Origin of the sequence: Pseudomonas sp. PSPC2-3, from assembly GCF_049898265.1 — a bacterium.
Classification (GTDB): Bacteria; Pseudomonadota; Gammaproteobacteria; order Pseudomonadales; family Pseudomonadaceae; genus Aquipseudomonas; species Aquipseudomonas veronii.
The window spans coordinates 115344-172815 of the sequence record NZ_JAFCXJ010000012.1 but is presented as its reverse complement, the minus strand read 5'-3'; the positions used below and the strand labels follow the sequence as shown (position 1 = coordinate 172815).

Sequence of the window (57472 nt, the reverse complement as noted above, 5' to 3'; positions counted from 1 at the left end):
GACTGATCTCAGGTTGATCGACGTTCAGCACGAAGTCCTGCAGGTTGCTGATCTTGTACTGCACGGTCAGCGGCACTTCGACGATGTTCTCGTCTTCGGTCAGCATCTGGCCCTGCTTGGTGTAGGCACGCTCACGCGTGACGTTCTCCATGTACTTCTTGTCGATCGGCGGGAAGTAGATGTTCAGGCCCGGGCCGACAGTCTCGTAGTATTTGCCGAAGCGCAGCACCACGGCTTGCTCCTGCTCGTCCACCACGTAGACCGCGCTGTACAGCCACACGGCCGCGAGCACGACAAGCCCAAGGCCCAGCAGGCCATAGCCGCCGCCCTTGCTTGTGCGACCGCCATCGTCACCACCGCGTTTTTTTCCACCACCGAACAACCCATTCAGGCTTTCCTGCAGCTTTCGGAAGGCCTCGTCGAGATCCGGCGGCCCCTTGCGGTCGCCATTATTGCGGCGCTTACCACCCCAAGGATCCTGATTATTCGAGTTGCCACCCGGCTCATTCCAAGCCATAGCGCTCTCCATCTGATAAAGCAAAGACGCACCCACGGCGCGCCGACCAATGCTACAGAATGCCTGCTACTGCGGCACAACCGCTTTCTCAGGCTTTTATTGCAAAGTGTGTTGCTCGATGAACTCTGTCGGTACAACGCCTTCGCGACTGACCAGCCGATTCAGCTCCGAGCGCGGCAATCGAACGGCCAGCAAGCTGACGCCATCTTCATCGTGTTCTTCTTTCTGTACCGCGCCCAGCTCGAAAAACTGTGCACGCAGTCGAGCAAAACGCTGAGGCAAGCGCAAGGTGCCGACGAACAAATCGTTGCCGAGCAACTCGGCAATCGCTTGCTCGAGCAAGTCCAGGCCCCGGCCATCACGCGCCGACAGCCAGACCCGCTGGGGCTTGCCGTCCTCGTCGCGCTGAATTTGTGGCTCAACGCCTTCAAGCAAATCGAGTTTGTTATAGACCTCGAGGATGGGCAAGTCCTGGGCACCAATCTCGCCCAGCACCACCATCACCTGTTCAATCTGCAACATGCGATCCGGCTCGGCCGCATCGATCACGTGCAACAGCAGGTCGGAGTTGCTCGACTCTTCGAGCGTAGACCGAAACGCCTCGACCAGCTTGTGCGGCAAGTGCCGAATGAAGCCCACGGTGTCGGCCAGCACGATCGGCCCCAGGTCGGCCAGTTCCAGGCGACGCAGGGTCGGGTCGAGGGTCGCGAACAGTTGGTCGGCCGCGTACACGTCCGACTTGGTCAAGTTGTTGAACAGCGTGGACTTGCCGGCGTTGGTGTAACCCACCAGGGAAACGGTCGGGATATCCGCACGGCTGCGGCCACGTCGCGATTGTTCGCGCTGGCTGCGGACTTTTTCCAGCCGGCCCTTGATCTGACGCAGGCGAACCCGCAACAGTCGCCGGTCGGTTTCCAGCTGGGTCTCGCCCGGGCCACGCATGCCGATACCGCCACCCTGACGCTCAAGGTGAGTCCAGCCGCGCACCAGCCGGGTGCTCATGTGGTCAAGCTGGGCCAGTTCAACCTGGAGCTTGCCCTCATGGGTACGCGCGCGTTGGGCGAAAATATCGAGAATCAGGCCGGTACGGTCGATCACGCGACACTCGAAAACACGTTCGAGGTTACGCTCCTGACTGGGCGTGAGGATGTGATTGAAGATCACCAGATCGGCCTGTTCGGCATGGACCAGGTCGCGCAGTTCCTCGACCTTGCCGCTGCCAATCAGGTATTTGGCGGTTGGCCGATGACGCGGCACGTTAAAAAACGCAACGGTCTCGGCGCCGGCCGAATTAGCCAACTCCTGAAACTCCTGCGGATCTTCGCGCGCCTCAGGGTCCTGTCCATCCAAGTGAACGAGGATCACTCGCTCACCACCACCGTGGCGCTCAAAGAACAAAGGAGACTCCTATCAGGCGTTACCTGGCTCAGCGTCACCCTGTTCGCCATCAGTCGCGCTAGGCAGACGGATTGGACGGACGGGAACGACTGTCGAGATAGCGTGCTTGTAAACCATTTGGCTGACGGTGTTTTTCAGCAGGATAACGAACTGGTCGAACGATTCGATCGTACCTTGCAGTTTGATACCGTTGACCAGGTAGATGGAAACCCCCACTTTCTCTTTACGTAAAGTATTCAAGTAAGGGTCTTGTAGCGAATGCCCTTTTGACATGTGCCGCACTCCTTTAAGGATCAATAATAAAAAATCGGAAAATAAATAGCTTATGGCCGTCACACCCCCAAGGATAGACGGCAATTGCAAGGACTCAGCTCAATATGGAGACCGTTCCCAAGTATTTCAAGGCGCGTGACAGATTGTCGCTGTCCAGGCTGTCCAGCCAGTGCAAATCGCTCCAGCTGCGCAGCCAGGTGAACTGGCGCTTCGCCAATTGGCGCGTGGCAATGATGCCGCGCTCCTGCATTTCGGCTGACGTCAGCTTGCCATCCAGATGATCCCAGACTTGGCGATAGCCTACAGCACGTATCGAAGGCAACCCCGGATGCAGGTCACCTCTTGAACGCAGTGCTACGACCTCCTCCACGAACCCCTGTTCCAACATAATTGTGAATCTTTGTGCAATTCGTTCATGCAGCACCTGGCGATTTGCCGGAGCAATCGCCAGATTCGCCACAGTATAGGGCAATTGTGACCGCCCCGATGCGCCTGCGTCAGCACTTTGCGCAGATTGTCGCTGCCGATGCTCGGTCATGGTCTGACCACTTACCCGCCAGACTTCCAGAGCTCGACTGAGGCGCTGCGGATCGTTGGGGTGGATGCGCGCGGCGGACACCGGATCGACCGCCGCCAGTTGCTCGTGCAGGGCTTGCCAGCCAAGGCGCGCCGCTTCTTCTTCAAGCTCGGCGCGCACCTGGGCGTCGGCCGGCGGCATATCCGCCAGGCCTTCCTGCAAAGCCTTGTAGTAGAGCATCGTGCCGCCCACCAGCAGCGGGATGTTGCCGCGCGCGGTGATATCGGCCATGGCCGCCAGGGCATCGCTGCGGAAATCCGCCGCCGAATAGCTCATCGCAGGGTCGATGATGTCGATCAAGCGGTGCGGATACTGCGCCAGCAACTCCTTCGAAGGCTTGGCCGTGCCGATGTCCATACCGCGATAAACCAGGGCCGAGTCGACGCTGATCAGCTCGCAGGGCAGCACTTTGCTCAGCTCGATAGCCAGGTCGGTCTTGCCGGCGGCCGTGGGGCCCATCAGGAAGATCGCGGGGGGCAAGGCACTCATCAGCGGCCGCGCAAGAACAGTTTGTCCAGATCGTCCAGGCCCATTTGGGTCCAGGTCGGTCGGCCATGGTTGCATTGTCCGCTGCGCTCGGTGTTTTCCATGTCGCGCAGCAGGCCGTTCATTTCCGGCAAGGCCAGGCGGCGATTGGCGCGGATCGCGCCGTGGCAGGCCATGGTGCCGAGCAGCTCGTTGATGTGCGCCTGGATACGGTCACTGGTGCCGTATTCCATCAGGTCCGCCAAGACGTCGGCCACCAACCGGTTGGCCTCGGCTTGCTTGAGCAGCGCGGGAATCTGGCGGATCGCCAGCGTTTCCGGGCCCAGGCGTTGCAGTTCAAAACCGAGTTTCTGGAACACGCTGGCGTGCTCTTCGGCACAATCGGCTTCGCGCTGGCTGACCGCCAGGGATTCCGGCACCAACAGCGGCTGACCGCTCAGGCCTTCGCTGGCCATGGCAATTTTCAGACGCTCGTACATGATCCGTTCGTGGGCCGCGTGCATGTCCACCAGCACCAGGCCGTGGGCGTTTTCCGCGAGGATGTAGATACCCTTGAGCTGCGCCAATGCATAGCCCAGTGGCGGAATATCCCCGCCACCTTCGGGCAACGCGACCGCGCTCGGCTCGGCGCCCGGCAGCGGCGCAAAGAATTCACGATAGGCCGCCTGGGCCTCGGCCGCCGGCACCGCCGATTGCGGACGCGGGGTGTATTGATACTGATAGCCCGCCCCCGAACCCGAACCTGGCGCCGTGTAGCTCGGCTGGGGTTGCGGCGACTGCAGCAGGTTGCCCGCCAGACTCATTTCGCCCTGCGGGCCGAACTCGCCGGCTTGCGGGCCGCTCGGACGAACCACCGCCGTCACGATCGGCGCGGACAGTTGGTCATCCGGGCGCACATCGCCCAGCGCGCGGTGCAAGGTGCCGTAGAGGAAGTCATGCACCATGCGCCCGTCCCGGAAGCGCACTTCATGCTTGGTCGGGTGTACGTTGACGTCGACCACCGATGGGTCGACCTCGAAAAACAGCACAAACGTCGGGTGCCGCCCATTGAACAGCACGTCGCGATACGCCTGGCGCACCGCGTGGGCCACCAGCTTGTCGCGCACCGCCCGGCCGTTCACAAAGAAATACTGCAAGTCCGCCTGGCTGCGAGAGAACGTCGGCAGCCCCACCCAACCCCATAGGCGCAGGCCATTGCGTTCGATTTCAATCGGCAGCGCCTGCTCCAGGAACCCCGCGCCGCAGACCGCCGCCACCCGCCGAGCGCGCGCGGCGTCGTCGTTGGCTTCGTGCAGGCTGAGGATGGTCTTGCCGTTGTGGCGCAGGTGGAATGCCACGTCGAAGCGCGCCAGGGCCAGGCGCTTGATGACTTCCTGCAGGTGATCGAATTCGGTTTTCTCGGCCTTGAGGAATTTGCGCCGCGCCGGGGTGTTGAAGAACAGGTCACGCACTTCCACCGAAGTGCCCACCGGATGCGCAGCCGGCTGGACCCGAGGCGCCATGTCGCGGCCTTCGGTTTCCACTTGCCAGGCCTGGTCGGCGCTGCGCGTGCGGGAGGTCAGGGTCAGGCGCGCCACGGAACTGATCGAGGCCAGTGCCTCACCGCGAAAGCCCAGGCTCATCACCCGCTCAAGGTCTTCCAGGTCGCGAATCTTGCTGGTGGCGTGCCGCGCCAGGGCCAGCGGCAGGTCATCGGAGGAGATGCCGCTGCCGTCGTCACGCACCCGCAGCAGCTTGACGCCGCCTTGCTCCACGTCGACATCGATGCGCTTGGCGCCGGAGTCGATGCTGTTTTCCAGCAACTCCTTGATCACCGACGCCGGCCGCTCGACCACCTCGCCCGCCGCAATCTGGTTGGCAAGGCGCGGGCTGAGCAGTTCGATGCGCGAGCCGCTGTTGAGGATCGATTCGCTCATTACTGTGCCGCCAATTCAGTGCCGGGGATGGTCAACACCTGGCCGACTTTCAGCTCATCGGTTTTCAGGTTATTGGCACTGCGCAACGTCGCAGGCGACACCTGGAAACGCACCGCCAGCATCGCCAGGGTGTCGCCCGGCTGGACGCGATGGTCACGCGGGCCCTGGGCGATTTTCCCGGAGTCGCGCAGCCAGGCGATATACGTGCCCGGCGGCGGGTTCTGCTGGAAGAACTGGCGCACGCCGGCGCTGATGGAACGCGCCAATGCCTGCTGGTGGCTGGCGCTGGCCAGTTTCGAGGCTTCGTTGGAGTTGGAGATAAACCCGGTTTCCACCAGGATCGACGGGATGTCCGGCGACTTCAACACCATGAACCCGGCCTGCTCCACGCGTTGTTTGTGCAGCGATGTCACACGGCCAATGTTGCTCAGGACTTTCTGCCCGACGTTCAAGCTGGAGGTCAGCGAGGCGGTCATCGACAGGTCGAGCAGTACACCGGCGAGCATCTTGTCTTTGTCGTCGAGGGACACGTTGCCGGCCCCGCCGATCAAGTCGGAACGGTTTTCACTGTCGGCCAGCCAGCGGGCCGTCTCGGACGTGGCGCCGCGATCCGACAGGGCAAACACCGAGGCGCCGAAGGCGGCGGCCGACGGCGCGGCGTCGGCGTGGATCGAGACGAACAAGTCGGCGCCCTTCTTGCGCGCAATTTCGGTGCGGCCACGCAACGGGATGAAGTAGTCGCCGGTACGGGTCAGCTCGGCGCGATAGCCTTTCATACCGCTGACCTGGCGCTGCAATTCACGGGCGATGGCCAACACCACGTCTTTTTCATGCTGGCCACGCGAACCGGAAGCGCCCGGGTCTTCACCGCCGTGACCGGCGTCGATCACCACGATGATGTCGCGTTTACCCGCTGGCGCCGGCGGCGGCGGTGGCAACTTGACCTGCGGTTGCGACGGGTTGACCGGCACGGCCGGAACGGTCGCCACGCTCGGCGTCGGCGCGGGCGGCGGTGCGGCATCGGCGGCGTTGTCGAACAGGTCGACTACCAGGCGGTTGCCGTATTGGGCGTTGGGCGCCAGGGAGAAACTTTTCGGGGTCACGGCCTTTTTCAGGTCGATGACCACGCGCAGATCGGTCGGCGTGCGCTGGGCCGAACGCATGCTGGTAATCGGCGTGTTGGCAGTGGAGATTTTCAGCGGCGCGGCCAGGGTCGCACCGTTGATGTCGATCACCAGGCGATCAGGCGCCGTCAGGGTAAAGACGCTGTGCTGGACCGGGCCAGACAGGTCGAACACCAGTCGCGTGTTATCCGGCGCTCGCCACAGGCGAACACTCTTCACCTGTGAAGCAGCCAGAGCATTGACAGTCATTGCCGCAAGCAACACCCCTACGACAGCAACCAACGCGCGAAAGCGCATACCTAACCCCACCAATTATTTGAATTCCAATGCCAGAGCAACGCACCACGACTCACCGCGCGCACCCTGGGGCAACAACTTCAGCCGACGTCCGTGCTCATGCGGCGTAATGGTAATGGTCAGGTCCGGCTTTGGCAAAAAGCCTGTGCCTTTATCTGGCCACTCGATCAGGCACAGCGCGTCATCCTCGAAATAATCCCGAATCCCCATGTACTCCAGCTCTTCGGGGTCCACCAGACGATAGAGATCAAAGTGGAAGGCCCTTGTCGCCCCGATCTCATAAGGCTCGACCAGCGTAAAGGTCGGACTTTTCACCGCCCCAGCATGGCCCAACCCGCGAATGATGCCCCGCGACAGCGTGGTCTTGCCCGCCCCCAGGTCGCCCTCGAGAAAGATCAGCCCCGCGCCGCCTGTCACCTGGGCAATCCGATGACCGAAGGCGACCATTGCCGCTTCATCCGCCAGGAAAAGGTTTACTTCAGACACGGCGACTGTTCCTCGAGCAATTGACGGATGGCAGGTATCAGGTCACTGGCCGCCAGGCCGCGGCCAAAGGTGCCCTGCCGGGCTCCGGCCGTGGCGTGCAGCCACACGGCCAGGCAGCCGGCTTCATAAGTGGGCATGCCCTGTGCCAGTAACGCGCCCACCAGGCCGGCCAACACGTCGCCGAGCCCTGCGGTCGCCATGGCCGGATGGCCTTGGTCACATCGCGCGACGCGACCGTCCGGGCAGGCGATCAGACTGCCCGCCCCCTTGAGAATAGCCACTGCATTGAATTTCTGGCTCAACGCGCGCGCCACGTTAAGACGATCCGCCTGAACCTCAGCTGTCGAAATACCCATCAAGCGCGCCGCTTCGCCCGGATGCGGGGTGATCACGCAGTTGGCGGGAAGGCTGACGCTGCCGGTCGCCAGCTGGTTCAAGGCATCGGCGTCCCAGACTTGCGGCTGCTTGGCGTTGGCGGCGACGGACAGCAGGCTCTTGCCCCAGGCGGCATGGCCCAGGCCCGGGCCAATGACGATAACCGAGATCTTTTCGAGCAAACCCATCAATTGGTTGGCCGAACTCACGCCGACGCTCATGACTTCCGGCAGGCGCGCCAGCGCGGCGGGCACATGTTCAAGGCGAGTCGCCAGGGACACCATGCCCGCCCCGCTGCGCAGCGCACTTTCGGCACTGAGCAACGCAGCGCCGCCAAAGCCTCGGTCGCCGCCGATGACCAGCAGATGACCGAAACGGCCTTTATGGGCGTCCAGGGAACGCGCAGCCAGTTGCGGCAAATTGCCGGGCAACAGGGGCTGAACGTCGGTTATTGCGTGTTTTGTCTGCGGCATGCGTCTTCAAGCTCCGATGTCTGGCAGAATTATACTCATCTAACCTGTGGTTTCCCGTGTCTCATGCCTGCTATTACTTCCGATCTGCCCGCGCTCGCCCAATCGATCAAAGACTGGGGCCGCGAGCTGGGCTTTCAACAAGTCGGCATCAGCGGCCTGGACCTGGCCGAGCATGAACAGCACCTGCAACGCTGGCTCGACGCGGGCTACCACGGCGAGATGGAATACATGGGCGCCCACGGCAGCAAACGCTCGCACCCCGACGAGTTGGTGCCGGGCACCTTGCGCGTGGTCTCACTGCGCATGGATTACCTGCCCGGCGACACGCACATGGCGCAACGGTTGGCCCAACCGGAAAAAGCCTACATCTCCCGTTACGCCCTGGGCCGCGACTACCACAAACTGATCCGCAAGCGCGTGCAGCAACTGGCCGAACGCATCCAGGCACAAATCGGCCCCTTCGGCTTTCGCGCCTTTGTCGACAGCGCGCCGGTGCTGGAGAAAGCCATCGCCGAGAAAGCCGGGCTGGGCTGGATCGGCAAAAACACCCTGGTCCTCAATCGCAAGGCCGGCAGCTACTTCTTCCTCAGCGAGTTGTTTGTCGACTTGCCGCTGCCGGTCGATCCGCCCCACGCCACCGAGCACTGCGGCCGCTGTACCGCCTGTCTGGATATCTGCCCGACCAACGCGTTCGTCGGGCCCTACGTGCTGGACGCGCGGCGCTGCATTTCCTATCTGACCATCGAACTCAAGAGCGCGATCCCTGAAGACTTGCGCCCGCTGATCGGCAATCGGGTTTTCGGTTGCGATGACTGTCAGATCGTTTGCCCATGGAATCGTTTCGCCCGCACCACCGCCGAAAGCGATTTCAAGCCACGGCACAACCTGGATAACGCACAACTGGCCGAACTGTTCATGTGGGACGAGGAAAAATTCCTCAGCAGCACCGAAGGCTCGCCCCTACGCCGCGCAGGTTACGAGCGCTGGCTGCGCAACCTGGCGGTAGGCCTGGGCAATGCGCCATCGAGCATTCCGGTGCTGGAAGCCTTGAAGGCGCGCCGGGACTACCCGTCGGAGCTGGTGCGCGAACATGTGGAATGGGCGCTGAAGCAGCACGCCGAGCGTCAGTGAACGTCGTCGTTGTAGATGAACTTGGGCATTTCCCAGTGAAAACGGATCGCCAGCAGGCGCAGGAGAAAGCCGCTGAACAGGGTGAGCATAATCGCCTGCTCGCCCGGCAATTGCAGGTAAAGGCACAGCAAGTAGAACCAAGCGGCGAGGAATGACACGCTGGCGTACAGCTCACGGCGAAAGATCAGCGGGATGTCGTTGCAGAAAATATCCCGCAGGATCCCACCGAACACCCCGGTGATCACGCCGCTGACCGACGCCACCAACATACCGTGACCCATTTCCAGGGCGGTCATGCAGCCGATCAGGGTAAAGGCGACCAACCCCACGGCATCCAGCGCCAGAAACAGCGAGCGCAGGCGGCGCATCAGCGGCGCGATAAAGATCGTCACCAGCGCGGCGACGGAGGTCAGCACCAGGTATTCCGGGTGCTTGACCCAGGTCAGCGGGTAATGCCCGAGCAGCACATCGCGCACCGAACCGCCACCCAACGCCGTCACGCAGGCGATCAGCACCACGCCAAACCAATCCATGCCGCGCCGACCGGCAGACAAGGCGCCAGTCATAGCTTCGGCGGTGATGGCGACGAGGTAGAGCATCAGCAGCATGATGGCGATCCTTACAAAGAGGCGCGCAGTCTAATCATTTGCTGACGGCACCAAAAGAGGGCGCTTGGCGAAAGACCGAGGCGCCCCCAGCATCAAGCCTTGATGAAGTGCTTGCGGTAGTGCTGCAACTCGGCGATCGACTCACGAATGTCATCCAGCGCCAAATGAGTGCTGCCTTTATGGAAGCTGTCTTTGACTTCCGGCGCCCAGCGCGCGGCCAGTTCCTTGAGCGTGGACACATCCAGGTTGCGGTAGTGGAAGTAGCTTTCCAGCGCCTTCATGTGGTTATAAAGAAAGCGGCGGTCCTGGCAGATGCTGTTACCGCAGATCGGCGACTTGCCCTTGGGCACCCACTTTTCCAGGAAGGCGATGGTTTCGGCTTCGGCTTCGGCCATGCTGACACGGCTGTCGCGCACGCGCTGGGTCAGGCCGGAGTTGCCGTGGGTGCGGGTGTTCCACTCGTCCATGGTGGCGAGGACGGCGTCGCTGTGGTGGATGGCGATCACCGGACCTTCGGCCAAGGTGTTGAGGTTGCTGTCGGTGACAATGGTCGCCATCTCGATGATGACGTCGGTGTCGGGGTTCAGACCGGTCATTTCCAGATCGATCCAAATCAGATTCTGTGGGTTTTGCATGGCTTGATTCTCTTGGCACCTTGGCGTAGCTGCGCAGTTTAGCAGGCGGGGCCGTGCTAGACTCGCGACCGTTTCACCCAACCTTTGCATTATCGACACGGAACACCAATGGCCAAACGCCAGCTCAACCGTCGCCAAAACTGGCGCATCGAAAAGATTCAGGGCGAACGCGCCGCACGCGCCGCCAAACGTGAATCCTCCGCCGTGGAAGCGCTCGAGGGCGGCGACCTGGGCCCCGAACAAACGGGCCTGGTGATCGCGCACTTTGGTGTGCAGGTCGAGGTCGAGGCGCTCGAAGGCGAACTCGCCGGCCAGGTCTTCCGCTGCCACCTGCGCGCCAACCTGCCGGCGCTGGTGACCGGCGACCGAGTGGTGTGGCGTGCCGGCAACCAAGGCATCGGCGTGATCGTCGCGCAACTGCCCCGCACCACCGAACTGCGCCGTCCCGACAGCCGCGGCCAGTTGAAGCCGGTGGCGGCCAACGTCGACATGATCGTCATCGTCTTCGCACCGCTGCCCGAGCCTCATGCCAACCTGATCGACCGTTACCTGGTCGCCGCCGAGCATGCCGGCATTCGCCCGCTGTTGCTGCTGAACAAGTTCGACCTGATCGACGAACAGAACGCCCCGGCGCTCAACGCGTTGCTGGCGGTCTACCGCACCCTGGGTTACCCGGTGCTGGAAGTGTCGGCCCATCACGGCAATGGCATGGAACAGCTGCAACACCAGTTGGACGGGCGCATCAGCGTGTTCGTCGGCCAGTCTGGCGTGGGCAAGTCCTCGCTGGTCAACAGCCTGCTGCCGGAAGTCGACACCCGTGTCGGCCCGCTGTCGGAGCTGTCCGGCCAGGGCACCCATACCACCACCACCGCGCGGTTGTTCCACTTCCCCGGCGGCGGTGAGCTGATCGACTCCCCGGGCATTCGTGAATTCGGCCTCGGCCATGTCAGCCGCAGCGACGTGGAAGCCGGTTTCATCGAGTTCAACGACCTGATCGGCACCTGCCGCTTCCGCGACTGCAAACACGACCGCGAACCCGGTTGTGCCCTGCTCAAGGCGTTGGAAGATGGCCGCGTGCAGCAGCAACGGATGAACAGCTATCGGTCGATTATTGCGAGTTTGCCCGAGAGCAGTTACTAAACAGCACATACGACAAGGCCGCGTTTATCGCGGCCTTGTCGTATACAGCTTACGATCCCGTACCCGGCACCGTAGGGTCTTTCATCCCGCCACCTTCGAACAGATTCAGCTTCTGCCGCAGCTCATGCGCCGGCAACGGCTCCTGCCCCGGCGGGATCGCGTTCGGGTCGGCCGGTGCACCGCCCTGCGTGCCCGTATCTGGGGGCGGTGGCGGCTGATCACCTTCAATCGCGCGCTGGGCCTTTTTGGTCAGCACGACGATATCGATCCGACGGTTGATCGGGTTGAACGGGTCCTTCGGATCAAACAGCTGCGACGAGGCGAAACCCACCACCCGCGCCACCTGCGAGTCCGGGTAGCTGCCGGCCACCAGCGCACGTCGGGCGGCGTTGGCGCGGTTGGCCGAAAGCTCCCAGTTGCCGAAGTCGCCCTGCCCCGAATACGGCTTGGCATCGGTGTGGCCGCTGATGCTGATCTTGTTCGGCACCGCCTTGATGGTGTCGGCCATGGCCAGCAGGATGTCTTCAAAGTACGGCTTCAACCGCGCACTGCCAGAGTCGAACATCGGCCGGTTGGCGGCGTCGGTGATCTGGATGCGCAAGCCATCCGGCGTGATCTCGAAGGAAATCTGATCCTTGAATTTCAGCAACTGCGGGTTTTCTTCGACCTTGGTCTGCAATTCCTTCAGCAACAATTCGAGGCGTTCCTGCTCGACCTGTTCGGCCAGGCTCTCGACGGTGTCGCGCTCGATCGGAATTTTTTCCTGCGGCGCCTCGGTCTTGACCTCAGGGTTGATGGTGCGCTCCGGCGCCAACTGCGGCGAACCGCCCAGGTCGATCACGAAGGGTGTGCCGCTTTCCGAGAAGCCGATCGGGTCTTTGAAGTAACCGGCGATGGCGATCTTCTGCTCGGGGGTCGCGGTGGACATCAGCCACAGCACCAGGAAGAACGCCATCATCGCCGTTGCAAAGTCGGCGAAGGCGATTTTCCAGGCGCCACCATGGTGCCCCGCAGCGAAGCGCTTGACGCGCTTGATGATTATCGGCTGGTTGTTTTCCATGGCTTAGCGACCGCGAACCGCTTGTTCCAACTCGGCAAAGCTCGGGCGATGTTTCGGGTACAGCACCTTGCGACCGAATTCCACCGCCAGCGAAGGCGGCATGCCGGAGGCCGAAGCCACCAGGCTGGCCTTGATCGCTTCATACAGATTGACTTCTTCCTTGGCATCGTGGGCCAGGGAGGTGGCGAGCGGACCGAAGAAACCGTAGGCCGCGAGAATACCGAAGAACGTACCCACCAGCGCCGCACCTACGTGCATGCCGATGGCCGCCTGGTCGCCCTCGCCGAGGGAGGCCATGGTCACCACGATACCGAGTACCGCCGCAACGATACCGAAGCCGGGCATGCCGTCGGCAATACCGGTGACGGCGTGGGACGGGTGCTCCAGCTCTTCCTTGAGGCTGAACAGTTCCATGTCGAACAGGCCTTCCAGCTCGTGGGGGGCCATGTTGCCGGAGGACATGATGCGCAGGTAATCGCAGATGTAGGCGGTCATGCGCTCGTCTTTGAGCACTGCCGGGTATTTGGCGAAAATCGGGCTCGCTGCAGCGTCTTCGATGTCCGCTTCGATGGCCATCATGCCTTCACGGCGACTCTTGTTGAGGATCTCATAAACCAGGCCCAGCACTTCCATGTAGAAGGTGTGGGAGAAGCGCGAGCTGAACATGCCCAGCGACTTCTTGATCACGTGCATGGTCATGTAGCCGGGGTTGGCCTGCAAGAATGCGCCGAATGCCGCGCCGCCAATAATCATCACTTCGAAGGGCTGGATCAACGCAGCAATCTTGCCGTGAGACAGGACATAGCCACCGAGCACACTTGCAAGGACGACGATGATGCCGATTATTTTAGCCATAGGGGTTTTGTACTTGCGCCGTCGGGTTCATGGACATATTTGGGGTAACTGAAAAACTCTTGTTCTACTTATCGGCAAAACTGCGCCAGACTATAGGCCGTCAAGGCGAAAAGCCAGTTCGGCCCGTTCAGGGCGTGTTGAAGTAAGTGATGATCGCGCCCCAATCATGGCCAATGAAAAGACAGCCCCATCTGTAAGACCCATCTCTCTCGCCGCTTGGATCAAGTGCCTGGACGAAGTCCGGTTGCCCGTTCCCCAGGCCAGCCACGAGCGCGTGTGCAAAGCCATCCGCGATAGCCGCAGTTCTTTGCGAGATATTGCCGAGCTGATGCAGAACAGCCCGTCGCTGGTACTCAGCGTAATGCGCGAGGCCAACAGCCACACCCATGGCAGCATGGCGGAACCGGCAGAAAACCTTGAGGTGGCGCTTAACCGTCTCGGCCTCAAACGCGCCGAGGACCTGCTGGAACGACTGCCGTCGGTGCCGATGAATGAAATCCCCGTCGCCTTTCGCCAACTGGTGCTGGTCAGCCGCCACGCGTCGCAGCAAGCCAGCGGCTTGTTCGCCAGCCGCCTGGCGCGGTTGTGGCAAGACATTCATTGGGGCAGCCTGCTGTTCCTGGCGCCGTTGTGGCCAATGGCGGTGGCCTACCCCAAGCTCCTGGAAGAATGGGAACTGCGGGTGATCCACAAAGGCCAATCGGCGCGTCAGGTCGAACAGGAATTGTTCGGCGTGCGCCTGCTCGACCTGTGCCTTGGCCTGACCGAAACCTGGCACCTCCCGATCTGGGTATCCCAGGGCTATCACCTGCTGCTGACCGAGCAACGCTTGCTGGTCAAGGCATTGCGCATCGCCCGGGAAGACGACCCACTGCGCCAGCAACAACTGCTGGATGCCGAACCCAGTTTGCGGCGCTGGCTGAACCAGCCGGCCAATACGGTGTTGCTGGCCAACGGCCTGGCGATGTCGGCCCAGGAATCCTGGACCTGCCCGCATACCGAGCGCTGGCAATACCTCACCGCGCTGTACCTGCAACAGCCGTTGAGCGAGGTGCAGCAACAGGTTCACCAGCAAGCGGTGATCAGCGCTCGCGCAACCCTGATGCCCGACCTCTGGCACCCGGCGCTGTCGCTGATCTGGCCGTGGAATGTACAGAAAATCCATCGCGGCCTGCTGCCCGCACCGCCGCCGACCGCCGAGGCCCTGGCCGTCTGGCGCAGCCGTTGCACCGAACTGCTGGTGGAGCCAAGCCGCTTCGCCAACGCCATGCACCTGACCACCTGCGCCAAGGAAGCCCTGGAGGCCAGCGGCATGCAGCGCGTCTTGCTGTTCATGGCCGATCGCGCCCTGAGCACCCTGCGCGTCCACCAGGCCGCCGGCCTGCCGAAGGACGCCGCCAACTTGAGCCTCGACGTGGTCAACAGCACGCTGCTGCAACGCATGCTGGAAAAATCCGCCCAGGTGCGCCTCATGCCCGACAATCACGCGCAATTTGCCGCCCTGTTGCCGCCGATCCTGCGTCGCCTGTTCAACGGTGAACACCTGCTGTTGCGCTCACTGAGCTGCAACGGCCGGGTGGTCATGCTGATGATCGCCGACCAGGGCGGCGGGCCGTTCTCGGAAACCACCGTGCAGGCCTTCGGCAAAACCGCTCAATGCATCGAGAAAGCCCTGCACAGCTTTACCAACCGCACCGGCTGATGCTTGCGCTACAATCGCCCTCTTTTATCGCCAACATTTGTGCCCAGGAGACCTCACATGCCTGACTTCTCTGGCTTGCCGCTGGTGATCGAACCCAGCGACCTGCTTGGCCGCCTTGATGCCGACCAACTGATTCTGGTGGACCTCACCAGCGCCGCCCGCTACGCCGAAGGGCATATCCCCGGCGCGCATTTCGTTGACCCCAAGCGCACCCAACTGGGCCAGCCGCCAGCCCCCGGCCTGTTGCCGAACAAGGCAGACCTGGAAAAACTGTTCGGAGAGCTGGGCCACACCCCGGACGCGACCTACGTGGTCTACGACGACGAAGGCGGTGGCTGGGCCGGACGTTTCATCTGGCTGCTCGACGTGATCGGCCACACGAAATACCACTACCTCGACGGCGGCCTGCTGGCGTGGCTGGCAGACCCGCTCCCGCTGTCCACCGAGGTGCCGGCCCCGGCTGGCGGGCCTGTCAGCCTCACCCTGCATGACGGCCCCACCGCGACCCGCGAATACCTGCAAAGCCGTCTCGGCGCCGCCGACCTGGGCATCTGGGACGCACGCGGCCCGCTGGAATATTCCGGCGAAAAGGTCCTGGCAGCCAAGGGCGGTCACATCCCCGGCGCCGTGAACTTCGAGTGGACTGCCGGCATGGACAAGGCGCGCAACCTGCGCATCCGCCGCGACATGCCGCAGATCCTCGAAAACCTCGGGCTGACCCGCGACAAAGAAATCATCACCCACTGCCAGACTCATCACCGCTCTGGCTTCACCTACCTGGTGGCCAAGGCGCTCGGTTATCCGCGAGTCAAAGGTTATGCCGGTTCCTGGGGCGAATGGGGCAACCACCCCGACACCCCCGTCGAGATTTAAGGTTTAAGGACAGTTAATGAAAAAGCAGTTGTTCATCCTCAGCCAGTACTTGCTGCCGCACCACTTGCTGTCGCGCCTGGCCGGCTGCATTGCCGAGTGCCGCGTGCGCTGGTTCAAGAACGCCTTCACCGCCTGGTTCGCCAAGCGCTATCAAGTGGACATGTCCCAGGCCCTGGTTGAAGACCTGAGCGCCTACGAACACTTCAACGCGTTCTTCACCCGCGCCCTGAAAGACGGCGCGCGCCCACTCGATCAAACCCCGGGCGCCGTGCTGAGCCCAGCCGATGGCGCAGTCAGCCAGCTCGGCCCGATCGAGCATGGTCGCGTGTTCCAGGCCAAGGGCCACAGCTTCAGCGTGCTGGAATTGCTGGGCGGCGATGCGGCCATGGCTGCACCGTTCATGGGCGGCGATTTCGCCACCATTTACCTGTCGCCGAAAGACTACCACCGGGTGCATATGCCACTGGCGGGCACCTTGCGCGAGATGGTCTACGTGCCAGGGCGGATTTTCTCGGTCAACCAGACCACCGCCGAAAACGTGCCGGAGCTGTTTGCGCGTAACGAGCGGGTTGTCTGCCTGTTCGACACCGAACGCGGCCCGATGGCCGTGGTGTTGGTGGGCGCGATGATTGTGGCGTCGATCGAAACCGTGTGGGCCGGCCTGGTCACGCCGCCCAAGCGCGAGCTGAAAACCTTCCGCTACGACGAAGCCGCGCGTGCGCCGATTCACCTGGAGAAAGGCGCAGAGCTGGGTCGCTTCAAGCTGGGTTCGACCGCGATCGTGCTGTTCGGGCCGGATCAGGTGCAGTGGGCAGAAACACTGGTGGCGGGTTCGCCAGTGCAGATGGGCCAGGGTATCGCACTGCCGAAAGCCTGATCCGAAACCTGCAAAGATCCAATGTGGGAGGGGGCTTGCCCCCGATAGCGGTGGGTCAGTCACTTATTTGTAGCTGAGCCACTGCCATCGGGGGCAAGCCCCCTCCCACATTTTTAAGCGCATTGTTTCAGTTAGAGCTGCCCGTCGCGGTCGCGAAAGCCCAGCAAATACAACACACCGTCCAACCCAAGGGTCGAAATCGCCTGCTTGGCCGATTGCTTGACCAGCGGCTTGGCGCGGAACGCCACGCCCAACCCGGCAATCGCCAGCATCGGCAAGTCATTCGCACCGTCGCCGACCGCAATGGTCTGTTCCAGACGCAAACCTTCCTTGTGGGCCAATTCCCGCAGCAAGTCGGCCTTGCGCTGCGCGTCGACGATCGGCTCCACGGCCACGCCGGTCACCTTGCCATCCACCACTTCCAGCTCGTTGGCGAACACATAGTCGATGCCCAGCTTGGCCTGCAATTGCTTGGCGAAGTAGCTGAAGCCGCCGGACAGGATCGCAGTCTTGTAGCCCAGGCGCTTGAGTTCGGCGAACAGGGTTTCGGCGCCTTCGGTCAGGCGCAGGGAGGCACCGATCGAATCCAGCACGCTGACATCCAGGCCCTTGAGCAACGCCAGGCGCTCCTTGAAGCTGGCGCGGAAATCCAGCTCGCCGGCCATGGCGCGCTCGGTGATCGCGGAGACTTGCTCACCCACACCGGCAGCCTTGGCCAGTTCGTCGATGACTTCGGCTTCGATCAGCGTGGAGTCCATGTCGAACACCGCCAGGCGGCGGTTGCGGCGGAACAGCGAATCTTCCTGGAAGGCGATATCGACATTCAGCTCCTGCGCCACGCTCAGGAAGTCGGCACGCAAGGCTTGGGGATCGGCCGGTTCGCCGCGCACGGAAAACTCGATGCAGCCCTTGCCCTGGTCATCTGGCGTGTCCAATGGCATGCGGCCCGACAGACGGTCGATATGGTCGATATTCAAGCCATATTGCGCGGTGATCGAGCTGACGCGCTGCAACTGCTCGGCCGTCACCTTGCGGGTCAGCAAGGTCACGATATGGCGTTTTTTGCCCTGGCCGGACACCCAATGCCGGTAATCCTCTTCGGACACCGGGGTGAAACGCACCTGCTGATCCAGCTTGTACGCGGTAAACAGGATGTCCTTGAGGACAGACGACGCCTGCTCGGTGCTGGGGATTTCCACCAGAATCCCGAAGGACAGGGTGTCGTGGATCACCGCCTGGCCGATGTCGAGAATGTTCACACCACCCTGGGCCAGAACACCGGTAATGGCGGCGGTCAGACCTGGCCGGTCTTCCCCCGTGATGTTAATCAGGACAATTTCGCGCAAAGCGCACCCCCAGGCTGGAAAAAAACCGCATTCTACCCACTTTCAGTGACCATCGGGCACAGCCAGCGCTTTGCCGGTCTTGGGCCTGTCGCTATACTGCGCGTCAACTTCACGGACTAAAGAGCCGAGCTCAAGTGAACCGGCCCACGCCAGTAAAAACCGACAACTTCTTCCTGCTGATCTTCCGGGCACTGCGCCACCGCCGTGTACCGATCGCATTACGCATCGCCAGCCATAACGTGATCCTGGTCGCCCTGGCCCTGGTGATCTACGCCTGCGTGATGGGTTTGCAGTTCAAACAGGCCATGCACGAACAAGCCGATGCCCTGGGCGAGAGCTTGACCACCCAGACCGCCACCTCGGCGACCGAGCTGCTGGTGTCCAACGACATCCTCAGCCTCAACGTGCTGCTCAACAACCTGACCAAGAACCCGCTGGTGGCCCACGCCGCCATCTACAGCGTGGACAACCGGATCATGGCCGAAGCCGGGCAACGCCCGAAAAACGGCCTGCTGGGTGAGGCCGAAGGCCTGTACCAGAGCAATATCACGTTTCAGGATGTGAAAGCCGGCCAATTGCGCATCAGCCTGGACATGCAGCAATTCCAGCAGCCGATGACCATCAGCCTGCAAAGCATGGGCATCCTCAGCGCGATCCTGCTGGCGCTGGCCCTGGCCTTGAGCCTGCGCCTGGGGCGGCATATCTCCACGCCGTTGATGCAACTGCGCATCTGGCTGCGGGATATCGACGAGCACACCCCGGCCACCGATCGTCAGGACGAGATCGGCGACCTTGCGCGCCAGCTTCACGCCAGCTTCGCCCCGGAACCGGTGGTACACGAGGTTGAACCCGAGCCCGAGTTCGACGACAGCGATTACGACGAACCTGCCTTTGAAGTGCGCAACCTGCGTGACCCGGGCTTTGACGAAAGCGCGCCGGTCGCGGGCCTGAAGCCTGCGCCACGCCATGTAATCAAGGCCGAAGAAGACGAACTGGACGACGAAGACCCGTTCGCCGACCTGCGCGACACCTCAGCCAGCAGCCCGGCCATCGCGCCGAAGCCCGTGCCCGCAAAGAACGCCGAACCCCAACACAGTGCGGTCCTGGCCGTGCAACTGGGTGCCCAGGACCAACTGCGCCGCCTGCCCCGCGCCCGCCTGACGGAATTGCTGGAACGCTACCGCGACTGCCTCGACCAGGCCGCCTCGCTCTACCAGAGCGAGCTGCACACCCTGAACGATGGCAGCACACTGATGCTGTTCCACAGCGAAGACAGCGGCGAAGACTACCTGACCAACGCCATCTGCTGCGGCGAACTGCTGCGCGCCCTGGGCCATGAGTTGCAGATCGAAGTGGCCGACAGCGGCATCACGCTGCAACTGCAACTGGGCCTGACCGTTGGCGACGACCTGTTCGGCATGAGCCAGATCGACCTGCTGCTGACCGAAATCGCCCAGGACGCCTTGGCCCTGTCCCAACACAGCCGCAACCTGCTGCTGGTGGAGCGCAAGATCAGCGAAGACACGCTGATCCGCCAACGCGCGCGCATCCGTCCGATTGCCAGCCCCGAGGGCGCCAGTTGCGTAGAGCGCTTGATGGAGCCGTATCCGTCGATGCTGGAGCGGCAATTGGCGCGGATGCACGAGTCCCGTGCCAAGCCCTGACTGACATGTGAGAGGGGGCTTGCCCCCGATGACGGCGCGTCAGTCAAAACGGCGGCAACTGACACATCGCTATCGGGGGCAAGCCCCCTCCCACATTTGGACGCCACAAGCCTCAAGTAAATCGCGCACAAACAAAAAGGCCCGCTGAATAAGCGGGCCTTTTGAGTTGGAGCCACTCAGATCAGAACCTGAACACTTCCATATCCGTGCGGATCGGCGTAGCCATCGGCATTTTCGGTTTCCCCGGAGCCGCCGGTTTGGCCTGTACCGGCGCTTGCTTGCGCGGCGCCTCGGCGACTGGTGGCTGGTTGGCCAATGGCTTGAGGGCCACCGACAACTGCTGCGCCAGATGCTGCAACAGCACGCCCTGGGCCTGGACCTGGGACGCCGTGGTGCCGGCATGCTCTTCCTGCAGATGCACGATGCGGCTATCACGCACCTGGCCGCGGCGGTCGATCAAGCGCCATTGCGCATCGAGGATCGCCGGTTGCGAGGTGCCGGAGTCGAGTCGGGTAATGGTCAGCAACACCTGCACATCCGGGGAAAAACCGGCGGGCGCAGGCGCCAGGACCACACGCTGACTGTCCAACTGACCCGCCACCTGGCGCAACATCAGTTGATTGATGTCGGACGACAAACTGCCCGCCCAACGACCATCGGTGGAACCTTGCAGGCTGCCGTCGTTCTGACGTTGCAGCAATGTTTCGCGTTGCAGGTAGTCAGCGACGACGACCGGGCCCAGCAAGACGGCCATGCCGGCGGTTTGAGCTGGCTGAGCGGGACTTCCGCTGTCCAGCTGGTACAGCGACACCGGCTGGTGCGTGCTGCAACCCGCCAACCCCAGAAGGCCAGCGAGCATAAAAATAAAAGGAAGGCGTGGAGCAGTCATCATCCCATCCAGGCGGCTGCCACAAGGCAAACCACAATGTAATACTAAAAATAACCTAAACACGCTCGGCCACGCCGGCGCTGGAAAGGCCATATCATCCGTGAATATGCGCCATGACTCCAGCGCGAAAGCGTCGATCTACGCGTTAAATCGTAGATCAAGAGCTCTAATCCGCGCTAAACCGGCGTTTCCACCAGTAAAGCATCCACGCGCTGGAAGCCACGAGGCAGTTTATTACCGCGTCGGCCACGCTCGCCCTTGTAGTGCTCAAGGTCGTCAGGGCGCAGCGACAACGTGCGCTTGCCGGCCTGGAGCACCAGGGTAGAGCCTTCCGGGATCACTGCGATGTCTGTCACGTACTCTTCGCGACTGGCCACCCGCTCGCCGGGAATACCAATGATCTTGTTGCCTTTGCCTTTGCCCAACTGCGGCAGGTCGCTGATCTTGAACACCAGCAAACGCCCTTCCGTGGTCACCGACGCCAGCCAATTACCCTCGCGATCGTCCACCGGCCGCGGCAGGATCACCTTGGCGTTATTCGGCAGGCTCAACAGTGCTTTACCGGCTTTGTTCTTGGCCTGCAGGTCTTCACCCTTGACCACAAAGCCGTAACCCGCGTCGGAGGCGATCACATACAGCGAGTCGTCGTCCGGCAGCAGCACGCATTCGAAACTCGCCCCCGGTGGCGGCGTCAGGCGCCCGGTCAACGGCTCGCCCTGCCCGCGCGCAGACGGCAAGGTGTGGGCCGGCACCGAGTAACTGCGCCCGGTGGAGTCGATAAACACCGCAAACTGGTTGGACCGCCCGGCGGCGGCGGTCTTGAAGCCGTCGCCAGCCTTGTACGACAAGCCAGTCGCATCGATATCATGCCCCTTGGCGGAACGGACCCAACCCTTTTCCGACAGAACGACAGTAATTTTCTCGTTTGGCAGCAGCTCGGTTTCTGTCAGCGCTTTCGCTTCGGCGCGCTCAACGATCGGCGAACGGCGGTCGTCGCCATAGGTCTCGGCGTCTTTGATCAGCTCGCTGCGCACCAGCTTCTTGAGCTTGGTTTCGCTGCCCAGCAGGGCTTGCAGCTTGGCTTGCTCCTTGAGCAACGCGTCCTGTTCGTCGCGCAGCTTCATTTCTTCCAGTCGCGCCAACTGACGCAAGCGGGTGTCGAGGATGTAGTCGGCCTGGATCTCGCTCAGCTCGAAACGCGCGATCAGCTCGGCTTTCGGGTGCTCGGCGGTACGGATGATGTGGATCACTTCATCCAGGTTGAGGTAGGCAATCAGCAAGCCGTCCAACAGGTGCAGGCGGCGCTCGACCTTGTCCAGGCGGAACTGCAGGCGACGACGCACGGTCTGGACGCGGAACTCCAGCCACTCCACCAGCAGATTGCGCAGGTTCTTCAGCTGCGGCTTGCCGTCCAGGCCGATGATGTTGATGTTGACCCGGTAGCTGGACTCCAAGTCGGTGCTGGCGAACAGATGCTGCATCAGCACTTCATGGTCGACCCGGCTGTTGGTCGGAATAATCACGATGCGGCACGGGTTTTCGTGGTCGGACTCGTCGCGCAGGTCAGCGACCTGCGGCAATTTCGACGGTTTGGCCTGCATCAGCGCGGCGATCTGTTCCAGCACCTTGGCGCCGGACACCTGATGCGGCAACGCGGTGACGATGATGTCGCCGTCTTCGACGTGGTACACGGCGCGCATACGCACCGAGCCCTTGCCGGTTTCGTACATTTTCAGCAGGTCGGCACGCGGCGTGATGATTTCCGCTTCGGTCGGGTAATCCGGGCCCTGGATGTGCTCGCAGAGCTGCTCGACCGTGGCTTTGGGTTCATCGAGCAAGCGCACGCAGGCCGTGGCGACTTCCCGCAGGTTGTGCGGCGGTACGTCGGTGGCCATGCCGACGGCGATGCCGGTGGTGCCATTGAGCAGGATGTTCGGCAAACGTGCCGGCAACACCAGGGGCTCGTCGAGGGTGCCGTCGAAGTTCGGGCCCCAGTTCGCGGTGCCCTGGCCCAGTTCGCTGAGCAGCACTTCCGAATAACGCGACAGGCGCGCCTCGGTGTAACGCATGGCCGCGAAAGACTTGGGATCATCCGGCGCACCCCAGTTCCCCTGGCCATCTACCAGCGTGTAGCGGTAGCTGAACGGCTGGGCCATCAGCACCATGGCTTCATAGCAGGCCGAGTCGCCGTGGGGGTGGAACTTACCGAGCACGTCACCGACGGTACGCGCCGACTTCTTGTGCTTGGAATCTGCGTCCAGGCCCAACTCACTCATGGCGTAGATGATGCGCCGTTGTACGGGCTTCAGGCCGTCGCCGATATGCGGCAAGGCACGATCCATGATCACGTACATGGAGTAGTTGAGGTAGGCATTTTCGGTGAAGTCAGCCAGCGACCGGCGTTCTACGCCGTCTAAGCTGTCTGCGAGGATGTCACTCATGCGGGCCTCATCATTGTTTGGTAAGGCGCAGCGGAAATGCCGCGGCGCCGGGTCAATTCAAAACAGGGGTGGCTCATGGCTGGGCGCTCCAGCCACCGGCGGGGGCGGCGAAACGATAGACCACCGGGCGTTTTTCGCCATCGGCGCGGGCGCCGAAATTATTGTCGATGCCCAACCAGGCACCGTCTGCGTCCAGCACCAGGGCTTCGGCCAGGCCATAAGGCTGGGCGTAGCGCCGTTCGGGCGTCAGGGTCTCGTCGGCGAACGACCAGCACAGCTCGACCTTGGCCGTGACCGCATCGCGCCGACAAATCTGGAACGCATTGCGCTCCAGGGTAAACAACTTACCGTTGAACAGCGCCAGGTCGGAAAAGTCCTTGGACACCGCCTTGGCACTGGGAAACTGTGCCGGCTGCACTTCCTGGCCGGCCTCGCTCAACAGCACGCACGCGCCCGCGCAATCCCACACGCTTTGCTGGCGCTTGATGGAAATCAGCCCGCGCCGTTCACGCTCCGCCGCCAGCCAGATCTGATTGCCCTCGGGGTTCACCGCGAGGCCTTCGAACAACGCATTGAAATGCAGCAACATGCCGCTGGCGCGGGCCTCACGCACCATGCCGGGGGCGATCTTCAACCACTCGGGCGCACCGCTCGCCGGCACTTTCAGCACCGCCGCATGGGCTTCGCTGACCACGTAGCGGTTACCCGCGGCATCGCAGCCGATGCCTTCAAAATCCAGGTCGCCACCGCGAATCAGCGACGCCGCCTTGGTGCGCGAACGCAGCCCCCAGGGCAGGCCGGAGTCAGGCACGGGCGGCACGTCGAGCTTGACCGTTTCGGCCTGCCAGGTCGGCGCGCTGATATCCAGGCGGTAGATCTGGTCGTCGTCGCGGTCGGAAACCGTCCACAACGCGTTGCCACACAAAGCCAGGCCCGACAGGTTACCGCCGCGCATGCCGTCCACCGGGTGTTCGGACACCAGCTTGAGCTCAGCCACGGGCGCGGCGACCGCCTGGGTGGCCGCCAACCCGCTCAACATCAGGATCGCCAGGGCGAAACCTGTACGCATCAGCCCAGGACCTCGGCGAGGTTGCCCTTGGACTCCAGCCAGGACTTGCGGTCCGGCGCGCGTTTCTTCGCCAGCAGCATGTCCATCATTTCCGAGGTGGCAGCGAAGTCGTCCAGGGTCAACTGCACCAGGCGCCGCGTGTTCGGGTCCATGGTGGTTTCGCGCAGTTGCGGCGGGTTCATCTCACCCAGGCCTTTGAATCGCGTGACCTGCGGCTTGCCGCGTTTCTTCTCGGCGATCAGGCGGTCGAGGATGCCATCGCGCTCGCCTTCGTCGAGGGCGTAGAAAATCTCCTTGCCCAGGTCGATACGGTACAGCGGCGGCATCGCGACGTAGACGTGACCGGCGTCCACCAACGGGCGGAAGTGCTGCACGAACAGCGCGCACAGCAAGGTGGCGATGTGCAGACCGTCGGAGTCGGCGTCGGCGAGGATGCAGATCTTGCCGTAGCGCAACTGGCTCATGTCCGCCGCGCCGGGGTCGACGCCGATGGCCACGGCGATGTTGTGCACTTCCTGGCTGGCCAGGACTTCGCTGCCGTCGACTTCCCAGGTGTTGAGGATCTTGCCGCGCAACGGCAGGATCGCCTGGAATTCCTTGTCCCGCGCTTGCTTGGCGGAACCGCCAGCGGAGTCACCTTCCACCAGGAACAGCTCGGAGCGCATCGGGTCCTGCCCGGCGCAATCGGCCAGCTTGCCCGGCAGTGCCGGGCCCGCCGTGATGCGTTTGCGCTCGACCTTCTTGCTGGCCTTGAGGCGACGGCCGGCGTTGTTGATCGCCAGTTCCGCCAGGGCCAGGCCCAATTCCGGGTGCTCGTTGAGCCACAGGCTGAACGCATCCTTGACCACACCGGAGACAAACGCCGCCGCCTCGCGGGATGACAAACGTTCTTTGGTCTGGCCGGAGAATTGCGGCTCCTGCATTTTCATCGACAGCACGAACGCGATGCGCTCCCACACGTCTTCCGGCGCCAGCTTCACGCCGCGCGGCAGCAGGCTGCGGTATTCGCAGAACTCGCGCATGGCGTCGAGCAGGCCCTGGCGCAAGCCGTTGACGTGGGTGCCGCCCTGGGCGGTGGGGATCAGGTTGACGTAGCTTTCCTGCACGCTGTCGCCGCCTTCGGGAAGCCACAGCAGCGCCCAGTCGACGGCTTCTTTGTTCCCGGCCAGGCTGCCGCAGAACGGCTCGTTGGGCAGGCGTTCGAAATCGCTGACGGCGTCTTCCAGGTAGGAGCGCAGGCCGTCTTCGTAGTGCCACTCGACCTTTTCGCCGCTGCCTTTGTCTTCAAAGGTGACCAGCAGGCCCGGGCACAACACGGCCTTGGCCTTGAGCACATGCTTGAGGCGGCTGATGGAGAATTTCGGCGAATCGAAGTATTTCGGGTCCGGGGCGAAGTACACGCTGGTGCCGGTGTTGCGCTTGCCAACGGTGCCGATCACCTGCAGGTCGGTGGCTTTGTAGCCATCGGCGAAGGTCATCTCGTATTCGTTGCCGTCGCGCTTGACCCGCACCCGCACCAACGTCGACAGGGCGTTGACCACGGAAATACCGACACCGTGCAAGCCGCCGGAGAACTGGTAGTTCTTGTTGGAGAACTTGCCGCCGGCGTGCAGCTTGGTGAGGATCAACTCGACGCCCGACACCCCCTCTTCCGGGTGAATGTCCACCGGCATGCCGCGACCGTCGTCGGACACTTCCAGGGAGTGGTCAGCGTGGAGAATGACATGCACCGACTTGGCGTGCCCGGCCAAGGCTTCGTCGACGCTGTTGTCGATGACTTCCTGGGCAAGGTGGTTCGGCCGACTGGTGTCGGTGTACATGCCGGGGCGTTTGCGCACCGGGTCGAGGCCCGAGAGGACTTCGATGGCGTCGGCGTTATAAGAGCTAGCGCTGGGAGTGGCCATGGGGTCTCGTCGTGAGTCGTTCGATTAAAAAGTGACCTGCGGTTTCCAAGGCAATTACAGTGCCGAGAAATCGAAGGATTGATACTGATCCGCGCCAATGCCGGCAAAGCTCAACAACGCCGGCAACTGCCGGGCAAACCCCTGGTAACCGTGGTCGCCACCGGCCTGGATGCGCAAGGCACAGGCCCGGTAATACTGCTGGGCGAGGCGATAATCCAGGGTTTCGTCCCCGGTCTGCAACCACACCTGATAACGCGCGGCATCCTGGGGCGCCGGGACTTCCAGCTCGGCCAGCGCCGTGACGTGATCGTGGGTCAGTTCCCAGGTTTCATCGGTATAGAGGTTCTTCTGGGTGCCCAGGTAACCGTCGAACATCCGATGGGGGCTGACCGCCGGGTTGACCAGCAGCGCCTTGAGGCCATGGCGCTCGGCAAGACAGGTTGCATAGTAGCCGCCGAGCGAGCTGCCGACCAGCAGCGGCCGCCCCAGTTCTGCGATGGCCGCCTCCAATTGAGGAATCGCCTGGCGAGGGTGGTGATGCAGGGCCGGCACGCGCAGTTGGTCGGCCAGGCCGAGGGTGTCCATCACGCGGATCAACTGGCTGGCCTTGTTCGACGCAGGCGCGCTGTTGAAACCGTGGATATACAGGATCGAAGCGGACATGCCGGGCTCTCCGTGCTTGCGCCAAAAAAGGCGCAGTTTACAGGGATCGGAGTGGTGAGTCCCCTGTCTTCCCCTCCCACCTTCAGTAGCCGTTGCTGGCGTAATCCACGGTAAAGGCAAAGCCTTTGACCCGTTCCACCCCGGTCTCCAACCGCCCGTCGGCATGCAGACGCAGCCAGCGATAGCCCGGCGCCTCGGTGCTGACGTTGAAGTCCTCGCTGCCCGGCGTGAACTGGATGCAGGTGGACGGCGACGCCAGCAGACGCACGCCGTTGCGCTCGCGGTCGATCTCCTGGTGTACATGCCCCCAGAGCAAGGCCCGGACCTGAGGGAAACGGTCCAGCACGGCAAACAGTGCCTCGGGGTTGCGCAGGCCGATGGGTTCCATCCACGCACAGCCGATGGGCACCGGATGATGGTGGAAACACACCAGATGATGGCGGTGCGGCGCTTCGCTCAAGGCTTGGGCCAGCAGTTGCAGCTGGCTGTCCTGCAGATAACCCGGCACCGAACCGGGTACGGCGGAGTCGAGCAGGGTAATGCGCCAATTGCCGATGTCGACCACCGGTTCCAGCAGGTCGCTGTGCAGGGCGGCGTGGGCCATGATCTGCGGCTCATCGTGGTTGCCGGGAATCCAGCGCGCCGGCACGCCAAAGGGTGCGGTCATCTCCCGGAAGTGCTGATAGGACGCCAGCGTACCGTCCTGGGACAAGTCCCCCGTGGCCAGCAGCAAGTCGATCCGGGGCTGCTGCTCGCGCACCAGGCCGATCACCCGTTGCAAGCTCTCGCGGGTGCTCATGCCCACCAGCGTGGCGTCGGCCTCGGCAAACAGATGGCTGTCGGACAGTTGCACCAGCACTGCCGGTGCATCGGGGGTCACGGTGGGTACGCGGGGCAAGGTGCTCTCCCAAGGCAATCACAGGAATGGACGTATGGCGCGATTATGCTGGGGCAGGACACAAAGAGGAAACCCAGGGAAGCAGATGCAGTTCACATCTACCGCACGACTTCGAACTCGTGGCCCAGGGCCAGGCAGTGACTCAACCATTCACCGAGGAACACATTGAGCTGTGCTTTCTCATCGGGCTGGTGCATGAACACATTGGGGTAAGGATAGATGCTGCGAAAGCGTCGCGCATGTTCGGCGCTGATGACTTCGGCCATTCGCGCATCGTGGTACACCTGCACTTCCAGTTGCGGCACCGGCAGCCATGGCAGGCTGTGCTCCTGGCGCACGCGCAGGGTGGTGGTGTACGGGCAATTGACGATGACTTCCAGGGTCAGCACGCCGAGCATCTGGTCGCCATGGGTCACGGCGATGCGCCGTGCCTCGGGCGTGTGGCGCATGTCCGGCAGCAGGCGCATCAGCCGCGCATAGTTGGCCTCGCAGGCGGCTTGCAGCCCGATCAGGTCAACCCGGTATCGTTCCCGTGCCTTTACTGCCATAACCCCCTCACTTCCGCGCGATTGAGCGCTAGCCATTGCAAGGCAATAATGCTGGGCGCATTGGATATCCGACCATCACGCACCGCTTGCAAGGCATCTTCGAAAGCCCAGGTGCTGACGCGGATATCTTCTGCCTCTTCTTCCAGTCCATGAACGCCACCGGCGCCCGAGCTGTCGCAACGGCCCAGGTACAAGTGGACGAATTCGGTACTGCCGCCGGGCGAAGGGAAATATTGGGTGATCGGCCACAGTGCGGAGAATGTCAGTCCAGCTTCCTCCTCGGCTTCGCGGTGTGCAACCTCCTCCGGTTGTTCGTCCTTGTCGATCAGGCCGGCGACCATTTCCACCAGCCACGGGTTGGCGGCACGGCCCATGGCGCCGACGCGAAACTGCTCGATCAGCACCACTTCATCGCGCTGCGGGTCGTAGGGCAGCACGCACACGGCGTCATGCCGCACGAAGACCTCGCGGTTGATCACCCGGCTCATGCCGCCGTCGAATTTTTCGTGGCGCAGTTGCACGCGATCGAGCTTGTAGAAACCCTGATAGGCATTGTCGCGCTGAACAATCTCGATCGTGCTCGGCGTCGATTTCTCGATGTCCGTCATATCCTTCCTCGTTATGCCCGTGCAATTGGCGCCATCCTAACGCGCTCCTGCCCGTTGGCGCAGCCCCTTTACGGTTGCCGGGATAGACGGCGGGCGTCAAACTCACTCTAATGAGCTTAGTGGCGAACTGACTGCCATGCCGGTAGTCGAAGCTCCACGAATTTCGCTCTTATCGACGGACGAAGACCCTACATGTCACTTTTAAAAATCGCCTCCGTGGCGTGTATCGCCTTGACGCTCGGCGCCTGCCAGAGCCTGTTCCAACCGAACTACAGCACCCCGCTGGAAGCCACCCGCGACGCCAGCGAGCAAAGCAAGCCGGACTGCGCCAACGCCGATTGCCCGCTGGTGAATATCGACACCGTGCATTTTGCCAAGGAGCCCAAGCTCGACGCACTGATCGAACAACGCCTGCTGGAAATGACCCGCACCCGGTCGAGCGACCCGTTGCCGTCGAGCCTGGCGACGTATCGCGAGCAGTTCCTGAGCACCGCCGCGCCACGCAACAGCATGTACTTGCAGGCCAAGGTACGCGAGCAGCATGACGGCTTAGTGATCATCGAACTGTCCAGCTACCTGGACCAGGGCGCCACCCACGGCGAACCGGGCCGCGCCTTCATCAACTATTCGCGCCCGCAGCAAAAAGCCCTGTCGCTGAGCGACATGCTGCTGCCCGGCAAGGAAGAAGCATTCTGGAAGGCCGCCCAGGTGGCGCACAACAGCTGGCTGATCAGCACCCGCCTGAGCCTGGAGCCGGAGTTCGTCAAGCGCTACCCGTTCCAGAAAACCCCGAACGTGGCGCTGACCTCCGCCAGCGTGACCCTCAAGTACCCCACCACCACGATCGCTCCGTATGCCCTGGGCCACATCGAGTTGCAGATTCCTTACTCGCGCCTGGAAGGCATCATCAAGCCTGAGCTGGTGCCCGCGCGCCGCTGAAGACGCGCCCGAGGATGAACTGCAACAGCCCTGCCAGCGCCAGTGCCGGCAGGGTCGCGCCGATATCCGGATACAGGTTGGCCAGCAAGTGGTAGGTGCCGATGCCGCCCAGCCAGGCCAGCAGCGCCGTCCAGCGTAGCGTGGCAAGCGCGCCCTGGCCGCGGCGGCGCAGGATGAAATGATCGACCAGCACCACGCCAAACAGCGGCGCGAATACCGAACCGATCAACAGCAGAAAGTTCTGGTACTGCGCCAACGGAGCAAAGCAGGCGATCAACGTGCAGAGCACACCGATGGCCAAGGCCAGGTGCTCGACCTTCAGGCGCAACAGAATCCCGCTGGAGACGGCCGCCGAGTGAATATCGGCAAAGGCGTTTTCCGACTCATCCAACAGGATCAGCAACAACGGAATCCCCAGCCCCGCGCCGGCCAGCGCCAGCAACAGCGCGTTGACTTCACCGCTCGGCGCAAACGCCAGGGTGTAGGCCACGCCCAGGCTCATCAGCCAGAAATTGCCGATAAAAAAGCCCAGCGCCGTGCCGCCGAACACGCTTTTCGCACGTTTGCCGAAGCGCGAATAATCGGCGATCAGCGGCAGCCACGACAGCGGCATGGCGATGGCGATATCAAACCCCACCGCGAAGGGCATCGAACCGTCACCGGCCTGGGCCCATAGCGTGGCGAGATCGGCTTTGGCGAACAGGTTCCTGGTCAGCCACAGGCAGGCCGCGAGCAGCAGCCAGATGCCCCATTTACGCAGGATCTGGCGCACGAACGTCAGCGGGCCACTGACCGCCAGCAAGGTCGCCAGGCCACCGAAAAATAGGGTCCACAGCATCGGGCTGGCCAACAGGCTGGCGTCGCTGAAGGCCCGCGCGCCCAACAGGCTGGCGGCATCGCGCATGACGATGATTTCAAACGCGCCCCAACCGATCAGTTGCAGCAGGTTCAACAATGCCGGCAGGCTCGCGCCTTTGGCGCCGAGGCTGAGCTTGAGCGCGGCCATGGCGGACAGCCCGGTGTCGCTGCCGATCACGCCGACAGCGGCGAGCAGCAGCACGCCGACCAGGGTGCCGAGGAAAATCGCCAGCAACCCACCGGCCAGGCCCAGGCCGGGCGCGAGCAGCGCGCCGGTTTGCAGGACCATCAGGCCGATGCCGAGGGAGAACCACAGGGAAAACAGATCGCGGGTGCCGAACACGCGTTTGTCAGCAGACACCGCGATATCGGGGGAATAGGTGCTGGGTTGAATGCTCAAGGATGGAATCTCTGAGGGGCATTTGTTGTTTGAAAGATTGTTATCGGGGGCAAGCCCCCTCCCACACTTGAATGTGTTCACAATTCAAAATGTGGGAGGGGGCTTGCCCCCGATAAGGCCCTTGAAAGCGCCTACAACCTCGGATCAGACCTTCTTGTAGAGCTGGCTGCCTTCCTGCTTGAACCGCTCAGCCTGCTCGGCCAAGCCCTTGGCCACCTCCACATCCACCGCATCGATGCGCTGGTTGGCCGCGTACTCACGCACTTCCTGGGTGATTTTCATCGAGCAGAACTTCGGCCCGCACATCGAGCAGAAATGCGCGACCTTGGCCGAGTCCTTCGGCAGGGTTTCGTCGTGATACGAACGCGCGGTGTCCGGGTCGAGGCCGAGGTTGAACTGGTCTTCCCAACGGAACTCGAAGCGTGCCTTGCTCAGTGCGTTATCGCGGATCTGCGCGCCCGGATGACCTTTCGCGAGATCGGCTGCATGGGCGGCGATCTTGTAAGTGATGATCCCGGTCTTCACGTCATCCTTGTTCGGCAGGCCCAGGTGTTCCTTGGGTGTGACGTAGCAGAGCATGGCGCAACCGAACCAACCGATCATCGCCGCACCGATGCCGGAGGTGATGTGGTCGTAGCCCGGCGCGATGTCGGTGGTCAGCGGGCCGAGGGTGTAGAACGGCGCCTCGTCGCAGCATTCGAGCTGCTTGTCCATGTTCTCCTTGATCAGTTGCATCGGCACATGGCCGGGGCCTTCGATCATGGTTTGCACGTCGTGCTTCCAGGCGATCTTGGTCAGCTCGCCGAGGGTTTCCAGCTCGCCGAATTGCGCGGCATCGTTGGCGTCGGCGATCGAACCCGGGCGCAGACCGTCGCCTAAGGAGAAGCTGACGTCATAGGCCTTCATGATTTCGCAGATTTCGTCGAAATGCGTGTAGGTGAAGTTCTCTTTGTGGTGCGCCAGGCACCACTTGGCCATGATCGAGCCGCCGCGGGAGACGATGCCGGTAACGCGCTTGGCGGTCAGCGGCACGTAGCGCAGCAGCACGCCGGCGTGGATGGTGAAGTAGTCGACGCCCTGCTCGGCCTGTTCGATCAGGGTGTCGCGGAACAGCTCCCAGGTCAGGTCTTCAGCGGCGCCGCCGACTTTCTCCAGGGCCTGGTAGATCGGCACTGTGCCGATCGGCACCGGCGAGTTGCGGATGATCCACTCGCGGGTTTCGTGGATGTGCTTGCCGGTGGACAGGTCCATCACCGTGTCCGAGCCCCAGCGAATGCCCCAGGTCAGTTTCGCCACTTCTTCTTCGATGGACGAGCCCAGGGCGCTGTTGCCGATGTTGCCGTTGATCTTCACCAGGAAGTTACGGCCGATGATCATCGGTTCCAGTTCGGTGTGGTTGATGTTGGCCGGGATGATCGCGCGGCCGCGGGCGATTTCTTCGCGCACGAATTCCGGGGTGATGATCTTCGGCACGCTGGCGCCGAAGCTGTAGCCGGCGTGTTGCTGGTCGAGCAGGCCGCTGGCGCGGGCTTCTTCGAGCTTCATGTTTTCGCGGATGGCGACGTATTCCATCTCGGCGGTGATGATGCCTTTGCGCGCATAGTGCATCTGCGTGACGTTGGCACCGGCCTTGGCGCGGCGCGGGTTCTTCACATGGGCGAAGCGCAGCGCAGTCAGTTCGGCATCGGTCAGGCGTTGCTGGCCGAAGTGCGAGCTCAGGCCCGACAGGCGTTCGGTGTCGCCACGCGACTCGATCCACGGCGAGCGCACATCGCCCAGGCCCTTGCGCACATCGATGATGACGTTGGGGTCGGTGTAGGGGCCGGAGGTGTCGTAGACCACCACGGGGGCGTTGATCTCACCACCGAAATCGGTGGGGGTGACGTCGAGGCTGATTTCACGCATCGGCACGCGGATGTCCGGACGGGTGCCTTGCACGTAGATTTTCTGCGAGCGGGTAAACGGTTGCACGGAGCCGGAGTCGACCTTGGCCGATTCACTCAAATGCACGGTATTTTTTGGTTTTGTACTCATCACGGGCTCTCCAACTATCCAGGCGGTGGATTTTTGTCGGAGCGAACCTGTGGCGGATGGACGCACTGGAAGCAGTGCTGTGCTGGGTACTCGAGGGTTGTTCGAAGGTCGAACAACATCCCGGACAAAGCACAAGAGGACTCGCCGGGTGACGAGAAATCTTGTTCCCTACGCAGGCGTTAACCTGATCAGGTTCAACGGGATCCGGTATTTACCGATCTCAGCCTTCCAACAAGGCACCCCGACAAGAACCCGGCCAGTCTAGACAGGGTGAGGGCAAATTGCCAATAACGGAGCATTCAGCGTGATGAATGGCGCAATTGCAGGATTGTTGCGCCGTGTAACCACCACTACACTCGGTGACTGCCCCGACGCTTGACGCCAGGAATGGCCAACCGTAGCCTTGGGCGTTAAATTATCATCGTAATATTAAAACTAGGGATCAATTCATGCTGCGCAAACTCTCACTGGCTCTCGCCGTGTCTTGTGCGACCAACGGAATGGTCTGGGCAGCTGAAGCGCCCTTGTCCGCCCGAACCGACCTGGTCAGCGTCTACCAGGAAGCGGTGGACAACAACGCCGACCTGGCCGCCGCCCGCGCCCAGTACGGTGCGCAGAAAGAAGTGGTGCCCCAGGCCCGCGCCGGTTTGCTGCCCAACCTGTCGGCCGGTGCCGATATCAACAATTCGCGCACCCAGATCGACACCCCGGCCGCCACCGCCAACCGCGACGCGCATTCCTGGCGTGCGACCTTGAGCCAGCCGCTGTTCCGCGCCGACCGCTGGTTCCAGCTGCAAGCCGCCGAAGCCGTCAACGAACAGGCTGCGCTGCAACTTTCGGCCACCGAACAGAACCTGATCCTGCAAAGCGCCGAGAACTACTTCGCCGTGCTGCGCGCCCAGGACAACCTGGCCTCCACCAAGGCCGAAGAAAACGCCTTCAAGCGCCAACTGGACCAGTCCAACGAACGCTTCGACGTGGGCCTGTCGGACAAGACCGACGTGCTGCAATCCCAGGCCAGCTACGACACCGCGCGGGCCAACCGGATCGTCGCGCAGCGCCAGGTGGACGACGCCTTCGAAGCACTGATCGCGCTGACCAACCGTCAATACAATTCGATCCAGGGCATTGTGCATACACTGCCGGTGCTGCCGCCGCTGCCGAACGACGCCAAGGCCTGGGTCGAAACCGCCGGCCGCCAGAACCTGAACCTGCTCGCCAGCAACTACGCCGTCACCGCCGCCGAGGAAACCCTCAAGCAGCGCAAGGCCGGGCATGCGCCGACCCTGGACGCCGTGGCGCAGTATGAAAAGGGCGATAACGACGCGCTCGGCTTCAGCAACCCGAATGCCTTCGGCACGCCTTATGGCGGCGATGTCTCGCAACGCACCATTGGCCTGCGCCTGAATATCCCGCTGTACAGCGGTGGCCTGACCAGCTCGCAAGTGCGCGAATCGTACTCGCGCCTGGGCCAGACCGAGCAGCAACGCGAAGGCCTGCGCCGCCAGGTGGTGGAAAACACGCGCAACCTGCACCGCGCGGTCAACACCGACGTGGAGCAGGTGCAGGCACGCCGCCAGTCGATCATCTCCAACCAGAGCGCGGTGGAAGCCACGGAAATCGGTTATCAGGTGGGTACGCGCAATATCGTCGACGTGCTCGACGCCCAGCGCCAGCTCTATGCGTCGGTGCGCAACTACAACAACAGCCGCTACGACTACATCCTCGACAACCTGCGCTTGAAGCAGGCAGCCGGCACGTTGAACCCTGGGGACCTGCAAGACCTGACGCGCTATCTCAAGGCCGACTACAACCCGGACCGCGACTTCCTGCCGCCGGACCTGGCCAAGGCCGCCGCCGAGCAGCTCAAGGCCCGCCCGGGTTATTGATCGCACCACAGAACCAATGTGAGAAGGGGCTTGCTCCCTTCCACATTTGGATCGGTATTGCGTCAGTGAGTTATCAGGCGATCAAGGCCATCCAACAGTCGCTTCAAAGCGCCCTGGTTGGCCTGCATCACCTTAAGCCCCGCCTGCGCCATCCGCTGGGCATCCTGCGGTAGCTCGAACAGCTGCCGCACGGCCTCGGCCAAACCTTCGGCATCATCCACCTCACGCAACGCCCCGGCGTCGCGCAGCATTGCGCTGATTTCGAGGAAGTTGAACCGGTGCGGCCCCATGATCACTGGCTTGCCCAACGCCGCCGGTTCCAGCGGGTTGTGCCCGCCGGTCGCGACCAGGCTGCCACCCACCAACGCGCTGTCGGCCAAGGCATACAAAAACAGCAACTCGCCCATGGTGTCGCCGAGCAACACGGCGGTGTGCGCGGTGACCGGCTCGCCGCTGGAGCGACGCACCGTGGCGAACCCTTGTCGCTCGCACAGCTCAAACATCGGGCCGAAGCGTTCCTGATGGCGCGGCACCAGAATCAGCAGCGCATTGGGATAGCTGGCGAGCAGTTGGCGATGGGCCGCCAGCACCACCTCATCTTCGCCTTCGTGGGTACTCGCCGCGATCCACACCGGGCGCTCGCCGGCGCCCCACTGTTCGCGCAACGCGGCCGCGCGCGCCAGCAGTTGCGGGTCGATGGTCAGGTCGAACTTGATCGAGCCGGTCACTTGCACCGTGTCCGCACGCGCACCCAGGCTGCGGAAACGCTCGGCCTCAGTCTCGGTCTGCACGGCGATCAGACTCATTTCTGCCAGCATCGGCGCCGTCAGTCTGGCAAAACGTGCGTAGCCCTTGGCCGAACGCGCCGACAAGCGTGCATTGGCCAGCGCCACCGGAATCCCGCGCTGGGCGCAGGCGTGGATGTGGTTGGGCCACAGCTCGGTCTCCATGATCACGGCCAGTTTGGGCTGGACACGGTCGAGAAAACGCTTGGCCGCGCAGGGCAAGTCATAGGGCAAGTAGCAATGCTGGACGCGCGGCTCATCGGCGAACAATGCCTGGATACGCTCGGAGCCGGTGGGCGTCATGCAGGTGACCGTCATCGGCAACTGCGGATAACGCTCCAGCAGGCCACGGATCATCGGCGCGGCGGCGATGCTTTCGCCCACCGACACCGCATGCACCCAGATCCCGCCCGGTTGCATCCGCGGCAAGCCGTAGGAAAAGCGCTCGCCCACGCGCTTGGCGTAGGCCGGCGCCTTGCGCGCACGCAGCCATAGACGTAAAGCCACCAACGGCAGCGCCAGGTAAAACAGACAGCTGTAGAGAGTTCTATTCATGGCGGCGGAGTTTATCGGCTTTTTCAATCGATCGCCTGCAAGCACTCGGCAAAACGCTCGGCGAGAAAGCGCGCGGCAGGGCCCAGGGGTTCATCGCGGCGCCACACCAGCTCGACCACAAGCGCCGGCGGGGTCCATTCGCTGTCGAGTTCGACCATTTGGTTCTGGTACGCGGGGTATTGCACCACATGCCGGGGCAACCAGGCCCAACCCAGGCCACGGATAAGCCATTCGGCCAGCACGTAGAAGCTGTCGGCGCGCCACACCTGCGGGCTGGCGGCCTCGCTGCCGGGGTAGACGCTGGTCTGGGTCGACATCAGCAACTGGCGATACTGCGCCAACCCCTGGCAGTCCACGGTTTGCTGCGCCGCCAGCGGATGGCGACGCCCGCACACCGTGACCATTTCCACACTGCCGACGACCCGCCGCTCCAACGCTTCGGGGATTTGATCGTGATAGAACAACATGCCCAGGTCGGCCCTGCGCTCCACCAGTTTGCGTGCGACATCGCCCTGGGCAGCGCTGGAAAGCTGCACCTCGAGGTTGGGAAACTGGCCGGCCAAGGCGTCGAGACTGTCGAGGACCGGCTGGTACAGCATCGCTTCATCCTGGGCCAGGCGCAGGCAGGCTTCTTCGCCGCGCACCAACGACAGTGCGCGGCCATTGAGGCGTTCGCACTGGCGCAGCACTTCCCGAGCCTCTTCGAGCAGCACCGTGCCGGCTTCGGTCAAGCGCGGCTGGCGGCCGCTGCTTCGTTCGAACAGGCTGACGCCCAGGTCCGCTTCCAGCAAGGCGATCCCGTTGCTGACCGCCGACTGAGCCTTGCGCTGCTGGCGCGCCACCGCCGAAAAAGAACGCTGCTCGGCGACGCTGACGAACAGGCGCATCTGTTCCAGGTTCCACTGCACATTCATGGCACAACCCATCTTTAATTCGGATAGGTAATGACTTTACCCCATCTGACGAGCCTCTAGAATGCCGACCTTATCCAGCGCGCTACACACCGAGGACCGCACCATGACCCCTGCCTACTACTACCTGGCCATCGCCATCTGCTCGGAAGTCATCGCCACCGTTTCCATGAAAGCCATCAAAGGCTGGAGCACACCGATCCCACTGCTGCTGGTGATCGTCGGCTACGGCGTGGCGTTCTGGATGCTGACCCTGGTGGTGCGTACAGTGCCGGTCGGCGTGGCGTATGCCGTGTGGGCTGGGATGGGCATCGTGATGGTCAGCGTCGCGGCGCTGTTCATCTATGGGCAGAAGCTCGATCTGCCGGCAATGCTGGGGATGGGCTTGATTGTGTTGGGCGTGGTGGTGATTCAACTGTTCTCGAAAACGGCGGGGCACTGACCTCACGCGTCAATATTGATCCCGCGCAAAGATCCATTCGTTGAGTCTGTATACTTGGCACCTTGATTTGAACACTGAGGTTGCCCATGCCATCCGTTATTTCCACCGACGTTCTGATTGTCGGCGCCGGAGTTGCCGGCCTCTGGCTGAATGCGCGCCTGCGCCGCCAGGGGTTTTCCACGGTGGTGGTGGAAAACGCCACCCTGGGAGGCGGGCAAAGCGTGAAGTCCCAAGGCATCATTCACGGCGGTGCGAAATACGCGCTGCACGGTGCGCTCACCGGCGCCTCCGAAGCGATTGCCGATATGCCGCGGCGCTGGCGTGAGGCCCTGGCCGGTCACGGCGAACTGGACCTGACCGGCGTGCGCCTGCTCTCCGAAGCCCATTACCTGTGGTCCCCTGGCACGCTCGCCGGCAACCTCACCAGCTTCTTCGCCAGCAAGGCCGTGCGCGGCCGCGTCGATCAGGTCAAGGGCGACGCCCTGCCGCCAGCCCTGCAGGACCGCCGCTTCAAGGGCAAGGTCTATCGCCTGTCGGAATTGGTGGTCGACGTGCCGAGCCTGATCGGACGCCTGGCGCAGTTGGCCGGCGATGGTTTGCTCGCCGGACAACACATCGAACCGCTGCGCGAAAACGACGCACTGGTCGGTCTGAAAGTCGACGGCCGCGAGATCCGCGCCCAGCGCATCGTCTTGAGCGCCGGCGGCGGCACTGCCGATCTGCTCGCCGCCCTGGGCCTGAGCGAGCCGGCCATGCAAAAGCGTGCGCTGCACATGATCATCGCCAAAGGCCCAGGCCTGAAACCGCTGTACGCCCACTGCCTGGGCGGCGGCACCAAACCGCGCCTCACCGTGACCACGCACCCGGCCGCCGATGGCAACTGGGTGTGGTACATCGGCGGCGACATCGCCGAGGCCGACGGCGTAGCACGCACGCCACAGGAGCAGATCGCCACCGCGCAGCACGAGTTGGCGCTTCTGCTGCCGTGGATCGACATGAGCCACACCGAATGGGCCACCCTGCGCGTCGAACGTGCCGAGCCGCTGCAATCGGGCCTGACTCGCCCCGACAACGCCTTCCTCGCCGAACAGGGCCGCCTGCTCGTGGGCTGGCCGACCAAGCTGGCCCTGGCACCGGACTTCGCCGACCGGGTGCTCCACGCCCTCGAACGCGATGGCATCCAACCCGGCCCCGCCACCCCGCTGCCCGAGCTGCCCAAACCCGCCATCGGCCAACCGGCCTGGGAGCAACTGTTGCCATGAGCCTGCCCACCCTGCACGACCTGCACCGCCCGCTGGGCAGTACCGGCCTGCTGGTGTCGCCGCTGGGCCTGGGCACCGTCAAGCTCGGTCGCGACCAAGGGGTGAAATACCCCAGCGGCTTCCAGATTCCCGATGACGACGAAGCGCGCCTGCTGCTGCGCCAGGCCCGTCAGTTGGGCATCAACCTGATCGATACCGCGCCGGCCTATGGCCGCAGCGAAGAACGCCTGGGGCCGCTGTTGCGGGGCCAGCGCAACGAGTGGGTGATTGTCAGCAAGGTCGGCGAAGAATTCGACAACGGCGTGTCCCGTCACGACTTCAGCGCGGCCCATACCCGGATGTCGATCGAACGCAGCCTGAAACGACTGGAAACCGACTTTATCGACCTGGTGCTGGTGCATTCCGACGGCAACGACCTGCACATTCTCAACGACTGCGAGGTGTACCAGACCCTCGCAGACTTGAAACGAGAAGGCAAAATCCGCGGTTTCGGCTTCTCCGGAAAAACCGTCGAAGGCGGCGTGAAGGCTCTGGAACAGGGCGATTGCGCAATGGTCACCTACAATCTGAACGAACAGGCCGAGAAAGCCGTCATTGATTATGCGGCCGCCCATGGCAAAGGCATCCTGGTGAAAAAAGCCCTCGCCAGCGGCCACGTCTGCCTGGAACCGGGAATGGACCCCATACGTGCCAGTTTCATGTTGTTGTTTGCGCAAACGGGTGTCGCCAGTGCTATTGTCGGGACCATTAATCCGCTGCACCTGGCTCACAACGTGGCGACCGCTGCCCAGGTCATTCGTCAACTCTGATGCCGCCGACGCGGCCGCCCCGACGTAAGAAGGAGCCGACATGTCGCGAACGCTCATAAGAAAAAACCCCAGCAACTTCAAGACTCTGCCACTGCATGTCGAAGCCACCCCCGAAGGCCTGAGCTACCAGAGCGTCGGCATGCCGCTCAACTTTGCCCAGACCCTGCAACGGCGCAAGCCGGTAGAAGTGACAGACCCGGAGCGTTTCGCCCTCGAGCTGGCCAACCTCGGCGTGTCGGTGCGTTTGACCCTGCATTGGCAAAACAAGGATTACTGGGTGCTGGTGCGCCAACGCCGCCAGGACCGTGGCGACGTGGTGCTCAAGCTGATTTCCGGCTACGTCCCCGCCCATGAGCTGAACCTGCCGCTGCACACCGCCATCCAGGAAATCGCCGAAGAGTGCCTGCTGGAGACGCCCGAAGGCTGGCTCAGCGGGCGCTTCAACGACACCTGGCTGCCGGCGCCCTACTCCGCCGCGCTGCACTACCGCGAAGCCTTGCCGTTTCGCTTGAGCCCCTTGTCCGGCGCGGCCCGCCCGGTGCGATGCGCGACCACGCAACTGATCGAGCGCCCACGGGCCTACGTCCACTTGCCTACGGCCTCGCTGCAATTGATTTATGACTTGCGCCTGGAGGTGCCCAAGGAAGCCAAATCCTTGAGCCTGTTCCATGTGGATGAGCGACTCGAAGGCGATCAACTGGTCGCGCGCCTGGACCGCCAGCGCCCGGACCTGTACCTGATGCCCTTGAAGGACGGGCAGCCGCTCGCCGAACTGTATACGGTCAAGAAAGATCAGCTGTACCCGGCGAGCACGCGGGGTTTGTACCTGGCGGAGAGCTTCGCCCAGCAGGACGGCTGGGTGGTGCGCGACGAGCGGATTCGTTGGAAGGATTGGCTCAGGCAGCAAGGCCTGGCCGTCCCGGAGAAAGAGTCGAAGCTCAAGCGCCTGACCGGCAAGGCCCGGCAGATGTTGCGCAAGATCGTGCCAAAGAAGGCCAGACCGTAGGAGCGAGCAGGCCCGCGCCTACGGCCGCAAGCCTTATTCGTGATTGCGGATTTTTTCCACGATCGCGGTCGTCGAGCTGTTCTCAACCAACCCCAGCACTTTGACCTTGCCGCCGTAGGCGCTGACGATGTCGGCGCCGACCACCTGGTCGACGGAATAGTCGCCGCCCTTGACCAGCACATCGGGCTTGACCTGGGCCAGCAGGTTTTCCGGGGTGGCTTCGGGGAAGCTGATCACCCAGTCCACCGCACCCAGGCCGGCCAGGACCGCCATGCGTCGGTCGACACTGTTGATCGGGCGGCCCGGACCTTTCAGGCGGCTGACCGACGCATCGTCATTGACCGCGACGATCAGGCGATCGCCTTGGGCGCGCGCCTGTTCCAGGTACGTCACATGACCGGCATGCAGGATGTCGAAACAGCCATTGGTGAACACAATGCTTTCGTTGTGGGCGCGCGCGTCGTCAATCGCCAGCAGCAATTGCTCGAGACTCAACACCCCACGCTCGGAGCCTTCGGAACGCTGGATCGCACGGCGCAGTTCGGGCGCGCTGATCGCGGCGGTGCCGAGCTTGCCGACCACGATGCCCGCTGCCAGGTTGGCCAGGGCCACGGCGTGGGGCAATTCCTCGCCGGCCGCGATGGAGGCGGCCAGGGTGGAAATCACGGTGTCGCCGGCGCCGGTGACGTCGAACACTTCACGCGCACGCGCTGGCAGGTGCATCGCCGCATAGCCCGGGCGCAGCAAGGTCATGCCGTGCTCGCCACGGGTCACCAGCAAGGCGCCCAGGTCCAGTTCGGCCATCAGCGTCGCGCCCTTGCTCACCAATTCGTGCTCATCGGCGCAACCGCCGACGATGGCTTCGAACTCGCTGAGGTTCGGCGTGATCAGGCTGGCGCCGCGATAAATCGAGAAGTCCTTGCCCTTGGGATCGGCCAGCACCGGAATATTGCGGGCCTTGGCGGCCTGGATCAGCATCTGGTGGTTCTTCAGCGCGCCTTTGCCGTAGTCGGACAACACCAGCACCTTGATGCCTTCGAGCAACTCATCGACCTGCGCGCTGAGGGCCAGGGCGTCGGTGGCGAAGGGTTCTTCGAAATCGATGCGCAGCAATTGCTGGTGACGGCTCATGACCCGCAGCTTGACGATGGTCGGCTGATGGGCGATGCGCTGGAACAGCGCGCGCACGCCGGCACCGCGCAGGCTGTTGGCCAGGCTGTCGGCGGCTTCGTCGTCGCCGGTCACGCCCACCAGGGAGGCAGGGGCGCCGAGGGCGGCAATATTGAGGGCAACGTTGGCAGCGCCGCCTGGACGGTCTTCGATTTGCTCGACCTTGACTACCGGTACCGGCGCCTCAGGGGAAATCCGTGAGGTTCCGCCATGCCAGTAACGGTCGAGCATGACATCGCCGACCACCAAGACAGGGGCTTGATCGAATCGCGGCATGGACAACTTCATGGAGCAACCCACATACAAAATGAACAGGGGCGCGATATTAGCACAGGGTTACAGAAGGCTTGTGGGGGTGTGACAGAAGATGTTGCAGGAACGTTGGTGAGGCGGATTGCCCGCCCCACCAAGGGTATCAGGTGATATCCGCCGACACCGGGGCATCCAGGCCCATGGCATGCAGGCGGGCGTAGTAGCCGTTCTGTGCAAGCAATTGACCGTGGGTGCCGCGCTCGACAATACGCCCGTCGTCCATCACCAGGATCAGGTCGGCCTTCTCGATGGTGGACAGGCGGTGCGCGATCACCAGGGTCGTGCGGCCTTGCATGACCTTGTCCAGCGCCGCCTGAATGTGGCGCTCGGACTCAGTGTCGAGGGCCGAGGTGGCCTCGTCGAGAATCAGCAGCGGCGCATTCTTGAGCAGGGCGCGGGCAATTGCCAGGCGCTGGCGTTGACCGCCGGACAGCAGCACGCCGTTTTCGCCGACCTGGGTGTCGAAGCCTTTAGGCAACTGGTCAATGAAGTCCTTGGCGTTGGCATCCATCGCGGCGGCTTCGACGTCGGCCCGTGGTGCGCCGGCCAGGTCGCCGTAGGCGATGTTGTTGGTCACCGTGTCGCTGAACAGGGTCACGTGCTGGGTCACCTGGGCGATGTGCTTGCGCAGGTTGAGCAGTTTGTAGTCTTCGATCTCGACGCCATCGAGCAGGATTTCACCGCTTGCATGGTGGTAGAAGCGCGGGATCAGGCTGGCCAGAGTCGACTTGCCGCTGCCCGAGCGCCCCACCAGGGCGATCATCTGCCCAGGCTCGGCGGTAAAGCTGATGTCCTTGAGCACAGGGCGTTCGGTGCCGGGATAGGTGAAGTTGAGGTGACGCACCTCCAGATGGCCGCTGACCTTGTCGCGCTCGATCGTGCCGTTGTCGACTTCAGCCTCTTCGTCCAGCTGTTCGAAAATGCTCTCGGCGCCCGCCACACCCTTCTGGATGGTCGAACTGACTTCCGACAACTGGCGGATCGGCTTAGGCAGCAGACCGGCCAAAGTGATGTAGGCCACCATGTCGCCCGCCGATGCGTCGCCGCGCAGGTAAAGCACCAGGAACATCAGCACGGCCATGGCGGTGTAGATCACCAGTTGCAGCGCCGGGGTGTAGATCGCCCCGGTGCGGGTCATGCGCAGTTGCTTGTTGGTGTTGCTCTGGCTGGCCTTGAGGAAGCGTTTTTCCTCGTAGATCTCGCCGCCGAAGCTGCGCACGACGCGGTAACCCTGGATGGTCTCAGACGCCACGTGGGTCACGTCGCCCATGGCCACCTGGATCTTCTTGCTCTGTTTGCGGAATTTCTTGCTGGCCGTGCTGACCATCACCGCAATCAACGGCAGGATGGCGATCATCACCAGCGTCAGACGCCAGTTCATGAACAGCAGCGAAGCGAACAGGAAGATCACGGTCATGCCTTCGCGAATCACCACCTTGATCGCATCGGTCGCCGCCCCCGTGACCATGGTCACGTTGAAGGTGATGCGGGAAATCAGGTGCCCGGAGTTGTGATTGTCGAAGTAGCGGTTGGGCAGTGTCAGCAGGTTGTTGAACAGTTGCACCCGCAGGTCGTGGACCAGGCCCAGGGAAACCTTGGCCAGCAGGTAGTTACCGAGGAACGAACCCAGGCCCTGCCAGGCGGCGATCAGGATGATCAGCAGCGGCACGGCCTGCAGCAACTGCAGGTCGCGCAGGAACGGCACGCTGGGGAACAACACGGCTTGCGGGTTCGAAAGGCCGTCGACAAAGTACTTGAGGATGTACCCCAGCATCGGCTGGGTCGACGCGAAAATCAGAAATCCGACAATACTCAGCGCGAACAAACCCGCATAGGGCCTGACGTAACTGAGCAGGCGGAAGTATATTTTCAAGCTCGAAGGGCTTGCGCTCGGACTGGAGTCGGTCATATCACGCGGCGTTTTAAAAAAGGAGGCTGACTTTAGCACAGCTTCTCTGTTGTACTTGCACCCCACATGACCCGCGGGCCGGCGAAATCCAACCGGCGACATTATATAGCCACTACTTTAAGATGGTCGGCTTTCTATTTCTGAAATGGCTTTTACCGTATGCAGTGCAAGCGTCTTACCTATGGCTCAAATCGCGTCTTCGACTTCCTGGTCCTATGGATTTTGCCCATTGGCTTGTTGCTTCTGCTGAGTTCGCTGTTCTTCGTCACCAATCGCAACGTGCTGCACAGGTTCTACTACGTCCTGTTCAGCGCGCCGACCTTGTTGCTGTTGTGCCTGCGCCCCAGGGAATTCATGGAGTTGCTGCGTGAGCCGCTGGCCATCGCATTCCTGGTCTTCTCCGCCTGGGCCCTGACCAGCCTGTTCTGGAGCCCAGAGTTTCATCCCGACACCGACCTGTTCAAGCGACCGCTGCACACGTTCATGTTGTTTGCCGGCTGCGGGCTCTTGCTGCATTACCGCAACGACCTGTTCAAGCCCGTGTTCTTCAGTGCGGCAGTGATCGCACTGGTGGCGACCCTGTGTGACCTGGTGGCCTTCGCCAAGGGGTTTGAGCCGGGCCTTGAAATACGCATGATCGGCGGCCGCGGCGCCCTCGACAACCCGCTGCTCAGTTCCCACGTGTTCGGTTTTTTCAGCGTCTACTGGTTGTATGTCTGCATGACCAGCCAGCGCTTTCAGGTGCTGTGGTTCAGCGTACCGGCCCTGGCAATCATGACCCTCGCGGTGCTGGCCACCGGTTCCCGCACGCCGCTGGTGGCACTGACCCTGGCCATCCTGTGGATGAGTTTTGTCAGCCGCAACCGCCGCTCGGCCTTGATGATTGCGGGCTTGCTCCTGAGCGCCGCGGCGCTCTTGCTGTTCTACCCTGAACTGATCACCAACCGCGGTAGCTCGTTCCGCCTCGAATTGTGGAGCATGTCGCTGCAGCGCATCGCCGAACACCCGTGGATCGGCCACAGCTACGACTCCGAGCTGTACCTGACCCTGGCCGACGGCTTGGAACTGCGCGAACCCCATAGCTTTGCCCTGGGCGTGCTGTATTACGTCGGCATCATCGGCTTTATCCCGTGGATCTTCATGCTCGGCTGGGGCCTGTACAAAAGCCTCAAAGAACGGGCGCAACCGCTGTTCATCCTTGCGTCCTCCCTGCTGGCCTACGGCATCGGCGCCGGCCTGACTGAGGGCGGCGGCATCCTGTCGCGGCCCAAGGAACACTGGTTCCTGCTGTGGATTCCTTTGGCGATCATCGCCGGCCTGAGCATCGCCCAGCGCCGTCACAGCCTGCTGCGCATGCCGGTGCAAACCCTCAAGGCCGAGGCCTTCGATCAACTGTGCCACAACGCCCATGTGATTGAAGCCGACGGCCTGGGCCCGAAAGTCCTGCGCCTGGAAGACGGCAGTTTCCTCAAGGTTTTCCGCGCACGCCGCTGGTACACCTCGGGCAGCTTCAACCCTTACTCGGAACGGTTTGCCAGCAACGCCGAACAATTACGCAGCCTGGGCATTCCCACCCCGCAGATCCTCGGCGTGTACAGCCTGCGCGACGCCAGCAGTGCCGTCACCTACTCGCCACTGCCCGGCCTGACCCTGCGCCAGGCCCTGCAAAGCCTGGACAGTAGCCTGCGCGAATCGCTGATCGAGCGCTTCGGTCGATTCATGGCCCAATTGTATGAGCGTGGTGTGTACTTCCGCTCGCTGCACCTGGGCAACGTGCTGCTGATGGATGACGGCGAGTTCGCGCTGATCGATATCGCCGACCTGCGCATCTTCCCGTCGGCCCTGCGCAATGCCTTGCGCCAACGCAACCTGCGCCATATGCAACGTTACCCGCAGGACCGTAACTGGCTGTTCGAAACGCACTTCGAGCAACTGGCCAAGGGTTACGCCAGCATCGCCAGCCCAAAAGCCACGGCAAAAATCCGCGAGCAGGTCCAGGGCCTGGCTAGCCCGGCCGCCTGATAAAAAAGGCGACTATCACTGCTGATAGTCGCCTTTTTCACTGCCACCGCCGCCTCAGCTTCTGAGGGGCGCCAGGTACAACCGCACCAGCCCGCGCAGGGTCTTGCGCCCCCAGAACTTCAACGGGATCTGCTTGAGGATCTCCCGCGCCAACGGCCGGTCACGGTCTGCGGTCTTGAGGAACATCGAGTTGAGGAAGTTGTAGCGCACCGCGTCATACGACGGGTGTTCGCTGAACAATCCATAAGTCTTGAGGATGTTCTGAATCATGTAGCGATGGTTCTTGTACGTGTTGGTGGCGTGCTGGCGATAGCGCGCCATGACCATGTTCAACACGTCGATGGTGTAGCCGGCGTGGGTGATCTTCAATTCGATCAGCAAGTCTTCCAGCGGAATCAGCGGATCGAAGCCCCCCACCTGCTCCAGCGCTTCGCGGCGGATCAACAGGGTCGGTGCTGGTGGGAACGGCTTACGGTCCAGGAACAGGTCATCGAAGTCCAGGCTGCGAAACGGCAGGTCCCGGTGCTGCTTCTTGTCGGGATAGGGCTGGCCATCGCCATCGATCAACTCGATGTTGCCCGCGCAGATGCCGACCTTGGGCTTGCCTTCCATATAGGCGACCTGGGCCGCAATGCGCTCGGGCAACATGATGTCGTCGGAACCGAACGGCGCGATCAGCGTGCCTTTGGCCCGGGCGATCGCGCCGTTGAGCGTATTGGTCAGCCCCTGGTTCTGCTGGACCTGGAAATCAAAGCCGTGCTCGGCCTGCAAGCGCCGGATGCGCTCGACGCTGTCGTCCTTGGAGCCATCGTCGACCACCAACAGTTCGATGTTCGCGTAGGTCTGCCCCAGCACGCTGAGGATGCTCTGCTCGATGTACGGGCCATGGTTGTAGGACGCGATGATCACCGAGACCAGGGGTTGTGGCTGATTCATGCTCTACCTACTTCACGCAAACCGGTTTCAATCAGGGTCAGGTACTTGTGCTTGAACTCGTCCAGGGTGTGGTTGGCTACCAGGTAACGGAACACCTCCTCCCCTTTGGCACGCAATTGCTCATCGCTCAGTGCCAGGTAGGTATCCAGCGCCGCGGCCAGTTGCTCGACGTTGCCCGGATCGTGAGACAGCCCGCCCGCGCCCTGCACCAGCGGCAGCATCGCCGGGCCGTTGGAGGCGATCACCGGCAAATGCCCGCTCATGCCTTCCAGCAGCGCCAGGCCCAGGCCTTCGAACAGCGACGGCATGGTCCAGATATCGAAACCGCGCACGTACTTCATGCCGTCTTCACGGAACCCCAACAGGTGCGCGCGACCGGTCAGGCCGAGGCGCTCGATGTCGGCACGCAGGTCGGCTTCGGCGCGGCCGGAACCGATGATCCCCACCTGTGCCTGCGGGTATTTGTCCTTGAGCGTGGCAAACGCCTGCAGCAGATGCGTGTGGCCCTTGATCGGCACCAGGCGGCCCAGGGCGCCGATCATCCGCGCGTCCAGCGGCAGGCCCAGGGCCTTGCGTGCTTCATCGCGCGGCAACTGCAAGGCTTCTGCCTGCGGGATGTCGATGGCGTTGGTGACATAGGTGGTGTTTTCACGGGTGAACCCGCAATTGAGCGCCACCAGGTACTCCTGCACCGCCTCCGACACGCCGACGAAGCGCCACGCCGGGCTCACCCAGCGCTGGGTCTGACGCCGGCGGTAGCCACGGGCGTACTCGCCGAAACCATGGGAGATACCGATGCACAGCGGGATCTTCAACCAGCGGTTGAGGGACAGCATCATGTTCACCGACTTGAAGCGGTTGCAGATGACCACATCGAACTTCTGCTCGCGGCAATACTTGTAGATCTGCCACATGGCGCCAAAGCGGATGCCCTTGAGGGACTTCTCCGGCAGTTCGAAATAGTGGGAGTGCTCGGCCACGCTCAGCGGCTGGCCCGGTAACGGGCGGCCACTGAGATACCCCGATGTCACCTCGAAGCGTTCAACCGGCAACGATTTGACGATCTGCTCACCCAGGTCGGCAAAGTCATTGGTCTTGACGTTGTAGTCCGGCTGTAACTGCAAAACCTTGAAACGAGGCTTCATAACTCTCCATGCAGCGATCTGGCTGCGGGCGCGCAGCCCGGCAAAAAATGGTGCGGCAAACGGATGCGGTCTGCCGTAAATAAGGTCTCAGTCCTGTTTCAGGACCCACAGCAATTCATGCCGACGCACAGCCTTGCGGAAGAATTCGTTCTCTCCGTATGGCGATGGGCTACGCCCGGCCAGCACCTGTTGCAACCAGCGACGCACACGGCGCTTGAACGGCGCGCGCGGTTGCAGGTCGTGCATCATGCCCAGGGCCATGGCCTTGTCCTGCTGCTGACTCAAGGCGAGCGTGAAACTGCAGGGGACCAGTTCGTCCGCGGTGTCGAAACGCGGCGGCAGGGCCACGCCGGCGCCCGAGTCGCCCATGGGCCAGCGGTCGTTATCATGCAAGTGATTGGCGTAGCCGAGCAATGTGTCGGGCTGCCACGCCAGGCCTTCCAGGGCTTCCAGTATCGCCGCGTGAGCGCAGATATGGTCGGCGTGCGGGTCGAGCAACGGCGTCGGCAGCACGATCACCTGCGGTCGCGCCTTGAGCAGCAGCGCGCGCAGGTCGGCGATCAGGTTGTGCCAGGTCGGCGCGCCGTCCACGTCGCCGGGCAGCGCAAAGGCATTGAACTGACGAAACAGCCGCGTATCGCTCAATTGCGCCTCGCGGGAGGCTTGAGCCTGGTCCGGCGCGGCCTGCATGGCCGCCAACTGCATGCAGAAGTAGCCCAATTGCACGCACTGCGCTTCGGGAACGCCGGCCCAGCGCGGCACGGCAATGCTGTCCCAGGCCCGCAGGCGCCCTTTGAGTTGCGCCGCTTGCGCCTTGGGCAGGCCCATCTGTTGATAATGCTCGGCTTCGATTTCACCGGCGGTCAACGTGACGATCCAACTTTCGGCCGCCTGGCTGTACAGGCTGAAGGCCGCCAGTTCGGCGTCGTCGGCATGGGGCGCAATCACCATCACACGTTGCTGGCGATAATCCGGCTGACGGAAACGCCACAGCGTCGGCTGGCCGTTGATCCGGCAAAAACGCCCGCGCACCCGCAGTTTGCCGGCGGCCAATGCGTCGGCGGCGCCGGTCAGGTTGAGGTAACGGCGCCCGCCGACGCCACGCTCGAACACTTGCCGGTCCGGCGTTTGCAGGCCCAGCAGTTCCACCGCCGGGTCGATGAAACGCCCGAGCCACGAGCTGCGCAGCTCGATGCCGACGATCAGGGTGTCGTCCGCCGCCAGCGGCGCGTCCAGCAGCAGCCGCCCCGCGTCCAGGCGCAGGCCTGGCACTTCACTGCCGTGAGGGAATGCGTAGGCATAATCCTCGTTGGGCGAATAGAACAGATGATCGGCAAACCAGGCTTCATGGGCCGCCCACAGCACCACCGCCAGAATCAACGGCAGCCACCAGGCCACGAGCACACCGGCCGCGATCAGCACCAGCAAGCCAATCAGCAGCGCGATGCGCTTGGTGCGCCGATGACGCTTGAGCAGTTGCTGCTTGCGGCTCATAGGCTGAACACCGGCACCGGGTTGCACCAGCGCTCCTTGTATTCACGGTCGGCGCGCCCGAAGGAAAAGCGCAGCGGTTTATCCACGGCCCGCGCCTGTTCCCAGGCGCTTTGCGTATTGAGGAAACTCAACACGCTGCCGGGGCTGAATTCACGAGTCTGGGGGTCGACACCGCCGTTGACGTATTCGATGCTGACCCACTCGGGCGCCTCGACGCGATACACCAGTTGCACGGCAATCGGCGCATCGTTGAGAAACAGTACCGAGCCCACCAGGAACTCCTTGAGCAAGCCCAGCACCTGCGCCAGATGCTCGGCGCCGGTGGCCGGGAAGCCCCAGCGGCGCTGGAACAGGTCGCAGTAGATCGCCGCCAGCTCGCCGCTGGAAAACTCACTCACCGCCCGCACCACGCCGCCGGCTTCTTCGAGCAACCGCAATTCGCGGCGCTGGTTGTAGCGAAACTTCTTCGACAGGTCTTCCGGGGTGCGCGCCATGGCCAACTGCTCGGCCTGGGGCTTGAGGGTGCTGACGCGCCCCTCGTTCAACGCCGACAGGTAGCGCCCACGGTGGCGTACCGGCAACTGCGCGTCGGCGGCGATCGGCAGGATGATTTCGGCATTGCCCAGATCGAACACGCCTTTCTTGCCGCGCCGCTTGAGCACGTCCTTGGACAAGGCCAGGTCGCGCCCCCAAGTGGCAATCGCGCCCTTGAGTTCGCCGTCCTGCTCCCAGCCCAGGTAGCGCACCGGAATCTGCGCCAGGTCCGCCAACCGTTCGACGATCAGCGGATGCGTCGCCACGCTGCCGCCAAACCGCTGCCAGGCCTGGGCGTAGACCTCGGCCTCGACAGGTACCCAGCCGCGTTCACGCCAACCCTGGAAGCGATTCAGCATTTAAACCACAGCGTCATAAGGGTCCACGCCGTCCTTGACCACCAGGATGTCTTCCATGATCAGGTACTGCAGGTCGGAACCGAAGAACATGTTCAGCGCATCGGTCGGCGAGCAGATCATCGCTTCGCCACGACGGTTGAGCGAAGTGTTCAGGGACACGCCGTTGCCGGTCAGCACTTCGAGTTCTTTCATCATGTCGTAGTAGCGCGGGTTGTATTCGCGCTTGAGCACCTGGGCGCGGGACGTGCCGTCCTCATGGACCACTTCCGGCACGCGGGTTTTCCACTCTTCCGACACTTCAAAGGTGAAGGTCATGAACGGCGCCGGGTGATCGACCTTGATCATCAGCGGGGCCACGGTGTCGAGCATCGACGGGCAGAAAGGCCTCCAGCGCTCGCGGAACTTGATCTGATGGTTGATACGGTCCGCCACGCCGGTAGCGCTCGGGCAGCCAATGATCGAACGACCGCCCAAGGCACGCGGGCCAAACTCCATGCGCCCCTGGAACCAGGCCACCGGGTTGCCGTCGACCATGATCTTGGCGATGCGTTTAGGCATGCTGTCGATCTTGCGCCAGTCCGGCTTGCTCGGGTGCTTGGCGCAAGCGGCGATCACGTCTTCGTTGCTGTAGGACGGGCCGAGGTAGACGTGTTCCATCTTCTCCACCGGCACACCACGGGCGTTGGACACGTAAGCGGCGGCGCCCACGGCGGTGCCGGCATCGCCGGACGCCGGTTGCACGAACAGCTCTTTCACGTCGTCACGGGCAATGATCTTCTGGTTCAGCTTGACGTTCAGCGCACAGCCGCCGGCGAAGGCCAGCTTGCCGGTTTCCTTGAGGATGTCGCCCAGGTAGTAGTCGATCATCTGCAGGGACAGCTTCTCGAACAGCGCCTGCATGCTGGCCGCGTAGTGGATGTACGGCTCGTCGGCGATGTCGCCTTCGCGCTTGGGCCCCAGCCACTCGATCAGTTTGGGCGAGAAGTAGAAACCCTTGCCCTTCTCTTTATAACGACGCAGGCCGATGACGTTGGCGTAGTCGGTGTTGATCACCAGCTCGCCGTTTTCAAAGGAGGCCAGGCGCGAGAAATCGTACTTGCTGGCATCGCCATAAGGCGCCATGCCCATGACCTTGAACTCGCCGTCGAGCATCTCGAAACCGAGAAACTCGGTGACCGCGCCGTACAGGCCGCCGAGGGAGTCCGGATCGTAGAATTCCTTGATCTTGTGGATCTTGCCGTTTTCGCCGTAGCCGAAGAACGTGGTGGCGTACTCACCCTTGCCGTCGATCCCCAGGATCGCGGTTTTCTCCTTGAAGCCGGAGCAGTGGTAGGCACTGGAGGCGTGGGCCAAGTGGTGTTCAACCGGCTCGATCTTGATTTTCTTCGGATCGAAGCCCAGCTGTTCCAGGCACCAGACGATCTTGTTGCGGTAGCGCTTGTAGCGCCGGTTGCCCATCAGGATCGCATCGAGAGCGCGGTCCGGGGCGTACCAGTAACGCTTGGCATAGTGCCAGCGCGCTTCGCCGAACAGGCTGATCGGGGCGAACGGGATCGCGACCACATCAACGTCGGAGGGCTTGATGCCGGCCTGTTCCAGGCAGAATTTCGCCGATTCGTAGGGCATGCGGTGCTTTGCATGCTTGTCGCGCACGAAGCGTTCTTCTTCGGCGGCCGCGATCAGCTTGCCGTCGATATACAGGGCTGCGGAAGGATCATGGCTAAGGGCGCCGGACAGGCCAAGAATCGTCAATGCCACAGGGGTCTAGCCTCTTTTAGTCTGCATGCAGGCGCGTTACGCCTGAAAAAAGTGTGCCTCTCGCCTGGGCGAGAAACAGCTAAAGGGCGGGATTATAGCTCAAAAGCAGGAGGAAGCTGTTAGCGGCGAGCGTCGAGGAGGTTCAGCGGAAGATCTCGATGCTGCCGTCCTTGTTCTGACGGTAGATCGTGTAGGGCAGGACCAGGGTGTCCAGCACGCCAGAGCCGATGAACTCGATGGCGATGATCGGGAAGGCATTGTTCTCGTGGTCCGACAGGGCTCGGTCATTCAGGCTTTTTTCTGGGGCGGGCTCAGCATTGAGCGTACAAAACCCGTAGATCACCCCACTGTAGATGCGCGGGATATTTTCGCAGTAGCTGCGCGACTCCTTGAGGTTCTGGCTGGCGACAGCGTCCGGGCGAAAGACGGTGTTGATGGTCCCGCAACCGGAGATTGCCAGGAGAGCAGCAAGCAACACAGGGTACATACGGATCATGAACGACACCGTTCAGCATAGAGGGTCGACCACACTAACATCGCCAGCGAAGATAGCCTACACCGGCACACCGATACGTCATGTGAGAAAGTTCCGATAAGACAATACAGGATTAGTTGCTTCGCGCCGCGAACACACCGGAGCAAAGAGCACTGACGGGCAAATTAATACGCTTGGTTAACGTTCAAACCAACCCTTCCTTTAAACCGCACCTGCAACTATCAACATGATCAACGGCATAAAACCCATTACCCAAAAAACGCAATAACAACGAGACGACATGAATGCTGCGCATACCCATGCAGCAGCATTCTTTTCGACGTTACACGCCCACGGGCGCCTTAATAGTGCAGCGACCGCGGAGGCTCCGCACCATCAAAGTCAATTTGATGCCCCGCTCCAACGTTGATGCTTCCTAACCCCGGTTCACCATTACCCGGCTGCCCCCTGCCCGTACCTGGCTGATAGAAACCACCATTACCGTCGGATTGAATCTCATGATCAATCGGCTGATTTTGCGCACCCAAATACTCAGCATCTTCCCCGGCCGCCTGATCCAGCGGATTGTTTTGCCCCTTCTCATTAAAGTTATTATTTTCGTACCTCTGATAATCAGCAGCCACGTTTGAGTTAGCATTGATAGACGACATAAAAACCTCCTATAAATAATTGAACAACCTCATCGGCTGTAGAACAAATTTATAGAACGACAAAAGAATGCTCAACCCGCAACATGCGCCACACATGTATCCGTTTAAAACAAGAAGTACAATACAACCAAACAAATACCTTGCCCCAATAAATTGCTCTAGGACAAGTCTGATATAAGCCAGCACACTTCGCGCTATCCGCCGAATCCGTTTCAACTTCTAACTTACTTAAAGCCCGCAACCCGTATCAAGACAGCCTCGCAACCGGGCATTGTATAAAATGATACATAATTGCCAGATTCGAGCAGTTCGTGCAGGCCAACTGGCTGCTGGGGGACAGGCCCCTGCAAGCCCGCCCCCACACTTGACCGCGTCCTACCTGAAAAACCCGCTCGACCGTCAGCCGGCGCCGCCGACTTCCTTCGGCAAACGCTGATCGATGACCTGATACAGCGCACTGCCTTGCGGCCAATTACGCATGAAGCGTGCGCGATCCTTGGCAAACGCCGCGGCGAAGCTGGCGTCGGAGCGATGCTGGCGCATCGCATCCAGGTCGATCAAGGCCCAGCGGCCGTCGTGCCAGAACAGGTTATGGCCCTTGAAATCGCCATGGCTAATGCGCTCGCGTATCAGCTCGGCGAACAGGTGGTCCAGCGCCAGCAGTTCGTTTTCAGGCGCGTCGCCCTGCTCCACATACGGTGCGAAGCGCTCGATGATGTCCGGCCCCGGCAGGTATTCAGTGACCAGGTAAGCGCGGCTGCGCAGCCAGAAAAAGCGCTTTTCCAGCACGGCCAGCGGCTTGGGTGTGGCAATGCCGAGGAACGCCAGGCGATTGCCTTCGCGCCAGGAATGCCAGGCGCGGCTCGGGCGCCAGAAACGCTTGAGCCAATGGGCGAAGCCCTTGATGTTGTAGCGTTTGATCACCAGCGGCCGGCCGGCCACTTCGACCTTGGCCACGCTGGCCGCACCGCCGGTCTTGTACAAATGCCCCTGGTCGAGCAAGGCATCGGCCTGCTCCAGCACCGGCAGCATCGCGCGCTCCTCCTCGCGACGGATCGCCCGCAAGCCAAACGCGCCGCGCACCACGCTGAACAGTGTGCATTCGCGGCCGACCTTGTCGAGGAAGTCCTTCAGGCGCCAGGCGCTGACCTTGCGCACCTGCTTCTCCAGGGCTTCGAGCGGTAACGCATGCTCGCCGTTGCTCAGCAGGTAATACACCAGCAACTCTTCGGTAAACGGCGCGAGGTTTTTCGGCAACTGGGCGAAAAACACCCCGAGGTTTTCCAGCACCCGGTTGCGCGACAGCGGCTGGCCCGCCTGTTCCACGCAGATCCCGGCACCATCGATCAGGTACAGCTTGCCGCCCTGGCGCAGCAGGTTATCCAGGTGCAGGTCTTCCTGCCACAGGCCCTTGGCATGCATGCGGGCGATCGCGTCCAGCGCTTCGGCGAGCACAGCGGTCTGCTCATCGGCCAACGGCGGCAGGCCTTCGACCGCTTGCCAGGCATCGGCCAGGCTTTCGGCGCCGTCGATAAACTCAAACAGCAGCCAACCGCCCTCGCCTTCCTGCAAACCGTCGGCCAGCAGCAGCGGCGTGGTCAGGCCCTGTTCGGCCAGCAGGCGCACGCCGTTGAGCTCACGCTGAAAATGCCGCGCCGCCTTGCTGCCCACCAACAACTTGGCCAACACCGCGCGACCGCGCCAGACACCGGCGCCCACATAGCGCTGGCCCGGCAACACGCGCAACAGGCTGAGCAATTGCAATTGACCAGGGCCTGCGGCGTCCGCCAGTTCGATGGTCAGCGGCAGGCTTGGGCTGCGGCCGGCCTGCTTCAGCGCGGATAAACGCATTAACGGTGCTCCTTGTGGCTGCGGCGAGCGGTCAGGCGCTGCTGCCAGGTGGCGACCAGCGGGCTGTCTTCAGGTTGTTCCAGATACGCCGCCAGCAGGTGACGCGTTTGCGCATCCGACCACTGCGGCGCACGGCGCAACAGCGGCTCCAGGTCCTTGACCCGGTCACGCCAGCCAAACAGCAACGGACGGGTTTTCTCCAGGTCGATCAACTGCGCGGCATAACCGTCGCCGGTGGCCTGCAGGAAAATATGCTTGGGGTAAAAACACCCGTGGACCTGTCCCACACCGTGCAGGCGGCGCGCCAATTGGCCGCAGGCCAACAGGATCGCACGGTGCTGGGCGTCGCTCAGTTGCGGCCACTGTTCGAGCAACGAGTCCAGGTCATTCCAGCCGTCCAGGGCGCGGGTCAACAGCATCGCGCGGTGCTCGCCAGCGACTTTGCGCTCACCGTAGAACGCCGCCTGCAAGGCCGGGATACCCAACGCGCGATAACGGCTGATGTTACGAAACTCGCGGGAAAACTCGGCTCGCCAAACGGTCGGTGCAAGCTGCGCGTGAGGTAGTTGCTCTGGCGCTTGAGGTAGTAGCCGTGGCCGTCGAGCTCCAGGCGGAACACGCTGCTCCAGCCGCCATGGCTGGTGTTCGGCTCGTCCACCGCGTCCAGTTGCTTGGCCCACAGGGCATCGAAACTGGCCAGACCGTTGCGCTCCAGCAGAGCGCGGTCTTCGGCCGCCAGGAAATCACTCATTCGCGTCCCTCGAAAAACTTCACCACATGGCGAATTCGCTGTTTGTCCGACGCACTCAGGTGCGCGCGCTGGCGGTATTGCAGGTAGAAGCGCAGGCGCTGGGTGGCCGACAGGTGATACTTGGCCACCTTGTCCAGGCAGGCCAGGTCTTTGGTGATGCGGTATTTGAGCCAGAACCCGCGCCAGAAATCGCCGTTGGGGCAATCGATCAGGTACAGGGTGTGCTGGTCGTCGATCAGCAGGTTGCGCCACTTCAAGTCGTTATGGGTGAAGTGATGATCGTGCATGGTACGCGTGTATTCGGCGAGCTGGCGGCTGACCGCATCGACCCATTTGGGGTCTTTGAGGCGCACGTCGCTGCGCTCGGCCAGCACCGACAAGTCTTCGGTCTTGGGCAGCTCACGGGTGATCAGCGCGCCCCGGGCGTAGGCCAGGCCATTGCGCTCCAGGCCCCAGGCGACCACGTCGGCGGTGGGAATGCCCCACTTGGCGAAACGCTTGAGGTTCTGCCACTCGGACTTCACCCGCGGCTTGCCCAGGTAGCGGCGCAGGCCCTTGCCGGCACCGACGTAGCGCTTGACGTAATAATTGACCCCGCCGCGCGCCACCCGGATCACTTCCGACAGCGGGTCGCGGGTCAGCCGCTCGCCTTGCAGGGCGAACACCGCTTCAAGGCTTCCAAAATCATCCGCGAGGCCGGCGTATGCGGGTTCCAGGTTCCAACCCGCCATCAGAGCGCATCCCCGTAACGTTGTTTGCGCGCGTAGAGCTTGGCCGCCTTGCGCTCCAGCCACTGCAGCAGTGCGGCCTCTTCGGCGAGAATCTGGCGCAACGGCTGTTGGAAGTAGCCCTTGAGAAAACGCAGCTTGTCACGCTGGGTCAGGCCGATATCCAGCGCCGAAAAATACAGCGCCGCCAGGTCCTTGTTGCGCCAGCGCAGCGGGATCTTCGAGCGTACCTGCGCACGGTGCAGATCGATCACCGACAACTTGAAATCATCGGCCACCAGCGGCTTGTCCGTGTGCAGCAGGAAATGGCAGATATAGCAGTCGCGATGGTTGACCCCGGCGCGGTGCATCATGCCGGTCATGCGCGCCACTTCGGCGATCAGCGCATGCTTGATGACTGGCGATGGCGGTTGCTTGAGCCAGTCCATGCTCAGGTCTTCGAGGCTGACGGTGGGCGCCAGCTCTTCGGTGACGATAAACGAATGCTGGTCGGCCGGGTTGCTGCCCTTTTCGCCATAAGCCACGGCGGTCATGGTCGGCACGCCGACTTGCTGCAAGCGCTGGATCGCCCGCCATTCCTGGCCGGCGCCCAATACCGGCAACTTCGCGGTGATCAGGTTCTTGAGGATTTCGG

The 57472-nt window shown here is 62.5% G+C and carries 50 protein-coding genes, 1 pseudogene and 1 riboswitch (2 of these 52 only partly in view); of the genes and pseudogenes, 13 read left to right on the top strand and 38 right to left on the bottom strand.

What is annotated here, in order from left to right:
- The 8 genes from hflK to ACP7E3_RS26545 all read right to left on the bottom strand — a co-directional run.
- Positions 1 to 517 carry the 5' portion of an FtsH protease activity modulator HflK gene (gene hflK / locus ACP7E3_RS26580; protein ID WP_017849754.1) on the bottom strand. 659 nt of this gene lie to the left of the window's left edge, so the window shows 517 of its 1176 coding nt (coding positions 1-517); it begins with the start codon at positions 515 to 517; the stop codon falls past the left edge of the window.
- A 96-nt stretch (positions 518 to 613) separates the two neighbouring features.
- On the bottom strand, positions 614 to 1915 hold the full coding sequence (gene hflX, locus ACP7E3_RS26575) for a ribosome rescue GTPase HflX (protein WP_046384903.1): 1302 nt from the start codon (positions 1913 to 1915) through the stop codon (positions 614 to 616).
- A 12-nt stretch (positions 1916 to 1927) separates the two neighbouring features.
- Positions 1928 to 2188, bottom strand: a complete 261-nt coding sequence (gene hfq, locus ACP7E3_RS26570; RefSeq protein WP_017849756.1) for an RNA chaperone Hfq — start codon at positions 2186 to 2188, stop codon at positions 1928 to 1930.
- A 94-nt stretch (positions 2189 to 2282) separates the two neighbouring features.
- Positions 2283 to 3254 carry a tRNA (adenosine(37)-N6)-dimethylallyltransferase MiaA gene (gene miaA, locus ACP7E3_RS26565; RefSeq protein ID WP_017849757.1) on the bottom strand — a complete coding sequence of 324 codons (972 nt, stop codon included), beginning with the start codon at positions 3252 to 3254 and terminating at the stop codon, positions 2283 to 2285.
- Positions 3254 to 5167, bottom strand: a complete 1914-nt coding sequence (mutL, locus tag ACP7E3_RS26560; protein WP_017849758.1) for a DNA mismatch repair endonuclease MutL — start codon at positions 5165 to 5167, stop codon at positions 3254 to 3256. Before mutL ends, miaA begins: the two co-directional genes overlap by 1 nt.
- Positions 5167 to 6588, bottom strand: coding sequence for an N-acetylmuramoyl-L-alanine amidase (locus tag ACP7E3_RS26555; RefSeq protein ID WP_057003674.1), 1422 nt, complete (start codon positions 6586 to 6588; stop codon positions 5167 to 5169). Before ACP7E3_RS26555 ends, mutL begins: the two co-directional genes overlap by 1 nt.
- Before the next feature lie 15 nt (positions 6589 to 6603).
- Positions 6604 to 7074 (bottom strand): tRNA (adenosine(37)-N6)-threonylcarbamoyltransferase complex ATPase subunit type 1 TsaE, encoded by a 471-nt coding sequence (tsaE, locus tag ACP7E3_RS26550; protein WP_046384907.1) that lies wholly within the window; start codon positions 7072 to 7074, stop codon positions 6604 to 6606.
- Positions 7062 to 7922 (bottom strand): NAD(P)H-hydrate dehydratase, encoded by an 861-nt coding sequence (locus tag ACP7E3_RS26545; RefSeq protein WP_426124891.1) that lies wholly within the window; start codon positions 7920 to 7922, stop codon positions 7062 to 7064. The genes tsaE and ACP7E3_RS26545 overlap by 13 nt, the downstream gene beginning before the upstream one ends.
- A gap of 63 nt (positions 7923 to 7985) precedes the next feature.
- On the opposite strand from ACP7E3_RS26545, the gene queG reads away from it, so the two are divergent.
- On the top strand, positions 7986 to 9053 hold the full coding sequence (gene queG / locus ACP7E3_RS26540) for a tRNA epoxyqueuosine(34) reductase QueG (RefSeq protein ID WP_046490718.1): 1068 nt from the start codon (positions 7986 to 7988) through the stop codon (positions 9051 to 9053).
- Here queG and ACP7E3_RS26535 read toward each other — a convergent pair.
- Positions 9047 to 9664: a trimeric intracellular cation channel family protein gene (locus ACP7E3_RS26535; protein ID WP_169850564.1), complete on the bottom strand. Its 618-nt coding sequence runs from the start codon at positions 9662 to 9664 to the stop codon at positions 9047 to 9049. The genes queG and ACP7E3_RS26535 overlap by 7 nt on opposite strands.
- An 89-nt stretch (positions 9665 to 9753) precedes the next feature.
- Positions 9754 to 10296 carry an oligoribonuclease gene (gene orn / locus ACP7E3_RS26530; protein ID WP_017849764.1) on the bottom strand — a complete coding sequence of 181 codons (543 nt, stop codon included), beginning with the start codon at positions 10294 to 10296 and terminating at the stop codon, positions 9754 to 9756.
- Between the two features lie 108 nt (positions 10297 to 10404).
- Between orn and rsgA the strand changes: the two genes are divergently transcribed.
- Positions 10405 to 11436, top strand: coding sequence for a small ribosomal subunit biogenesis GTPase RsgA (rsgA, locus tag ACP7E3_RS26525; RefSeq protein ID WP_017849765.1), 1032 nt, complete (start codon positions 10405 to 10407; stop codon positions 11434 to 11436).
- Positions 11437 to 11485: 49 nt separating this feature from the next.
- Here rsgA and motB read toward each other — a convergent pair whose 3' ends face one another.
- Together motB and motA are read right to left on the bottom strand one after the other, a co-directional pair.
- A complete protein-coding gene (motB, locus tag ACP7E3_RS26520) occupies positions 11486 to 12496 on the bottom strand; it encodes a flagellar motor protein MotB (protein ID WP_046384910.1) in 1011 nt (336 codons plus the stop codon).
- A gap of 3 nt (positions 12497 to 12499) precedes the next feature.
- On the bottom strand, positions 12500 to 13351 hold the full coding sequence (gene motA / locus ACP7E3_RS26515) for a flagellar motor stator protein MotA (RefSeq protein ID WP_046384911.1): 852 nt from the start codon (positions 13349 to 13351) through the stop codon (positions 12500 to 12502).
- 166 nt (positions 13352 to 13517) lie between these two features.
- Between motA and ACP7E3_RS26510 the strand changes: the two genes are divergently transcribed.
- The 3 genes from ACP7E3_RS26510 to asd are packed head-to-tail and all read left to right on the top strand — an operon-like array spanning position 13518 to position 16803.
- On the top strand, positions 13518 to 15053 hold the full coding sequence (locus ACP7E3_RS26510) for an HDOD domain-containing protein (RefSeq protein WP_108526100.1): 1536 nt from the start codon (positions 13518 to 13520) through the stop codon (positions 15051 to 15053).
- A 57-nt stretch (positions 15054 to 15110) separates the two neighbouring features.
- Positions 15111 to 15926, top strand: a complete 816-nt coding sequence (rhdA, locus tag ACP7E3_RS26505; RefSeq protein ID WP_017849769.1) for a thiosulfate sulfurtransferase — start codon at positions 15111 to 15113, stop codon at positions 15924 to 15926.
- 16 nt (positions 15927 to 15942) lie between these two features.
- On the top strand, positions 15943 to 16803 hold the full coding sequence (asd, locus tag ACP7E3_RS26500) for an archaetidylserine decarboxylase (protein WP_017849770.1): 861 nt from the start codon (positions 15943 to 15945) through the stop codon (positions 16801 to 16803).
- A gap of 131 nt (positions 16804 to 16934) precedes the next feature.
- Here the strand turns inward: asd and serB are convergent, their stop codons facing one another.
- On the bottom strand, positions 16935 to 18149 hold the full coding sequence (serB, locus tag ACP7E3_RS26495) for a phosphoserine phosphatase SerB (protein WP_017849771.1): 1215 nt from the start codon (positions 18147 to 18149) through the stop codon (positions 16935 to 16937).
- Positions 18150 to 18283: 134 nt separating this feature from the next.
- Here serB and ACP7E3_RS26490 point away from each other — a divergent pair, with 134 nt between their 5' ends.
- On the top strand, positions 18284 to 19813 hold the full coding sequence (locus ACP7E3_RS26490) for an AhpA/YtjB family protein (RefSeq protein WP_079442718.1): 1530 nt from the start codon (positions 18284 to 18286) through the stop codon (positions 19811 to 19813).
- A 181-nt stretch (positions 19814 to 19994) separates the two neighbouring features.
- Here ACP7E3_RS26490 and ACP7E3_RS26485 read toward each other — a convergent pair whose 3' ends face one another.
- The 8 genes from ACP7E3_RS26485 to ACP7E3_RS26450 form a co-directional block, all read right to left on the bottom strand.
- Positions 19995 to 20705: a PqiC family protein gene (locus tag ACP7E3_RS26485; protein WP_261754559.1), complete on the bottom strand. Its 711-nt coding sequence runs from the start codon at positions 20703 to 20705 to the stop codon at positions 19995 to 19997.
- A 173-nt stretch (positions 20706 to 20878) separates the two neighbouring features.
- Entirely contained in the window at positions 20879 to 23143 is a 2265-nt protein-coding gene (parC, locus tag ACP7E3_RS26480) for a DNA topoisomerase IV subunit A (RefSeq protein ID WP_017849774.1), read from the bottom strand.
- A 73-nt stretch (positions 23144 to 23216) separates the two neighbouring features.
- Positions 23217 to 24212, bottom strand: a complete 996-nt coding sequence (locus ACP7E3_RS26475; protein ID WP_108526096.1) for an esterase-like activity of phytase family protein — start codon at positions 24210 to 24212, stop codon at positions 23217 to 23219.
- The gene (gene parE / locus ACP7E3_RS26470) at positions 24212 to 26116 is read right to left on the bottom strand and encodes a DNA topoisomerase IV subunit B (protein ID WP_057003668.1); all 1905 of its coding nucleotides are present in this window, start codon (positions 26114 to 26116) and stop codon (positions 24212 to 24214) included. Before parE ends, ACP7E3_RS26475 begins: the two co-directional genes overlap by 1 nt.
- A 54-nt stretch (positions 26117 to 26170) precedes the next feature.
- Positions 26171 to 26779: a YqiA/YcfP family alpha/beta fold hydrolase gene (locus ACP7E3_RS26465; protein ID WP_017849777.1), complete on the bottom strand. Its 609-nt coding sequence runs from the start codon at positions 26777 to 26779 to the stop codon at positions 26171 to 26173.
- A gap of 82 nt (positions 26780 to 26861) precedes the next feature.
- Positions 26862 to 27677, bottom strand: coding sequence for a 3',5'-cyclic-AMP phosphodiesterase (gene cpdA / locus ACP7E3_RS26460; protein ID WP_426124884.1), 816 nt, complete (start codon positions 27675 to 27677; stop codon positions 26862 to 26864).
- A gap of 98 nt (positions 27678 to 27775) precedes the next feature.
- On the bottom strand, positions 27776 to 28225 hold the full coding sequence (locus ACP7E3_RS26455) for a DUF1249 domain-containing protein (RefSeq protein WP_003209507.1): 450 nt from the start codon (positions 28223 to 28225) through the stop codon (positions 27776 to 27778).
- On the bottom strand, positions 28216 to 28833 hold the full coding sequence (locus ACP7E3_RS26450) for an NUDIX domain-containing protein (RefSeq protein WP_426124882.1): 618 nt from the start codon (positions 28831 to 28833) through the stop codon (positions 28216 to 28218). The genes ACP7E3_RS26455 and ACP7E3_RS26450 overlap by 10 nt, the downstream gene beginning before the upstream one ends.
- 192 nt (positions 28834 to 29025) lie before the next feature.
- On the opposite strand from ACP7E3_RS26450, the gene ACP7E3_RS26445 reads away from it, so the two are divergent.
- On the top strand, positions 29026 to 29772 hold the full coding sequence (locus ACP7E3_RS26445) for an RsiV family protein (protein ID WP_046384917.1): 747 nt from the start codon (positions 29026 to 29028) through the stop codon (positions 29770 to 29772).
- Here the strand turns inward: ACP7E3_RS26445 and cytX are convergent.
- Both cytX and thiC read right to left on the bottom strand, forming a co-directional pair.
- A complete protein-coding gene (gene cytX / locus ACP7E3_RS26440) occupies positions 29741 to 31030 on the bottom strand; it encodes a putative hydroxymethylpyrimidine transporter CytX (RefSeq protein WP_426124880.1) in 1290 nt (429 codons plus the stop codon). The genes ACP7E3_RS26445 and cytX overlap by 32 nt on opposite strands.
- Before the next feature lie 144 nt (positions 31031 to 31174).
- A complete protein-coding gene (gene thiC, locus ACP7E3_RS26435) occupies positions 31175 to 33064 on the bottom strand; it encodes a phosphomethylpyrimidine synthase ThiC (RefSeq protein WP_046384919.1) in 1890 nt (629 codons plus the stop codon).
- Positions 33065 to 33212: 148 nt separating this feature from the next.
- Positions 33213 to 33318, bottom strand: a riboswitch (TPP riboswitch).
- 195 nt (positions 33319 to 33513) lie between these two features.
- Here thiC and ACP7E3_RS26430 point away from each other — a divergent pair.
- Positions 33514 to 34953, top strand: a complete 1440-nt coding sequence (locus ACP7E3_RS26430) for a TolC family outer membrane protein (RefSeq protein WP_057003665.1) — start codon at positions 33514 to 33516, stop codon at positions 34951 to 34953.
- 62 nt (positions 34954 to 35015) lie between these two features.
- Here the strand turns inward: ACP7E3_RS26430 and waaA are convergent, their stop codons facing one another.
- Both waaA and ACP7E3_RS26420 read right to left on the bottom strand, forming a co-directional pair.
- The gene (waaA, locus tag ACP7E3_RS26425) at positions 35016 to 36293 is read right to left on the bottom strand and encodes a lipid IV(A) 3-deoxy-D-manno-octulosonic acid transferase (protein ID WP_261754556.1); all 1278 of its coding nucleotides are present in this window, start codon (positions 36291 to 36293) and stop codon (positions 35016 to 35018) included.
- Between the two features lie 23 nt (positions 36294 to 36316).
- On the bottom strand, positions 36317 to 37207 hold the full coding sequence (locus ACP7E3_RS26420) for a LysR family transcriptional regulator (protein WP_017849785.1): 891 nt from the start codon (positions 37205 to 37207) through the stop codon (positions 36317 to 36319).
- Between the two features lie 103 nt (positions 37208 to 37310).
- Between ACP7E3_RS26420 and ACP7E3_RS26415 the strand changes: the two genes are divergently transcribed.
- From ACP7E3_RS26415 to ACP7E3_RS26400, 4 genes are all read left to right on the top strand, one after another.
- Positions 37311 to 37646, top strand: a complete 336-nt coding sequence (locus ACP7E3_RS26415) for a DMT family transporter (protein WP_026140385.1) — start codon at positions 37311 to 37313, stop codon at positions 37644 to 37646.
- An 86-nt stretch (positions 37647 to 37732) separates the two neighbouring features.
- The gene (locus ACP7E3_RS26410) at positions 37733 to 38908 is read left to right on the top strand and encodes an NAD(P)/FAD-dependent oxidoreductase (protein ID WP_177029545.1); all 1176 of its coding nucleotides are present in this window, start codon (positions 37733 to 37735) and stop codon (positions 38906 to 38908) included.
- A complete protein-coding gene (locus ACP7E3_RS26405) occupies positions 38905 to 39717 on the top strand; it encodes an aldo/keto reductase (protein WP_017849788.1) in 813 nt (270 codons plus the stop codon). Before ACP7E3_RS26410 ends, ACP7E3_RS26405 begins: the two co-directional genes overlap by 4 nt.
- Before the next feature lie 40 nt (positions 39718 to 39757).
- On the top strand, positions 39758 to 40723 hold the full coding sequence (locus ACP7E3_RS26400; protein ID WP_017849789.1) for a hypothetical protein: 966 nt from the start codon (positions 39758 to 39760) through the stop codon (positions 40721 to 40723).
- A 33-nt stretch (positions 40724 to 40756) separates the two neighbouring features.
- Here the strand turns inward: ACP7E3_RS26400 and hldE are convergent, their stop codons facing one another.
- Positions 40757 to 42181, bottom strand: coding sequence for a bifunctional D-glycero-beta-D-manno-heptose-7-phosphate kinase/D-glycero-beta-D-manno-heptose 1-phosphate adenylyltransferase HldE (gene hldE, locus ACP7E3_RS26395; RefSeq protein ID WP_026140386.1), 1425 nt, complete (start codon positions 42179 to 42181; stop codon positions 40757 to 40759).
- Between the two features lie 127 nt (positions 42182 to 42308).
- Positions 42309 to 44114: a lipid A export permease/ATP-binding protein MsbA gene (gene msbA, locus ACP7E3_RS26390; protein WP_046384924.1), complete on the bottom strand. Its 1806-nt coding sequence runs from the start codon at positions 44112 to 44114 to the stop codon at positions 42309 to 42311.
- A gap of 159 nt (positions 44115 to 44273) precedes the next feature.
- On the opposite strand from msbA, the gene ACP7E3_RS26385 reads away from it, so the two are divergent.
- Complete coding sequence (locus ACP7E3_RS26385; RefSeq protein WP_426124875.1) at positions 44274 to 46136, top strand: O-antigen ligase family protein; 1863 nt, start codon at positions 44274 to 44276, stop codon at positions 46134 to 46136.
- A 54-nt stretch (positions 46137 to 46190) separates the two neighbouring features.
- Here the strand turns inward: ACP7E3_RS26385 and ACP7E3_RS26380 are convergent, their stop codons facing one another.
- The 11 genes and pseudogenes from ACP7E3_RS26380 to rfaP all read right to left on the bottom strand — a co-directional run.
- Positions 46191 to 47072, bottom strand: coding sequence for a glycosyltransferase (locus tag ACP7E3_RS26380; RefSeq protein WP_017849793.1), 882 nt, complete (start codon positions 47070 to 47072; stop codon positions 46191 to 46193).
- Complete coding sequence (locus tag ACP7E3_RS26375; RefSeq protein ID WP_017849794.1) at positions 47069 to 48217, bottom strand: glycosyltransferase family 4 protein; 1149 nt, start codon at positions 48215 to 48217, stop codon at positions 47069 to 47071. The genes ACP7E3_RS26380 and ACP7E3_RS26375 overlap by 4 nt, the downstream gene beginning before the upstream one ends.
- An 87-nt stretch (positions 48218 to 48304) precedes the next feature.
- Positions 48305 to 49711, bottom strand: coding sequence for a PIG-L deacetylase family protein (locus ACP7E3_RS26370; protein ID WP_079442709.1), 1407 nt, complete (start codon positions 49709 to 49711; stop codon positions 48305 to 48307).
- Positions 49708 to 50604, bottom strand: a complete 897-nt coding sequence (locus ACP7E3_RS26365; protein WP_126588435.1) for an antimicrobial resistance protein Mig-14 — start codon at positions 50602 to 50604, stop codon at positions 49708 to 49710. Before ACP7E3_RS26365 ends, ACP7E3_RS26370 begins: the two co-directional genes overlap by 4 nt.
- Positions 50605 to 52362, bottom strand: coding sequence for a carbamoyltransferase family protein (locus ACP7E3_RS26360; RefSeq protein ID WP_017849797.1), 1758 nt, complete (start codon positions 52360 to 52362; stop codon positions 50605 to 50607). It lies immediately after the preceding gene.
- A 142-nt stretch (positions 52363 to 52504) separates the two neighbouring features.
- Positions 52505 to 52858, bottom strand: coding sequence for a YceK/YidQ family lipoprotein (locus tag ACP7E3_RS26355; protein WP_057003658.1), 354 nt, complete (start codon positions 52856 to 52858; stop codon positions 52505 to 52507).
- A 341-nt stretch (positions 52859 to 53199) separates the two neighbouring features.
- A complete protein-coding gene (locus ACP7E3_RS26350; RefSeq protein WP_046384930.1) occupies positions 53200 to 53508 on the bottom strand; it encodes a hypothetical protein in 309 nt (102 codons plus the stop codon).
- 399 nt (positions 53509 to 53907) lie between these two features.
- Positions 53908 to 55359, bottom strand: coding sequence for a lipopolysaccharide kinase InaA family protein (locus tag ACP7E3_RS26345; protein ID WP_046384931.1), 1452 nt, complete (start codon positions 55357 to 55359; stop codon positions 53908 to 53910).
- A pseudogene (locus ACP7E3_RS26340) lies at positions 55359 to 56110 on the bottom strand (lipopolysaccharide kinase InaA family protein). Before ACP7E3_RS26340 ends, ACP7E3_RS26345 begins: the two are co-directional and overlap by 1 nt.
- Positions 56107 to 56841 (bottom strand): lipopolysaccharide kinase InaA family protein, encoded by a 735-nt coding sequence (locus tag ACP7E3_RS26335; RefSeq protein WP_046384933.1) that lies wholly within the window; start codon positions 56839 to 56841, stop codon positions 56107 to 56109. Before ACP7E3_RS26335 ends, ACP7E3_RS26340 begins: the two are co-directional and overlap by 4 nt.
- A protein-coding gene (gene rfaP / locus ACP7E3_RS26330; protein WP_261753730.1) for a lipopolysaccharide core heptose(I) kinase RfaP crosses the window boundary here: on the bottom strand, positions 56841 to 57472 show its 3' portion. It continues 175 nt past the right edge of the window; 632 of the gene's 807 nt are visible here — the last part of the coding sequence; the start codon falls outside the window, past its right edge; the stop codon is at positions 56841 to 56843. Before rfaP ends, ACP7E3_RS26335 begins: the two co-directional genes overlap by 1 nt.

Bases quoted from the DNA above. Each gene is read 5' to 3' on its own strand.
- hfq (WP_017849756.1), bottom strand. From the start codon at position 2,188: ATGTCAAAAGGGCATTCGCTACAAGACCCTTACTTGAATACTTTACGT.
- miaA (WP_017849757.1), bottom strand. From the start codon at position 3,254: ATGAGTGCCTTGCCCCCCGCGATCTTCCTGATGGGCCCCACGGCCGCC.
- mutL (WP_017849758.1), bottom strand. From the start codon at position 5,167: ATGAGCGAATCGATCCTCAACAGCGGCTCGCGCATCGAACTGCTCAGC.
- ACP7E3_RS26555 (WP_057003674.1), bottom strand. From the start codon at position 6,588: ATGCGCTTTCGCGCGTTGGTTGCTGTCGTAGGGGTGTTGCTTGCGGCA.
- ACP7E3_RS26545 (WP_426124891.1), bottom strand. From the start codon at position 7,922: ATGCCGCAGACAAAACACGCAATAACCGACGTTCAGCCCCTGTTGCCC.
- queG (WP_046490718.1), top strand. From the start codon at position 7,986: ATGCCTGCTATTACTTCCGATCTGCCCGCGCTCGCCCAATCGATCAAA.
- orn (WP_017849764.1), bottom strand. From the start codon at position 10,296: ATGCAAAACCCACAGAATCTGATTTGGATCGATCTGGAAATGACCGGT.
- rsgA (WP_017849765.1), top strand. From the start codon at position 10,405: ATGGCCAAACGCCAGCTCAACCGTCGCCAAAACTGGCGCATCGAAAAG.
- motB (WP_046384910.1), bottom strand. From the start codon at position 12,496: ATGGAAAACAACCAGCCGATAATCATCAAGCGCGTCAAGCGCTTCGCT.
- motA (WP_046384911.1), bottom strand. From the start codon at position 13,351: ATGGCTAAAATAATCGGCATCATCGTCGTCCTTGCAAGTGTGCTCGGT.
- ACP7E3_RS26510 (WP_108526100.1), top strand. From the start codon at position 13,518: ATGGCCAATGAAAAGACAGCCCCATCTGTAAGACCCATCTCTCTCGCC.
- rhdA (WP_017849769.1), top strand. From the start codon at position 15,111: ATGCCTGACTTCTCTGGCTTGCCGCTGGTGATCGAACCCAGCGACCTG.
- asd (WP_017849770.1), top strand. From the start codon at position 15,943: ATGAAAAAGCAGTTGTTCATCCTCAGCCAGTACTTGCTGCCGCACCAC.
- ACP7E3_RS26485 (WP_261754559.1), bottom strand. From the start codon at position 20,705: ATGATGACTGCTCCACGCCTTCCTTTTATTTTTATGCTCGCTGGCCTT.
- parC (WP_017849774.1), bottom strand. From the start codon at position 23,143: ATGAGTGACATCCTCGCAGACAGCTTAGACGGCGTAGAACGCCGGTCG.
- ACP7E3_RS26475 (WP_108526096.1), bottom strand. From the start codon at position 24,212: ATGCGTACAGGTTTCGCCCTGGCGATCCTGATGTTGAGCGGGTTGGCG.
- parE (WP_057003668.1), bottom strand. From the start codon at position 26,116: ATGGCCACTCCCAGCGCTAGCTCTTATAACGCCGACGCCATCGAAGTC.
- ACP7E3_RS26465 (WP_017849777.1), bottom strand. From the start codon at position 26,779: ATGTCCGCTTCGATCCTGTATATCCACGGTTTCAACAGCGCGCCTGCG.
- ACP7E3_RS26455 (WP_003209507.1), bottom strand. From the start codon at position 28,225: ATGGCAGTAAAGGCACGGGAACGATACCGGGTTGACCTGATCGGGCTG.
- ACP7E3_RS26450 (WP_426124882.1), bottom strand. From the start codon at position 28,833: ATGACGGACATCGAGAAATCGACGCCGAGCACGATCGAGATTGTTCAG.
- ACP7E3_RS26445 (WP_046384917.1), top strand. From the start codon at position 29,026: ATGTCACTTTTAAAAATCGCCTCCGTGGCGTGTATCGCCTTGACGCTC.
- thiC (WP_046384919.1), bottom strand. From the start codon at position 33,064: ATGAGTACAAAACCAAAAAATACCGTGCATTTGAGTGAATCGGCCAAG.
- ACP7E3_RS26430 (WP_057003665.1), top strand. From the start codon at position 33,514: ATGCTGCGCAAACTCTCACTGGCTCTCGCCGTGTCTTGTGCGACCAAC.
- waaA (WP_261754556.1), bottom strand. From the start codon at position 36,293: ATGAATAGAACTCTCTACAGCTGTCTGTTTTACCTGGCGCTGCCGTTG.
- ACP7E3_RS26420 (WP_017849785.1), bottom strand. From the start codon at position 37,207: ATGAATGTGCAGTGGAACCTGGAACAGATGCGCCTGTTCGTCAGCGTC.
- ACP7E3_RS26415 (WP_026140385.1), top strand. From the start codon at position 37,311: ATGACCCCTGCCTACTACTACCTGGCCATCGCCATCTGCTCGGAAGTC.
- ACP7E3_RS26410 (WP_177029545.1), top strand. From the start codon at position 37,733: ATGCCATCCGTTATTTCCACCGACGTTCTGATTGTCGGCGCCGGAGTT.
- ACP7E3_RS26405 (WP_017849788.1), top strand. From the start codon at position 38,905: ATGAGCCTGCCCACCCTGCACGACCTGCACCGCCCGCTGGGCAGTACC.
- ACP7E3_RS26400 (WP_017849789.1), top strand. From the start codon at position 39,758: ATGTCGCGAACGCTCATAAGAAAAAACCCCAGCAACTTCAAGACTCTG.
- hldE (WP_026140386.1), bottom strand. From the start codon at position 42,181: ATGAAGTTGTCCATGCCGCGATTCGATCAAGCCCCTGTCTTGGTGGTC.
- msbA (WP_046384924.1), bottom strand. From the start codon at position 44,114: ATGACCGACTCCAGTCCGAGCGCAAGCCCTTCGAGCTTGAAAATATAC.
- ACP7E3_RS26385 (WP_426124875.1), top strand. From the start codon at position 44,274: ATGCAGTGCAAGCGTCTTACCTATGGCTCAAATCGCGTCTTCGACTTC.
- ACP7E3_RS26380 (WP_017849793.1), bottom strand. From the start codon at position 47,072: ATGAATCAGCCACAACCCCTGGTCTCGGTGATCATCGCGTCCTACAAC.
- ACP7E3_RS26375 (WP_017849794.1), bottom strand. From the start codon at position 48,217: ATGAAGCCTCGTTTCAAGGTTTTGCAGTTACAGCCGGACTACAACGTC.
- ACP7E3_RS26370 (WP_079442709.1), bottom strand. From the start codon at position 49,711: ATGAGCCGCAAGCAGCAACTGCTCAAGCGTCATCGGCGCACCAAGCGC.
- ACP7E3_RS26365 (WP_126588435.1), bottom strand. From the start codon at position 50,604: ATGCTGAATCGCTTCCAGGGTTGGCGTGAACGCGGCTGGGTACCTGTC.
- ACP7E3_RS26355 (WP_057003658.1), bottom strand. From the start codon at position 52,858: ATGATCCGTATGTACCCTGTGTTGCTTGCTGCTCTCCTGGCAATCTCC.
- ACP7E3_RS26350 (WP_046384930.1), bottom strand. From the start codon at position 53,508: ATGTCGTCTATCAATGCTAACTCAAACGTGGCTGCTGATTATCAGAGG.
- ACP7E3_RS26345 (WP_046384931.1), bottom strand. From the start codon at position 55,359: ATGCGTTTATCCGCGCTGAAGCAGGCCGGCCGCAGCCCAAGCCTGCCG.
- ACP7E3_RS26335 (WP_046384933.1), bottom strand. From the start codon at position 56,841: ATGGCGGGTTGGAACCTGGAACCCGCATACGCCGGCCTCGCGGATGAT.